The following is a 43,571-nucleotide window of genomic DNA, read 5'->3' as shown; positions in this document are numbered from 1 at the left end:
CATGGCATATGCCGATCCAATTGTTGAGGCCGGAAAGCGAATAAGCCCTTTTTTTATTGAGTCTGTTGCAGTTGGTTCAATTGTAACAATTGCTGTTATTACAGCAAAAATAGTTGGAATGTTAAAAAATTCACAAACTAACACTGTAAGAAAAACTGCAATCCCAGTTTTAATCACTCTTCCCCCAACGATATTCCATTTTCTATCTTGATTCATTTTTTATATCCTTCATTTCTGTTTCATTTTATATACATATATTATATATTACTAAAATAAAAAAACCTACTACGTGAATATTCAAGAGTAAGTTTTCTATCTCATTATTTCATTATAGGTAAATGCATTATTATTTGTTGGCCAATTGGTCCCATTCTTCTAAAACCTTTATCCTCGAAGCCCACTTTTGCATATAAATTTTGTGCAGGAATATTTCTTTCATTCACAGCAAGTACAACTTCATTTTTTATTGGAAAATAGCATTTTACAAACTCTTCTAATAATAACAATGACTTTTTAGCGAATCCTTTTCTTTGTCTATTGTGATTAATAGAAAATGACGTTAAAAGTAAAGCATCCTCATTATCTGTGAACTCCTTTACTCTATCTCCCGTTTCCAATGCGAAAAGACCCACCGGTACCCCATTGTAATCTAAAATAACAATCACATTTTTTGTACGATCACTTTTTGCTTTTTCCAGTAATGCGCTTGGATCTGCTGTAAACTGAACTTGTTCACTTGGTAAAGTAAATGTTTGTATAACTTCTTTATATTTCTCCTTATACGGAACTAATTGAATTTCCCCTGTGTGTATGTTCATGCTAAACTCTCCCATTTTTTAGCTTATTAACTTATACCTTGCTGTGCTTTTGAATGCACTCTTCCATCTAAAAAGGTAATTTCAACAAATGAATTTGGATTGTTTCCTTTCCAAGCAAAAATTTGTTTAATTTGTGTAGAATGTTCTACCCCTTCTTCTATAAGTAAATCCCCTTCAAAACCAATTAAATCTTTCACTTCTGTATAAGTCATTCCTTCATTTATGTTCGAGAAATGATTTATATTGATAGATTCTTTCTGTTGCCTTTCCATCACAGTAGAAGAAGTTGCTGTTTGATTTTTCACTTCTTTTCTCTTTTCACACGCTGTCATACTGAAACCTAAGCATAAACTAAACAATATACATGCGCTTTTTTTCATCATAACAGTTGTCCCTCCCATCATAATTAAACCATATATTCCCTTAAAAATAAACTGAATATTTAATATTATACTTAAAAACCTCGCACAATTAAGTACGAGGCTAATTTCATTTATTCAAATGATTATTTGATTGATCATCCTGTTCTTTTCTTAACTCTTGTTCTTCATCTTTTGGTAATTGTTTATCATTATCTTTAATTGGATTCGTTTCTCGATTTTCAATCATATCATTTGGAACTTGTGGCATTACTCGTCCCACAATAGCCGCTAATTCATCTAGTATACCTTCACCTGTTTTTCCTTTTTTAATTTGCTTTCCGATTTGTTTGAGGCGTTCATACGTATCAACATCTGCTACAACGACTGCATTAGCACCGTCAGGGTCATTTTTTAAACTTTCTGCAACAGAATATTTAATTGATTCAACACGAGTTCGATCAAGTTTTGCTTTTACGTCTATACCTACAATAGCATATTTTCCAACAACGACCGCTGTCGCATCATTCACACCTGGCACACTTGCTGCTAAAGATGCTAAATGATCTGCCGCTTTTTCATTTGGCTTATTTGATTTATTCGTATAATTAACATTTTTCATTGAAACATTTTTTTGTTCCGGCTTTTCGTTTGGGTTTTCTTTTGTTCCAATACTGCATCCAGTTATAACGAAGCAAAGCATTAATATATATATTAGAGTTTTCATTATTTTCACCACTTCACTTTTAAGGTTTAATCATAAATTTTTTCAACAGCTTGCATTTTCTTTACCTTTTCCTCGGCCCCGCTATTAGCATTAATGAATATTTGGTACGTATCTTTTCCTAAAGTACCTACAAATTCATAGCAAAGTACTTCATTATGCAAATCATTAACTACTACAGCTTTACGTTCTTCCATTACTTTTACATCCGGATTGATTTTCTTTCTTGCTTCTGCTGCAGTTAGCTTTGCCGATGGAACTGTTCGTTTTTGATGTGACGCTAAATATTCTTTTGCGGAGAACCCTACGATAGAACCGTCATCTAAAGCAATTTTCATTTGGATTGCTTCTGGATAAATTCGTACTCCATTTTCATTTACTACATACGTAAATACACCAACATTATCATATTGAGAGCTATCATAAAGCTCCATATTATTAAACTTATGGTCCTTTAAAAATTTCAAACCTTTACTACCTGCATCGTTTAAACTAACTTTCTGTTCTTTAATTTCGCGGTTATTCATAACCCAAATTGGATATCCGCCTTTTCCGGTAATATCCATATAGAACTCATTGTTCGTTGCTTCATCTTTAATTTTCACACTATAGAAGGATTCTTTCGCACCTTTTCCACTTTTCTCTACATCTACTTTTTCATTTCCTTTTAAATTCAAAAACGATTTGGCAATTTTCGCTGCTTCATCTTTAGAAATTGCCTTTCCTTCCGCTTCAAATCCGCCTTTTTTATTTTTTTGCGCACTTGTAAAGGTCGGTCCGAAGTTTGTAGAAGAATATGATGTTACGTTTTTCTCTACAGTTTTCAATCCATCAATAATTGTGTTATCTGCTGGATCACGATTTGATGCAAGTGCCATTTCTACATCCATCCAGCGTAAATTATTTTTCAAAACAAGATGTTGTACTTTTCTTAGTTCATCTTGTATATTTCCTGCATTTGAATATAAAGTTTGTAGCGTTTTATATTCTTGCTCATTTAACGGCTCTTTTTCTAAATCACGAATGGCTGCACGGTAACTGAAATCACCGATATTCGCTAAAAATTCTTCCGTTTTATTAAATGGCATTAATGTTAAAGGAAGTTGTCCTACATCTGAGCGAGCTTCAGATGTTAAACGCCATACATCCGCTAATGCAGGTGATAAAGATGATCGTGAATTCATCGCAAGTGTTGTACCAATTTTATCGTGTAATAAATCGACTTCGTATGCTAAATCATGGAATGCACGTTGATAGCTATTTTCCGCTCGAATTAAAACCGCATTTTTCTCTTGGTGCTCTTTATAGCCCCAATAGGCTGTTCCTACTACACCGACTGTTAATAATACAATGATAATACCTCGTAACATTGTCCCACCTCCGCTCTATTTACAGAAAATATGTTTACCGATTTTTTTAATTTGTGGACGAGTCCAAATCCATTTACTAGTCGCAGTATCTGGATTGAAATAATATAAAGCATTTCCTGTTGGATCCCATCCGTTAATCGCATCTAAAACTGCTTTTTTTGCTGTTTCATTTGGCGTTAAATATATTTGTCCATCGGCTACCGCGGTAAATGCTCTAGGCTCAAAGATTACACCTGAAACAGTATTTGGGAATGACGCACTTGTAACACGATTCAAAATAACGGCAGCTACTGCAACTTGTCCTAAATACGGTTCACCACGTGATTCTCCGTATACTGCGTTTGCCATAAGCTGAATATCATTTTGAGAATAACCGTTCGGAACATTTGTCCCTTTATTTTGAGGTGGTTTATTCTCTTGTGCAGTTCCGCCGCTATTTCCTTTATTCGTTGTCGTCCCTTTATTAGCAGTTGACTTGTCATACTTCGTTGCCTTCACGAGCATTTGCTTCGTTTTAGCTCCAGCTAAACCATCAACGGGTAATCCGAATTTCTCTTGAAAATTCCGAAGTGCCCAGTATGTACCCCATCCGAAAACACCATCCACTTTTCCCGTATAAAATCCGTTATATTTCAAACGAGATTGCAGTTCAATGACATCTTCGCCAGATGCTCCTCTTTGAATAACTTGATTAGAAAAAGCTTCTACATTCTTTAGTTGTATACTACTGACCATTAAAGACAGTCCTATGAACGCAAGTAAAACTGCTATTTTAAAAATAGCTTTTTGGCGCATAATTTTCCCTCCTTAATTACGGAAATGATTTCTTGGTTATGTTTTGTAAAAGCCTCGCTTTTATGTAAAGAAGACAAAAAAATCCAAACTAATATCGTTGAAAAAATATGTAAACAATATAAAAAAAGGATGAAAGGAGTTCATCATGAAGAAATCGTTAAAACGTGTCGCACTCGTCATTCTGTTCCTAACAACATGTTCAAATATATATACAGACTCATCAATTGTTCATGCGCAGCCGCCGTATGCCAAATGGGGTAAACTTGCCGTAGAAAAGACGAAAGAACAATACCCAAAAGCAGAAATTATTGACTATCTTCATATAGGTAGAAAACCAAAAACAGTTCAAATAACTGTTGAAAAATTTAAATTGTGGTTACGTGAAGATGGAAAAGAATATGGTGTTTTTGTTGATGTAGAATTTGAAACGAAGACGGAGAAATTTATAAAGTTGTCGTTTCAGAAGACGAGTAGATAAAGTGAAACTTTAATCAGTCCTCACCAATCGGGCTGCCCGTTAATGCGGGATAAAATGAAACCCCACTGTTAAAAATGGAAACAGTGGGGTTCCTTGCATTTCTAAAATTCTTTCCTAAAGTTTCGATTCCCTAAAAATCTTACCAATATACAAATAGCGCCAATTACTACAGCTATCCCTATACTATATAAAAGTACTTTACCATATCCACCTATTCTCGGATCTAAAAACGGATATGGATACCAATTCACGATTGGACCACGTATTAAGCTATATACAACGTAAAAACACGGGAATAAGAGCCAACTTGCAGCTTGTTTCCAAGTGATTTTCTTAATAGGTGGATTTAAAATCCAATCTAAAAGCATTGCAATCGGCATGATATAATGTAGCACAGTATTTACCCATGGTATTGCCGTTTGAAGTGACTCTTCTAACCCTCTTAGTAACAAAAAATAAACGAGTCCTGTCGTAAGTATGTATACCGTTGCCGCACCACGAAGTATACTAAACTGTTCTGAGCGACCAAATGTAGCTGTTCCGATACTGCTTAAAAGGAGAATACATGCAACTAAAATGTTACTTTCAATGGTGAAGAAACTAAAAAAGTTAACTGGATTAAACGGCTTCACTTGTGCCCTAATTATGAATTGCGTAATAATGGCGCTACACACTAGAAGACTTAAACATAATCTAAATAAAGATAAAATTTTTTCATCCTTCATACATTCCCTCCTTTTCTTATATATAATTAGAATTTCCCTGTACATGCTCAATAAATAGTTTTAATGGAACGAGCCCACGTTTTGGCATATGACTACTTATAATAGCTACTATTTCCAACTGAGGAATGATAACGATGTATTGTCCGCCGTATCCCATAGCAAAATATATACAATACGGTATGTGAAATCTTCCGTTATGTAATACCCACCAGTGATATCCATATGCACCGACATGTTCATATGTTTCAAATAGAGCCCTACTTGACTCTTCTAACCATTTCGCTGATACAATTTCTTTTTCATTCCAATATCCATTTTGCAAACATAACTTTCCTAATTTTAATAAATCGGTAGATTTCATTTTCATACCGAAGCCGCCGACATATATACCTTGCGGATCTTGTTGCCACTCGTATTCGTTAATTTCTAATGGATCAAATAAATATTTCTTTGCAAACCGCTCTGTCGACATTCCAGTAGCTTCTTGAATAATATAGCTCAGTAAATGAGAAGAACCTGAATTATAATTCATTTTTGTAGCGGGTTCTTCAATTATTGGCTTTTCTAATATGTACTGCACCCAGTTCTCTGATTCTACAAAGTCATTTGGGAATACTACTCCATTTCCAAACTCTTTCCAATCCTCACCAGTAGTCATTGTTAATAAGTGATAAAGCGTCAAATCATGTTTTTCCCCAGGTACATTTTCAATCCACTCTGTAATCGATGTATGTATATCATTTATATAGCTCTTATCAATTGCAATACCAATTAATAAAGATACAATACTTTTTGTAATCGAATTTATTTTATATAAGTTATTTGCACATTCAGGTGTTTTATAGTACTCAGTTGTTAATTCCCCTTTTTGATAAACAAGAAATGTATTCACTTTTTTCTTTTCGAATTTATTTTCTAGTTGCTTGAAATCCAAAAACTTTACCTCCATTTAAATAGTTACTCCATTTATTATATCTTGTTCCTTCATTTTAAACATAATTGTGCTCAAATAAAAATAAACCTGTCAGCCATAATGAACTGACAGGTTTATTTTTATAATTTCGTACGAACATTCCAAAGCTCTGGGAAGAATTGTTGATCAAGTACTCGTTTTAAATAAGAAACACCGGAGGATCCACCTGTTCCCATTTTATGTCCAATAATTCGTTCTACTGTTTTCATATGACGGAAACGCCATTGTTGTAGCCAGTCTTCAATATCAATCAATTTTTCAGCAAGCTGATATAAATTCCAATATTTTTTCACATCCGCATATACTTCTAACCACGCTGCTTCTACTGTTGCATCTTCTTCATAAGGTTGCGTAATATCACGGTTTAACACATCTTTATGAATAGGGAATCCTTCTTTTACTAATGCTTGAATCGCGACATCATATAGACTTGGTGCATGTAGCGCTTTATGAAGTCGTGCATGTAATTCTGGATCCTTTTCATAAATTTTTAATGCGTGTGGCGTTTTATAGCCAAGTGCATACTCAATCATACGATATTGATACGATTGAAAACCTGAAGCTTGACCGAGTGAATCACGAAACTCAATATATTCTGATGGTGTTAATGTCGCAAGAATATCCCAAGATTGAATAATTTGAGACTGAATTTTTGATACACGTGCTAACATTTTAAAAGCTGGTTGTAATTTATCTTGTTTAATAGATTCAATCGCCGCATTTAGCTCATGTAAAATGAGCTTCATCCAAAGCTCACTTGCTTGGTGAATAACGATAAATAACATTTCATCATGATGGTCCGATAATCTTTTTTGAGAAGATAGTAAACTATCTAATTGTAAATACTCCCCATACGTCATATTCTCTTTAAAATCCGTATGAATCCCTTTTTCCATAATTACTTTTTCATTTTCTTTCATATTAGCCAAACGCCCCTTTTATATGATTCTACTTATATTGGTCTAATAACGGCTCGAACTGGACTTCCATCTGCATCAGTTAATGCAAGTGGTAATGCAATAAGTTCATAATCACCGTCTGCTACATGATCTAGTACGACATTTTCTAAAATATGAATTCCATGTTTAAATAATTGATGATGTGCTGCTAATTCTTTATCATCTAGCGGATCAACTGATGGTACATCTACTCCGATTAAACGAATACCTTTCTCTGAAAGAAACGACGCTATGTCTGCACGTAAATGAGGGATCACCTCTGGAAATTCTTCAGCTTTTCCATGTGAAGATGTACGTAATAATAATCGTTCTACACCTTCTAAATGAAAGCTTTCTAATTCCTTTTTCCCGATGCTTTCAAAATTAGAAACGTCAATAATCCGTGCTGGACCAACATAAACTTGAACATCTAAATCTAATACTTTCTTTCCATCATTATCAAAATGAAATGGTGCATCAATATGAGTGCCTGTATGAATACTCATCGTTAACTTTCCGACATTTACCGAGCCACTTTCTTCTTTTGACCATGAAACTTCATACGAGAACGGTGTGTCTCCTGGCCACGTTGCAATATTATTATTTAGCGGTTGTGAAATATCAATCCACTCTGATGTTTTCATATTTATGCCACAACCTCTCGCTTATTTTCAAACTGCTTATACTCTTTATTTTTCATAATTTTCTTTAATATTTGTACAGATTTCCACACTTCTTCGTATGTGTTATATAAAGCGACCGGCGCAAGTCTCACCCCATTTGGCGCTCTAAAATCTGGAATTACTCCATTTGCTTTTAGTGCTTTACATATACGTGCTGCTTCTGCATGCTCTAAATAAATGTGCCCGCCTCGTTTTTCATCCTCTAATGGATTTCCAATTGTAAATTCGAAATCTTTTAATTCATGTCCAATTAAATTCAGCATGTATCTCGTAATATGTAAAGATTTCTCACGTAAACGTTCAATACCAGCATCTTTGAAAATTTCAAGTGAACCAATTAATGGTGCTGTACTTAAAACGTGCGGTGTACCAATTTGATAAGCACCTGCATGATCAGCAGCTGTTAATGTATGATCCATATCAAACTGCTTATCTTTTCTAGAACTAAACCATCCAGACAACCCTGGTAGTCTATTAAAATGTTTATTATTTACATAAATTCCTGCAACGCCACCCGGTCCTGCATTTAAATATTTATAATTGCACCAAACAGCAAAATCGACATCCCAATCTTTGAAATGATGCGGAATAGATCCTATTGAATGGCATAAATCAAATCCGATATGAATGCCGCGTTTATGAGCTTCCGTTGTTAAACGTTTCATATCAAGAATTTGACCACTTCTATATAAAACAGAAGGTAATAAAATTAAAGCGATATCATCTTCCATCGCATGGATAATATCTTCTTCAGAAAGTGTTCTACCATCTCGGCTTTTCACTCTTACTAAATGCTCCTCTGGATCTAATCCTTTTAAACGAATTTGACTTTGAAGTGCATAAATATCTGATGGGAAAGTTAATTCATCCGCAAGTATTTTTGTACGTATTCCTTTTGGTTCGTAAAACGTCGCAATAACTTGGTGTATATTTGTAGTTGTAGAACCGGTTACAATAGTTTCTTCGGGTAAAGCTCCAATAAGAGGGGCTGTAAGTTTACCTAATTTCTCTGAAAGGAAAAACCACGGGTGCTCACCTTCTGTCCAGCCGTCAATGCCATACTCTTTCCACGAATCTAGCAACGTAAGTAATGATTTCTCTGCTCTTTTTGAAAGTAGCCCTAATGAGTTTCCATCTAAATATATAGTACCTTCTTTTTTATAGAATTCAGTTTGAAAATCTTTCAGTTCATCATGTTTATCACATTCAAGCGCATACTCATAAGTTGGTTGAAATGGTTCTTTATACATGGTGTCACCTTCTCTTAATTTTCTTTTTATTCTAACTAATTGAAATATATCACCTTAATTGATACAACGTCAATGATATTATGTCAGTTGACTTTATATATGAACTTCTTTTACAATACAGTTATATTTTCAGATATTTCAGTATAAAGAGGTGATTCTTTGAAAAACTCTACTCTTTCATCAAGAAAACACCGCTCCTTAGAAACGAAGAAGAAACTATTACACTCTGGTTACACTATTTTTATAAATAATGGATTTCAAAAAACGACAATTACACAAATTATTAAACATGCAGAAACTGGTTACGGAACAGCATATGTATACTTCAAAAACAAAGATGATCTCCTAATTAGTTTAATGGAAGATGTTATGAATCGTTTTTATAATATCGCTGAACGCTCTTTTTCTCCACAAACAAAAGAGGAAGCACGTATAATGATCCAAAATCAAGTTAGAGCATTCCTGCAATTAGCAAATGAAGAACGCGCTATTTTGCAAGTTGTAGAGGAAGCGATAGGATTATCAAGAGAAATACGGCAAAAATGGGATGAGATTCGGGAACGTTTTATAACAAGCATTAAACAGGATATTACTTACTCTCAAGAAAGTGGATTAGCACAACCTAATTTAAATAAAGAGATTGTAGCACGCGGTTGGTTCGCGATGAATGAATCGTTTCTTTGGACTATTACGCAAAATGACAAAAAGATTAACTTAGAGGAAATTGTGTATACGTTAACGGAGATGTATACGACCGGGTTATATAAATAGCACACCTTCAATAAGTAAGGTGTGTTATTTTACATCTATAAAAATATATTATCTGGGTATGGTAGTGCTAAAGTAGGCTTTTCAGAAAATGAGAAATATTGTAGTTTTAAAGATTCACCATCTATCGATTTCAGTTTTCCACTAGTAACTTCACACTCAAACACAACAACAATATATTCTACCTTATCGCCATTTGCATATGTATAACGAAACTCTTCCCCTCCAAATACCCCTTTTTGTTTTTTTACTTGTACTTTCAATCCTGTTTCTTCCCACACTTCACGAACTACCGCTTCTTCTGGAGTTTCTCCAGGCTCAATTGCTCCAGCTGGCAAACTCCAGTATTCCCCGCCAGGATATTGAAACAAAATATCTCCCTGCCCATTCTTTATAACAGCAGCTACACTCGGTATTAGAATTAGTTCATGGCCTAATTGCTCACGGATTTTTTTATAATATAGCGACATCGACATATAATTCCCTCCCACTCCAATAAAAAACAACTGTATTTTCTGACACCTATTGTATAAGAATACCAATAACAATTTCTATATAGAAAGGATAAGAAAATTACTCCCCTTTATATCTGCTACACTAGATAATTTATACAGTTCTAAACCTCGCGTTTTCCATTCTTGTGAATCTTGTTTAATTATCTTTTTAAAATATTTTAGTAGTGGCCATAAAGCATACTCCTTATGATCTACATAACTAACAACATCCCATTTTAACTTTTCATTAATTTCACTCATAAGTTCGGGTATTACTACTTCACCATATTTTTTAAAACATTCATGAGTTTCTTCGTAATTTTAAAATAAAGTTTGATTAAAAATATCGTGTTAACCCGTATTCTATGGTAAATAAAAAGAATCCATTTTGAAAAAGATTGATCAAAATGGATTCTTATCCAGCAGGTTTATGTTTTGGTTTTATAAAAAAGTTTGATCATTTTCTATCAATGAAAACAATTAATTGACTATTTTTATTATGAAAAGGTCGGAGCAGGAAATTCATCAATTTTGATACGAAGTAAACTATAAGGTTTCTGTCGTAAGTCTTTTCCATAATGAAATCTAGGCTGTCGATGTAATTGGTTCACAATGACATACAAATATTGATCCGGACCAATTGAAAAAGTATCCGGCCACAAAATTCTCGGATCATGTACGATAGCTTCCATTATGCCATTTGGCAATATCTTACGGATACTGTTGTTTTCATAATCTCCAGCATAAACAGTTCCCTTTGCATCGGTGATCATTCCATCAGACGCACCTTTTTCTCCCCAATACTCCACATGATAAGGTAAATTCATGTCCGGTATCGTTCTGTCTCTCAAGGCTTCTGTTGAGATCGAGAACAAATGCCGACTGGTTAGTGGAGCAAAAAATAATATCTTTCCATCGGGAGAAATCGCAAGACTATCAGACGCCAACCTAAATGGAGAAGTTGAACCGTCTTTGTTTCGATTCATTAAAATTTGACCTTCTACTTTCGGTAAAAAATAGGGATCGGGTGAAGTTGAATTTGCTCCATTTAACCGTCTAAACGCGTTTCCATTTGATAAATCTACGACGATAATAGCTCCTGGTCCTCTTGAAGAAGAATCCGTTATATAGGCATAACCTGCTTTTCCAACACGAAAATCAAAACGGACATCATTCAGATAAGTTGTAGGCAGGACAACATCTTCTGTAAAGGTATATACTTTTCTTATTGTATTGGTTTCTAAATCAACAGCGACTAATTTTGCCCCCCCTTTAATAGGTTCAGAAAAATTGGGTGCCGCTGTATCTAATATCCAAAGCGTTCCCCTTCCATCAGCAACTACACTTTGGACACTGATGAAAGTCATTGGGATATTCTCGGGGTTAACCAAATTGGTTTGTAAATTAGGATAAGGCTGCAATTTATCCTCTAAAATTTCCGCCACCGTAAATTTAACATCGTCTCCCCATTTCGGAAAGCAAATGAAAATACGACCGGTTTCTGAAACAGTAACACCTGTAGGCATAGCCCCATAAAATGCATAAACTAGTTCTAAATTACCGAAATATTTTTCACTAGGTAACATAGGTTTCATAATATCCTCCTCAAGCATTCAAACGGGATATCTCCTATATATGATTTATATTTTTTCTAGTGCATGTTTCTTAATAAGTTTTTCTATACGAAAAGATGATTGAATTGATTGTTTTCGAAATTTAATAAGTCTGTCAGAAGAAAGGAAACATTTTAATTTAAAGGTCTCCAGATGAAGTAGAATTCAATTAGCAGGTAGCGAAGTTCAATATTCCCGAATCAACGTTAAGCTGGTATAAAAAATGGGGAAATTTCCCCCTTTAAATTTGTGAAAAAATGTACTTAAGCTAAACTGCCCGTTAGTTTAAGTGTAACACTTCACAAACAATCTTTTGAGTATTCTTATTATTCCTGTTTCCTCAACAATCTGGCCCTTTAATTGAACAATACAACTGAACTTTAAGGGGCAAAAGAAAAATCTTATATTAATATAGGGTTTTATCAATCTTTTTTATAAATTATCAAACTTTATTTTAAATCAATACCACACTTTATTCCATGTTCCATGAGTGACTAACGGGTGCTTTGAACAAGAAAATAAAGGTGAGTACATATTATACATGACTAATATGCGCTCACCTTTATTTTTTTAGGATTTATAGCTTTTAGGTCTTGATAATAATTTTTAGTGGTTTTATTAACAATTTATATTTAGTAAAATTACTTTTTATGAGTTTGATATAAGTCAATAGAATTTCCTGGCCAATATAACTATGTATGTTAGCACACTTTTTCTTTATTCAGTCTACTTACAATTCCAACTATAAATTTATATTCAATCCTCTTCTTGTTAATCTTTTTAAATCCTTCTTTCGTATCAAAAATTAAACACGTTTTCCGAAACCACATTCGTACATATAGTGACTCAAAATAAATAGGTTTTATAATTCCTCGTTCTTCAAATTCAGTTCCATCTTTATTTTCGGTTTTTGTTCGAACGAACCACCTATTTCCGAAGCCGATTTCAATATACTTCACATAAGTCCCCCTTCCGGGAATTATTTTCTAACAATTCTATTATTTCCCCGGTAAGCGCACATTCCGACAGAACATGAGCCCACAAAGAAAAAGTAGATTACAAAAATCTACTTTATAACTTATATTTTTGCATTCGTTTATAGAATGTACTACGGGGTACATCTAATAGTTTTGCAGCTAACGAAACATTTCCGTTTGTCTTTTGTAATGCTTCAATCATGCTATCACGCTGTATTTTTTTACGAAAATTCAATGTATGTTCTGTTTTATTTTCAACTTGTAACTCAAGTTGTTGTTGATTTCCCATCATTGTTTGTATCAAAAAAGCGACTTGTTTTTCGCATATTTCCCGTCCTTGCGACAAAATGTAAATGCGTTCTAATACATTTACTAGTTCTCGAATATTTCCGGGCCATGTATGTTGTAAAAATTGATTGCAAATACTTTTAGGAAATACAACATTCCAATTCTTCCGTTCGCAAAAGTGTTGTATAAAATATGGGATATCCTCTTTTCTTTCTAATAACGATGGAACATATAACGGATAAACGTGCAAACGATAATATAAATCTTGACGGAATTTCCCTTCTTCTACTAACCTTAGTAAATCTTTATGTGTGGCAGTAATAATACGAATATTTACTGGTACCTCTTTTGAACTTCCTATTGGAGTTATTGTGCGTTCTTGTAAAACACGCAATAAGGCTACTTGCATCTCTGGTGGTACTTCGCCAATTTCATCTAAAAACAGTGTTCCTCCATTCGCTTGTTCAAATTTCCCTTTATATCCTTGACGTCGCGCACCTGTAAATGCACCTTCAGCATAACCGAACAATTCACTTTCTATTAATTCTTTAGGCAAAGAACCGCAGTTAACAGCTATAAAGGGCCCGTCTTTTCTTGGACTATTTTCATGAATCGCTCTCGCGACATATTCCTTTCCCACTCCTGTCTCACCACATACATACACACTAGCATCAGTCGGTGAAACAAGCTTAATTTCTTCTAGTGTGTGTTGAAATGCTCTGCTTGTCCCAGTAACTCCTGGAAAAGTAATTCCTTTTATAAATGTGAGAGCAGAATATGTATTCATTTGTTCGTTTTCCTTTAAATACATATATTTCCCAATCATTCTTTCATTACTATATACTGGTATCTCTAATTTAGTTTCTAATCCATGGTGCATTAACTCTTCAAGTTTCATTCTTGACCAATTATTTATTCGTTCACGAACGCTCTTACTCGCAGAAACGATAACATCACGATGATTACAAATAACTACTTGTTCATCACTATCAATGACATCTAAAAAACGATGAATTAATTGTAATTCATTTTGATGAACTCTTATGCTACATTCACGTTCTATCGCATGTGCAATTGAAGTTACCATACCGAGCATATATGGATGCGAAAATTCAATTGGACAGGAGAAATCTAGAACACCAATTAATTTCCCGTCATCATTATGAATGGGAGCAGCCGCACAACTCCAGCTATGAGATACCACGGAGTAATGTTCAGTACCACTTATCATAATAGCTTCTTCAATTTCTAGCGCTGTTCCTATTGCGTTTGTCCCCACAGCTGCTTCCGTCCATTTTACACCTTCAATAAAATTAATATGTTTCGCTCGCTTTAACGTTTGTTTATTTCCACTTAACGATAGAACATAACCATCTGGATCGATTAATAATGCCATCATTTGTAGTTCATCAATGGTTTTTCTCATATTTTGTATTTGAGGGATTGCGATATCTAGGAAGATTTCACTCTTTTTCTTTTGATCTTGAAAAAAATTAGAAGACAAAATTTTCTGACCTTTATTCATGTGAGGATTCACATTTGCTTGTTTACATCGATGCCATGACTCTGAAATTCTTTCGTTTATACGGTTCGAATCAAGGACTCCTTCATTAATAAACTTTTTCCATGTATGTAAGTAAAACGGTGAAGCTAACATTGTATCATCTCCCTATTCATTGTTTTGGAGATCTGTAAAAACATACTTTTATTATAAAACTGAATAAAAGCGTTTTCAATAAAACTAGAAAGACGACACAAATATGTTAATAATTTGAATATCTTAATGCACTTCTTTATTCTTTTTTAGTAGCACTATATTTTGTATAATGGAAGCAAAGAAAATACATAACCAAAACCACTTTTGTGGATTACCGTTTATAAAGAAAACAATCACGGCTATTGCAAAGAAAATAGTGGATGCTAAACTAAAATATAATTTTGTTTTCATTCCTATTATCCCTCACCCTCTATTACTTTACAGTACATACTAACTCTTCATTTTTCATCTCTACTATGTACTCCTGTAAAACATATTCTTTCCCGCCATGGTTTTCATACCATTCATGTATTCTTCTAATATGCCTCTCGTCACTTCTAATTTTCGATTCTATTTCTTTATACTGTTCATAACTATCATATTCCCATATGGCAAATACTTCAGACGTACCATTCTTATTATCTTTCATCCAGCGTCCTATTAGCTTAGAACCATGCTTTAATTGATTAGGTAAGTTCGTGTTATTGAAATGATCATTAAATACTTCTATGAATTCATTTTTCACTACATAGTACTTCCTTCTGTAAAACATACTTCTTCACCTCTTTTATGAAAAGTATCAGTAAACCTTCCCATCACTACCGTATTATAATACTTTCCGTCCGATAGTCTTTTGTCATTTTTCAAAACGCCTTCTACTTCAAAACCTAATTTTTTATAAAGATGAATAGCTTTCTCGTTTATCTCTAATACTTGTAAAGATATTTTATTTACTGCATTTTCGTCAGCCCATTTAATAGATTGTTGTAATAGGCTCTTACCCATTTTATATCCCCAAAACTCTTTTAAAATGCAAACGCCAAACTCCACTTTATGAGATAATCTCTTAAAATTTGATCCTTCACACCTTGAAAATCCAACGATTCGATTGTGCACTTCTGCAACTAAAAAGAGATTCTTCGTCTCTTCACTATCTGTTTTTATTATTTTTTGAAATCCTAGATTATCTATAAATCCCTCTCCAGCATCTCTATCCATATTTTCAGTTTCTCCATCAATCTGAACTCTAATTTTCGATAACTGGTCAGCATCTTTCTCAGCTGCAGAACGAATTGTATAAGTTAATCCATTTATATGAAACTCTTGCTCTTTTACAATCATGTCAAACTCCTTTCAAATGAATATAATGGCGCTATTACAACTTGTTTACCTTGTTTCTCAAAGTCCTGAACAGTTTCTTTACTAGCCTCTTCGTCAGTTATAATAATGTCAATTTTTTTTAGAGACTCTCCTCTTATAAAACAATCTATTCCAAGTTTATTATGCGGAACTAAACAAATATTTCTTCTAGCAATTTCACTTACTCTTTTACTAAAATAAGCAACTTCAGGTGTTGCGGTACTAATACCTTGTAATGAAATGCCTCCACCTGTAGAGAAATACAGATCAATAGAAAATCTACTTATCAATTCAGAGGCAAGTGTATCAGTAATATTCCCTGAAGGTTTTACTTTTCCGCCAATTAAATACGTATCAATATTCTTATATTCTCGTAGATAACCAGCTATTTCTATAGAATTCGTAATAACCGTAAATGATACTTCCGGTAAATATTTCAGCATCGCATTATGAACGGAAGCCCCACCAATAAAAATTGAATCACCTTCTTGTATATAAGATACCGCAACTCTTGCAATTGTGTCCTCATATATTGAGCTATCACTATAACGTTTAGTTGGTTCCGCAGCTAAGTTTCTCACTCGCGTAAGTTCAATTGCACCTCCGTGCGTTCTTTTTAATAAACCATCCTTTTCCATAATAGACAAATCTCTTCTTATAGAATCAATAGACATATCAAATCTTTCCGCAAGATCCTTTGCTATTACTCTTCCATCTGTATTAAGTAGTTCTAAAATTTTCTCTCGACGTTCTTCAGTAAACATGTTATCACCACCGTTATTGAAGGTTCAGAAACTTAAACTTTATTTTAATTATATGCATGCCTCTTCCGTTTTACAATATTTTCAATTCTTATTTATTCCGTTTTATACAGTCTTCTCCCTCTTTCTATCCTGTTAACTTGACAACCAAATAAATGTACATCTGTATATTACGCAAAAATACTTCCATTTACCTTCCTATTGATGTAAAATTATTCCTATGTTTTACTTTTTAATACAGAAAGGAATTACTATGAACTCTTTAATTAAAGTAACTTGTATAGCATTATTATTTACAGGAATATTAACAGGATGTAATAGCAATACTACATCAAAACAAGAAAAGAGCGCTCTCGAAAAGAATGCAATGCACTATGGAGAAATAGTTAAAAATGAATACTATAGAGCGACAGTTGAGAATGCAAAGTTTGAAAAAATAGACAAAGAGCGGCGCCTTACTACTCGTGTTATGATTAATAATGTTCGAGACGATGGACAAACTATTGATCTTTCGGAAATAAAATATTTCATACAAGATGAAAAAACTGGTGAGAAATATGAAGGTGAAGCTCATCCGATAGATGACGAGCACTATAAAAATGTTCCACACGAATTCTCTTTAACTATTGACGTTGTATTTGAACTGAAAACTTCACCAAAAGATTTAAATAATATGTATTTATACATAGATAGCAAAGCTGCGCCGTTAACAAATACATATTGGAAGCTTGATAATTTAGTATCTAAATAGAAAGACCAGTCTTATACGACTGGTCTTTTTACATTCATACATTTAACACTTATATTAATTTTCTAATAACAACTTGAATAACATCAGCTAAACCAGTGTGCCCTTTCCCTTCAACTCGCTCTTGTTCTCCATTAAAGAAATGAATTACCTTATGTTCTTCACACCAAGTAAGGATATCAATTGGATCATACAGCATATCAACATCTTTTGGTCCACCAGTACAATTGTTTATTTGTTTTTTTGAGTAAACTTCAAACATAATTAATCCACCAGGTTTTATCGTTTGTATCATTTTATCTAATATCATTTTTTTATAATCATCATGAAAATGTCCAAATACCATAATTGCCGCATCATATTCATTTTCTGGCAAACTATCAGCTAATAAATCTACTTTTTTTGTATGCACGTTTACGTTATGCTTCTCTGCCAATTTTTTTGTCTTTTCTAATCCATCTTCCGAATAATCAATAGCTGTTACTTCGTTCCCTTGTCTTGCTAGAAATACAGCATTTCTACCTTCTCCCTCCGCAAATGCTATTACTTTATTGTGATTTGCTAAACGAAATGCTTGTTCTTTAATAAATGTATTAGGTTCTTCCCCGTAAAAATATTCATCTGATTTATATCGATCATTCCAAAAATTATTCATCATCTTCTCTCCTTCTTCATATCATTTTCTAACTACAATCAAAGATATTAAAGAGCCTTTTTATCCTTAATTAATTTAAAAATAAAAGCAGATTAAAAATCCACTTTTATTTTTTTCGCAAGATCTACGATTTTTTGATTTCTTAACTCTTCTTCCATTTTCTCTTCTGCTGCGAGCATTGCCTCATTAATTAAACATCCAGGTTTGTCATGTAAACAACAGTCAAACAATGATGTTTTGCCTTCAATTGCATGTATAATATCTAAAAATGAAATATCTTCCCAATTCTTACTAAGCGAGTAACCGCCCTTTGGACCAGATGATGAGTGTATCATCCCTTCCTTCGTCAACTTAGTTAGTATTTTAGACAAGTACGTTGGTGAAACATTTTGCATTTCTGCTAATTGGTGAACACTAACTAACTTATTTGGTGTGGCCTTTGCCAGAAAAAGCATTGTATGAAGAGCATAATTTGTAGCTTTAGAATATTTCATAGTACAGCTCCTATTGTAGACTTCATGTATCTACAATAACTTTATTTTTTTATTATGTCAAACGTTTGTAATACTCCATACAACATTATTTCTTCACAAGTAATACATCTGCTGCGCAAATCGTCACTTCTCTAAATGGAGAGTCAAATAAAACACCTAGTTCAAAACCATCTTCAGTAAGAGCTATTTCATGATATAACCACCAAGCACTGTCAAAGTTTTCCGGCATAGAACACTGTGTTACTCCTATAAAGGTTACTTCAAGTTTATCAAATTCACTAAAAGTACCACTGCAATCTAATACGATAGACAAAGTATCTTCTGATTCTCTCTTTATTACTTTAATTACACTATCGTGTAGTGATGTCTTGTGTAACTGAGCGACATTTGACGGAAGTTTTTTCTCAATGGAATTAAAATATTCTACGTATGATTGATCTAATTGTGCCATTCTTTTCTCATAATCTGTTGTCCACTCTTGCATACGTTTTTTCAGTTCACCTGATGGATATTCTGAATTAATTGTGATGTTTTGTATAATTGAGTATATCGATTCAGGAAGGAATTTTAATAAATCTATTTTCCTTTCCTCTATTTCTTCCTTTAAACTTTGTATATCCATTTCCGACCATTCTTTTACAGACTCTATAAAACTTACAAATTCTAAAACTTGCATTTTTTTATACCATTCTCTTGTAAAATATTTCAATGACACCTCTCCTAAAATATCTTTACATCCAGTAAAAGCAATACATCCACTTATTATATCATTCCAATAACCATTTTTTCTAAAGAAATAATGTAAAAATGTAAATATTCCGCCTATTATTTCTAAAACTTCAGAATATTTACAAAAGTATAAAATTAGAATACATTTTAGCTGTACAAGATTCACCTGTACAAAAATTCAAACAAAAAGGGATGGTTATATGTTGAAGAAATTAGTAGCAGGGACATTAGTAGCGGGTTTTGCACTAACTGGAGGACTAGGTGCGGTAAGTGCTGAAGAAAAAAGTAACACAATTAAGTCATTTGATTATTTAAAAGTGGATGAACAAAATGTTAATTCATTTGCAAAATTAAGTGATCAGGATAAGAAAGATATCCAAATTACTATGGTATTACCAGAGCAAAATGAAAATGGAGATTGGCTAGCTTATGGTTTTACTAGCCGCGAAACATTAGATGCGTATATTGAAAAGGATAAAAAAGCAATTAAAAATAATATTTATCCTTTAGGTAGCGGTGCTGGTAGTACTGATTTTTATGAACATAAAGATAAAGGTGGCCAATATATATACTGGAGCAGCGGCTTTAAAAACTTACCATCTAGCTGGAATGACAGAATTTCTTCTGTAAGTACAGCGTCACCTTCTGCAAGTTATTCAACGACACTTTGGGAGCACACTTCTACACAAGGATTAGGAAAAGGTGTTATATTTAAACACGCTGATTGGTATGGTAAAACTGCTAATTTAGCTCCTGATTGGAACGATATTACTTCAGCGATTGAAATTAAAAAATAATAGGATATTCTATTAATAAAAAATCAAACCACTATTCTCTTATTTGTTTAGAGAATAGTGGTTTATTATATTTCCATTTAAGCATGTACAGCATGTCCTACCGCTTGCATTAACGCTTCATGAATTGCTTCTGATAAAGTAGGGTGTGCTGCAATATAATCTCTCATTATATCAGCGGTAACTTCTGTATGAATCATTATGGTTCCTTGACCAATAAGTTCAGTTGCATGAGGACCGATAATAGAAATCCCTACAATTTCTTGGTATTTAGGTTCTACAATGACTTTTACTTTACCTACTTGTTCTCCTAAAATAAGAGCTTTTCCGTTCGCTGTAAAAGGAAATTCTCCGATGAGAATATCACCATATTGTTCTCTTGCACCTTTTTCACTTAACCCGACACTAGCTATTTCTGGAGCTGTGTATATACAACGGGGCACAGCGTGATAATTTACTTTCACGTCTTCTCCGCTTGCGTGTAATGCTGCTGTCGTTCCTTCATGGAAGGCAACATGAGCAAGCTGAATTCCACCGATCACATCACCAGCTGCGTAAATATGCGATACGTTCGTTTGCATATGTTCATTCACAGCAATCCCTTTATTTGAAAACTGAACCCCTGCCTTTTCTAATCCTAATTGTTGCACTCGTGGTTTTCTTCCTACAGAAACAAGAACAAATTCTGGAGTTACTTCGTGAGTAATTCCCTCGTATTCAAATGAAGCTTGCTTCTTATAGTTATTTAAACCTTTTAAAACTGCTCCCGTAAAAATTTTCACCCCATCTTTTTCTAATTTCTCTCTTAAAGTATTCGCGATATCTTCATCTTCACCAGGTATTAATTGCGGTGCCATTTCAACTATCGATACTTTTGTGCCAAGTCTACTATAAATGCTTGCAAACTCGCATCCTATTACACCACCGCCAACGATTAACAATGAAGATGGTACACTCTCAAGAGACATGGCATGGCTACTATTTAAAATCCATTTTCCATCAAACAGAGCGAATGGTAATTCTGTAGGTTCGGAACCAGATGCGATAATAAAGCTCTCTCCATCAACTACTTCTTCTTTATTTCCCTGTACAACTCGCATACGATGATCCGTTTCGAATTTCGCTTTTCCTTTTACAACTTTAATTTTATTTTTCTTCATTAAATATTGTATTCCTTGGACGAGTTGCATTACGATTTGTGATTTCCTCGCCTGTATTTGATCCCAATCAATTGATATACTTCCTGTATTAAGCGTAACCCCATAATCATTCGCTTTTCTCACAATGTCATGTACTTCAGCACTTTCTAACAGTGATTTCGTCGGCATACACCCAACATTTAAACATGTTCCGCCAAGGTCAGCTTCATCAATAAGAGTGACATCTTTGCCATTTTGAGCCGCGGTAATTGCTGCTACATAGCCAGCAGGTCCGCCCCCAATAACAACTAATTTACTCATTCTCTCACCTTCTCTTTATAAAAGAATTGTTATAGGTTCTTCTAAATAATGTTTAATTGTGCGTAAAAATGCAGCTGCTGGTGCACCGTCTAATACACGATGATCGAATGTTAAACTTAAAGGTAACATACTTCCTTTTCTTAATTTTTTCCCTTTAAATACAGGAACATGTTCAATTGCACCTACACCTAAAATACCAGTTTCAGGTGTATTTAATACCGGCGTAAAATATTCAATACCAAAGCTACCTAAATTACTAATTGTAAATGTCGTTCCGTGCATATCATCACTACTTAAGCTACCTGCTCGTGCCTTTTGTGCCACATTCTTAATCTCTTTAGACAACTCTACTAAAGATAAATTATTTGCAAAGCGAATAGCTGGAACGACTAACCCTTTTTCTAATGCGACTGCCATGCCTAAATGCACATGTTCAAATTGATGAATTGCATCATCTATATAAGCGCTGTTCATTTCTTTATGCTCTCCAAGTGCTAATACAACAGCATGCGAGACGAAATCCGTAATAGTTAATTTATTATCATATCTTTTTTGTACAACTTCCGCTATTTCTTTATGTAAAGCAACTAAATCTGTTACATCTACTTTCATCGTTAACGTTAATTGTGCGCTATTTTGTAAGCTTGCGTGCATACGATTTGCGATTGCTTTACGCATACCAGTAACAGGAATCGCTTTACTTTCTTCTCGTTCAGATATTTCCGGAACGTTTACTCTTACCTCAAGTGCTTTTAATACATCTGCCTTTGTAATCCTTCCGCCAGGACCTGTACCAACTAATGCCTTGATATCCAGATTTTCAGACTTTGCAATTTTCTTCGCTATAGGTGAAATTTTAATTCTTTGCTTCGATACTTCTTTCCCATTTGCTTCTTGATTTTGTACATTTTGTACTTCTATATTAGATGTTTTTTCTTCTACAACATGTGTGCTTTCCTGCATTTCTACCTTTTCATTCGGTTTACCGATGTAGCAAATTACAGTACCAGGCGGCACTCCTTCATCTTCACTTACAGCTATATCAAGTACCGTACCATCAGCTGGCGCTTCAATTTCCGTTTCAATTTTTTCTGAATTAATACTAGCAATTAGTTCTCCTTTTGCTACATTATCGCCTGCTTTAATATTCCAGCTCGTAATAATACCTTCTTTCATCGCCATACCTAACTTCGGCATTACAACTTCTACAGCCATGTCTCTCTCTCCCTTCTCATCGTTTTATTACACATGTAATAAAGATTGGTCTCCGATCATTTCTGATACAGTTTCAATTACTTTTTCTGGTGTTGGCAAATACAACTTTTCAAGTGGTGGTGAGAACGGAACAGGTGTATGTGGTGCTGTAATTCGTTTAATAGGTGCATCTAACAAATCAAAACCTTTATCCGCTACAATTGCCGCAATATCTGTTGCAATACTACATCTAGGATTCGCTTCGTCAATGACGATAAGACGATTTGTTTTTTCAACAGATAATAAAATAGTATCTTCATCAAGTGGTGATAAAGATCGTGGATCAATTACTTCTACTTCAAGCCCCTTTTTCGATAATTGCTTTGCAGCTGCAAGCGCTGTATGAACTTGCTTTCCGATTGCGACAATTGTTACATCAGAACCTTCCCGTTTAATATCTGCTTTTCCTAATGGAATTGTATAGTATCCTTCTGGCACTTCACCTTTCATATTGTAAAGTGTTTTATCCTCAAAGAAGATTACTGGATCATCATCTTCAATTGCCGCTAATAATAAGCCTTTTGCATCATACGGTGTGGAAGGAACAACAACTTTAATACCTGGTATGCTCGTAAATAATGCGTACAAACTTTGTGAATGTTGAGCTGCTGCACTAAAACCAGCGCCATGCATCGTACGTACTGTAACGGGTACTTTTGCTTTACCTCCAAACATATAACGGAATTTCGCACCTTGGTTTAATACTTGGTCAAGACAACTACCGATAAAATCATTAAACATTAACTCAGCTATCGGACGTAACCCAGTTGCAGCAGCTGCCATCGCAGCTCCCATATAACCCGCTTCAGAAATTGGTGTATCCAATATACGATTTCGGCCAAACTCTTGTACAAGTCCTTTCGTAACACCAAGAACACCACCCCAAGCTTCATCATCTTGCAGGTGATCAACTTGTGCACCGCCTGCAACATCTTCACCTATTAAAATTACATTTTCATCACGACGCATTGAGATTTTCATCGCTTCATTAATTGCAGTTGACATACTTACTGTTCTAGTCATAATTTTTCACCCTCCTCTTATTTGTAAGAAACGTATACATCTTTTAATAATTCTTCATCGTCTGGGTATGGACTATTTTCACTAAATTCAATGGATCTTTGTACTGCATCATCTACTGCTTTTTCCATATCAACAAGTTCAGATTCTGTTAATAAACCTTCATGAATTAAATGCTTACGGAAATTCACAATTGCATCTTTTTCATTTAAATGTTCTTCTTTTTCTTCTGATGTTTTATATGTTTGTGCTTCACCTTCGAAATGACCATAATTACGATATGTCATACATTCAATAATTGTTGGACCATCACCATTACGTGCACGTTCCACTGCTTCTGCAGCAGCTTTATATACAGCTAGAAGATCTTTTCCATCTACTTGAACACCTGGAATATTATAAGCTTTTGCGCGATCAGCGATAGAATCACAACTTGAAGCATATTCAAATGTAGTTGCTTCACCGTAACCGTTATTTTCTGCAATAAAAATAACTGGTAACTTCCAAATCGCCGCTAAATTAACCCCTTCATGGAATGTTCCTTCATTATTTGCTCCGTCACCGAAGAAGCAAACACTTACATCTTTTGTTCCTTTATATTTAGCTGTTAATGCTGAACCGCAAGCAAGTGGGAAACCCCCGCCTACAATACCATTCGCACCAAGCATTCCTTTATCTAAATCGGCAATATGCATGGAACCGCCTTTACCTTTACATAATCCTGTCGCTTTCCCGAAAAGTTCAGCCATCATACCATTTAAATCACAACCTTTTGCGATACAATGTCCATGACCTCTATGTGTACTTGTAATACTGTCACTATCCGTTAAGTGGGCACATACACCAACTGCTACCGCTTCTTCACCTGCGTATAAATGAACGAAACCTGGCAAAACGCCTTGCGCGAACAATTCATGCACCTTATCTTCAAACTTACGAATTTCTAACATTTTTTCGTACATCCAACGAGCTTGTTCTTTCGTAATTTCATTCCCTTTACTTTCAGTTGTTTTTAACATGTCCAGCCCTCCTATTTTCTTGTTCGTCTTTTATATTGCAAGTATTGTGCCAATTTCGAATTCTTGTTTTAATAGGTTTTCTCTATCTTTAAACAATAAAAAAGTGGACAAAATGAGACGTTTGTCTCGTTTTGTCCACTTTTGTTCCCTTAATAAGAGAATTGTTACTTTATTCATTATCAAAGCTCTTCTGTAATTTTCGGATGTAAATAATTTGACCAATATGATATGCATTATGAGTTGTTACATTCGCTAGCACTTCCCACCACTTTGCAGAAACAGGAAATCCCACTACATCACTTTCAACCTTTTCTTCATTTATGAGATTTTGCCATTGTAACAGTTTTTCTAGTAGTTTTTCCCGTAATTCATCGAAAGTTTGATTATCTGAAAGCATAAAACTTTTGTTATTATCTCCTATAGCGGGTACTGCATTCACATTTGATTCTTTATACCTAGTTTGCCACGTAGAGTTCCAATACAGTAAATGTTGTACGATTTCAGCTATACTATTACTCTCTTCATTCGGTTTCCAGAAAGCTTCCCTCTCAGATAAATCCTTAACTGCATCTGAAAATGGCATATACCAACTGGGATCATTTGCATTCGCTAATAGCTGATCTGCTAATACAGCTTTTACATGGACCATTTTTCTTCCCTCATTTCATTATCATATTAATATACACTACTCTATATACGCTGATTCCCTATAATCCCCTTTTTTTACATACAAATTGATTTCATACTAAATGTAAGAATAATAGATTTTCTTATCATAACTCGTTATGATAAAAGAAAAAGAAAGCTGGCGAAAAATGAATAAAAAAATCGCAATAATTACTGGAGCCTCAAGTGGATTTGGACTATTAACTACACTCGAACTCGCAAAAAAAGATTATTTAGTTATCGCTACAATGCGAAACCTTGAAAAACAAGGAACCTTACTATCCCAAGTTACTCAACTTAACTTACAGCACAATATAAAAGTTCAACAATTAGATGTAACAGATCAAAATTCTATACATAATTTCCAATTGTTTTTAAAAGAAATTAATAGAATAGATCTCCTTATAAATAATGCAGGATTTGCAAATGGGGGCTTTGTAGAAGAAATCCCAGTAGACGAATATCGAAAGCAATTTGAAACGAACCTTTTTGGAGCTATATCAATCACTCAGCTTGTTTTACCATATATGAGAGAACAAAGAAGCGGAAAAATCATTAATATAAGCAGCATTAGCGGCCAAGTTGGATTTCCTGGTTTATCTCCTTATGTATCTTCAAAATATGCATTAGAAGGCTGGAGTGAATCGCTTCGCTTAGAAGTAAAACCTTTCGGAATAGACGTCGCTTTAATTGAACCAGGTACTTATAACACAAACATATGGGAGGTTGGTAAACAACTAGCTGAAAACCAATCTGATACAACATCTCCTTACAAAGAATATATGGATAAAATACAAAAACATATTAATAGCGGTAGTGATACATTTGGTAATCCGATAGATGTTGCTAATAAAATCGTTGAAATTGCTGAAAAAAAGCGTACTACTTTACGATATCCTATTGGAAAAGGTGTAAAATTTATGATCTTTACGAAGAAGATTCTTCCTTGGAAATTGTGGGAATACCTTGTTTTGAGAAGCTTTAAGAAGATGTAATAACCTTTTTGAAAACTATTTTGAAAGAGGTGCTAATTAAATGTTAGGTTTACCGTATGGGAAAGTGTTTTTAGTGCCGTGGACTGAAGAATGGGAAATTGAGTTTATGAAAGAGAAACAAATCATTGAGGAACAAATTGGCGAACATATTTTAGCGATACACCATATTGGTAGTACTTCTATTCCATATTTAAGTGCAAAGCCAATTATTGATATAGCAATTGAATTAGAAAATTATACGGACGGTATACATTGTATTAAAAAGTTAGAACTACTAAACTATAAATATAGAAAAGAAGTATTACCCGAAAGATACTATTTTAATAAAGGTGAACCAAGAACTCATCAAATTCATATGTATGGACAAGGGAATACATATTTAATAGAACAATTACAATTTCGTGATTACTTAATAGACAATAAAACTGCACGCATGCAGTATGAACAGTTAAAGATTCAACTTTCACAAGCTAATCCTACTGATAAACATAAGTATGCAGAGGATAAAACTAATTTCATTACATCTATATTAACTAAAATAAATGCTTAAATAAACAAGAAACCATTTAGTAGTAAATGGTTTCTTGCTTATTAGTTATTTCATTATTTGTACTATCAAATTTTTATTATACAGCAGGTGGAAAGAAGTAAAATAGTATCGAAGTCATAAAAATAAACGTGCATACCCCAATTACCGAAAATATATATTCTTTCGACTCTCTATCATACTTCCATTCCATCAATGCTCTTAAGATTAACGTCCCACCTAAATAAGAAAAAATGACATAAGCGATATTAACACTTTCAAATTTAAAGATAAATATAAAGCTAGTTATTAAATAAATAAAAAGTAGTCCTATTTCCATTTTTTTATGTAAACTATTTACATGTTTCTTATATCCCCAAAAACCACCCTTGGGCATATTAAATTTTTTTCTTAAAAACTTATCGAGAAAGTAGACAGCTATACAAAAAACAATAGTTATAATCCAAAAAGTAGAAGCTCCCATTTTCACCCCTCCTATTATTTCATTTAATTACTTGAAATAAATTGGACTATATTACGGTTATCCCCTTCTAAATAACTTATGATGCCTTCAGGATATGTCGGCTTCTCCTGTAATTCCTCTAGACTTTTCCAAATTAATATAATATCCTCATGCTCTTTATGCCTTATTTCATTTGTAATGATTTTTTCAACAGTCCCCCAATGTATCAATGTACAATGATGACCATTTTCGTTGCCCCACTCAAAAATGTGTTCATTTACAATTGCTAACTCTTGAACATCAACTTTCAAATCGTATTCTTCTATTAACTCTCGAATCATTGCTTCTTTTGACGTTTCACCAAATTCAATAGAGCCACCTGGAAAACGGTAAAATGATTCATTCTCATCACATTGTACAAGTACTTTTGAATGTTCGTCGTTTACAATCATTATTTCAGCACGTAATTTAGGTATTTTCATTTTGTCACTCCGTTCATTCCACATATGATTAAATCCAATAACTATAAAAGAAGAGATTAAACATAATTCCTGTTATTATTAATAATGGAACTGTCCCTAAAGAAATGACATATTCCCTCGATTCTTTATCAAATTTCCACTCCATAAATGATTGAAAGCAGTATAAAGTTATTAAAAATAAAATGGGTAAATTACTAATATAAACGGGATTTAAAGTAGCACATATCATCGTAACAATTATATAAGAAATAATAAGAGCCCTAGTGCCCCATTTATGAAAGTTGTTTACATATTTACTATTCCAGGCAGTTTGTTTCGGTATATTTAATTTTTTTCTCACTACTTTTTCCAAAATAACTACAAATATGATTCATAATACTAATAAAATTACTTTAACTAAAAACAGTGATGTCTCCTCCTTTACCTTTTCTCCGGCTGATCACTCGGATACGTAGCACTCTCTTTATTTTCAACGTCCCAACTAATTATAGTCGCACTATCGCGTCCGAATTGATGATGAACTTGCTCTAATACATGATGAACACTTTCTTCAAGTTTTTTATTATTTCTATTCATATTATTATACAGATTTACTGGCGTTTCATATCGGCGTTCCCCGCATTCTAATACTCCATCTGTCACCATTACAATTCGGTTCTTTCCAGTACGTAATTCACGAATACCTGATGAATAACAAGGAACAGGTAAATCAAATGTGTTTACATTTCCAATCCATTCGTAAAAATGACGTTGATTTAATGCATATTGTCCTAACTTATGTAACTCTTCATGAAATACATACACTAAACAATCACCAATAGAAAGCCACCATATATAATTTTCTTTTCTTACACATAGTAAGCAAGCTGTTTCACCTTGTATTCTTTTGCACTTTTCCTTAAATGAAGGTGACTGAAAAATTGTAAGTATATGATTTTCAACAGACTGAAATACTGTATCAATTCGTTCATTCAAAATTACGCTTATATTTTCATATTCTTTGTCGATTGTATTTACTACTAAATCAACACTTTCCGTACTATTATGCCCATCTAAAATAGCTGCAAATTCCCATTCACCATTTGACCAAACTAATGCACCATCTTCATTCTTTTTCGCTCCAGCACTTATATTCCCGCCATATTTACCAAGTACAATATCACCATATTGCTTAACTGAAATTTCTCCTAAACACATTTCTATATTTCCAACCCATGAATATTGTGTATTATTTGTTGTATGCATACTCATTTACCATATACTTACGTATTCTTTCGCATAGTTTTTTTATTTTCTCTTCATCACCATATGGTGCACCAGTCCATTTCGCTACTTCGGTTGGTGACCAAAATTCTTTTGGTGTATTTGGATAACGTGGAATAATGTGCATATGCATATGTGGTACACCATTTCCTGAAACAAAAGTGTAAATATGCTCTGCACCTTCGCTTTCTTTTAGCGCTTTACTTACTCTACTTGTTATAAGTCCGAACGCTTTCGCTTCTTCATCTGTTAGTTCAGCAAGGCCAGGTACATGTCTTTTTATATCTATCATTACATAACCTAGGTATGTTTCTTCACTATCCCAGTAGACATGTCCAACGTAAACGAGTTCATCTTCGTAAATAGCTCCACCTGGAACTATAATATTTCCTTTATGTTTTTCGCAAATGAAACAGTTTTGTTCTATTTGATTGTTTGTTGACATATCCATCACCTTCCTTTTCATATATAATAGCACAAAAAAAGGAAAAATAGGTTTAACATTCCGAATTTTCATTCTTTTGATGCAACAATTTTTGAAATGAATTTACATCTCATTATTTCTTCAAAAACGCAATCCCAATTATAATCCCAATCACAATTCCGATTACTAAATTATTTGTAAAGTGCCCTTGAAATACACCGATTACAACCCCTATACCGACACCTATTGCCAAAGCATCATTTCTTTTTTTATTTTTAGCCAAAATTGCATCTCCTCCCATCATTTCTGCTTAAACAACATGCATTCACTTAAATGTATTAATATACGCACTATCTCGCTTGAATCTTTTCAAAAAATGCACTTTAACTTCATATATAATATTTTCCATTTTCTGTACATACTCCTTTTATAATGAAAAAATTTCAAATAACCATTAAATATATATAGGCATTTACTATAAGAAAGATCCGTATTTTATTGAAGGAGGAACGATTCAAATGCATCCTCATTGGAATCCAAATATAAATCAACAGTATGTTTATTCCCCCATCCTGTAAGGAATACATTGCATCATGATTCACAATATATGATGCAGCGCATCGCAAGTCTTGAAAGTCAGTTAGCTAAATTAATCTCATTAATTGAAGAAAATAATCAATTAATTAAATCCATGGAACAACAGCAAAACCAAGTTTCTGCACCAGCTGGAGGTTCTGTTATCGTTCGTATGTAAACTGGATGCAATAAAAAACACACTTTGTAGTATAAAAGTGTGTTTTTTGGTCATTATTTTCTTTTCGTATGGAACCCTTGTGTAATTCGGTCTAATATAATTGCGATTACTACGATAGCTAATCCAGCTTCAAATCCCATTCCGATATTAACTTGTGTTACCGAGCGATATACATCAACTCCAAGTCCTGGAGCTCCTACAAGTGATGCTGTTACAACCATCGATAATGAAAGCATAATACTTTGGTTCACACCAGCCATAATCGTTCCGGTTGCAAGTGGTAATTGTACTTTAAATAGTTTTTGTGATGCAGTGGATCCAAATGCATTCGCTGCTTCAATTAAATCTTCTGGAACTTGTCTAATTCCTAAGTCAGTAAAACGAATTGTCGGTGGCATTGCAAAGATTACTGATGCAATAATGCCAGGTACTACACCTACTCCGAAAAATGTGATCGCTGGAATAAGGTATACGAATGCAGGCATTGTTTGCATAAAATCTAATGTTGGTTTTAAAAATTTTGAGAAACGTTCATTTTGAGATGCTAATATACCAATTGGAATTCCGACAATAATTGAAATAATAACTGACGTAAGTACGAGTGCCAATGTTTGCATCGTTTGTGCCCAGTAGTTAATATTCAAAATAAATAATAATCCAATAAGCGTAAAAATGACTAAAGATGGTTTTCTCGTTGTGTACCAAATGAGGAAACATAAGATAATAATCATCAATATGGCAGGTATTATTGTTAAAAAATTAGTGAGTAAATCAACGAATCCACCAATAATATAAGAGAATCCTCGGAATAAGCCTTCAAAGTGCTCATATAAACTTGCAACAAATGAGTCGACCCATTCCCCTAATGGAATACGCGGTATACTATTCATCGTCTTTCACCTCTTCCTCAATGTTTCCTGCAAGAGCTTGAATGACACTTTCACGTTTAATAATTCCTCTTAGCCTTTTCTTCTCATCGATTACTGGTAACGGATATTTCATCTCCGCCATTTTTGCATACGTCTCTTCCAGTAAAGTATCTAAATACACATGCGGAATATCATTAAGTAATAAATCAGCAATCGGCCACTGTTTTTGTACTGCCTTACTCGCATCATCCGCAGTTAATATACCTAAAAACTCATACTTTTTGTTTACAACATATACAGTTGAAACACCAGCATTCCTCATAATTTGAAGAGCTACACGAGGTCCACGATCAATTAATAAAGTTTCTGGTCGTTTTAAAATAGACTCCGCCGTAATTACTTTTCCTAAATTCACGTCCGCAACAAACTTTTCTACAAATTCATTAGCGGGGCTCATCATAATTTCTTCTGGCGTTCCAATTTGAACGATTTCTCCATCTTTCATTAATGCGATACGATCTCCAATTCGAAGCGCTTCATCTAAATCATGCGTAATAAATATAATCGTTTTTTCCATTTTATCTTGCAACTCTAACAATTCATCTTGCATTTCTTTTCGAATAAGTGGATCTAATGCACTGAATGACTCGTCCATTAGTAATACATCTGGATTATTCGTTAGTGCCCTTGCGATTCCAACGCGCTGCTGCATACCACCACTAAGTTGACTTGGATAATTATCTTTATGATGATCGAGTCCTACTAACTGTAGCGATTCTAACGCTTTTTTCTCTCGCTCTTCAACCGGAACTCCTTGTATTTCTAAGCCATATGCAACATTTTGTATAACTGTACGATGCGGAAATAGAGCGAATTTCTGAAAAACCATACTCATTTTCGTTCTTCTTACTCTCCGTAACTCTTCTTTTCCCATCGTTGCGATGTCTTCACCATCTATGTATATATGACCTGCAGTTGGTTTAATCAATTGATTTAACATACGAACTAGCGTAGATTTCCCGCTACCAGACAAACCCATAATAACGAAAATTTCTCCAGAGTATACTTCAAACGTTGCTTTTTTCACCCCAACGTTCATTCCTGTCTCTTTTAAAATTTCCGATTTACTTTTTCCCTCTTTTAATAAGGAAAGGGCTCTTTGCGGATGTTTCCCGAATACTTTTGTTACGTTTTCAACACGCACCTTTGTATTATCCATGTCACTACTCCTTTTCTACCCATCTATTCACATAGTGTTGCGATTTTACAAAGAAATATTACATAAAAATGACATTCATAAGATTTCTTTAAAATTCTCGTTTCCGTTCATAATAAGAATGCTTACTTATACATTTATTTTATAAGGCAAACGTTACTTAGGAGGTTTTCGATGCGAAAGAAAATTTGGTTTATATGCCTTGCATTATTTATTACTATGATTTTCACTTCATGTAATGCAACAAATGCAAATTCGAAAGGAAAAATTAAACTTGGTGTAACAAGTTGGAAAGAAAATATTGCAACTGCAAACATGTGGAAAGTTTTATTAGAAGAAAAAGGCTACAAAGTTGAGCTCATGTATTTAGAAAAAGCCGCAATTTGGACTGGTGTTGCTCGTGGCGATGTTGATGCGAATTTAGAAGTATGGCTACCAGTTACAGATAAACCGCTAAACGATCGTTATAAAGATGATATTGTCTTAAAATCAAAATGGTACGAAGGTACTGGACTAGGTTTAGTCGTCCCTTCTTATATGAAAAACATAAACAGTATCGAAGATTTAAATGCTCATAAAGATGAACTAGATAATAAAATTGTCGGTATCGAACCCGGTAGTAGTCTTATGAATTTAACGAATAAAGCAATGAAAGAATATGATATAAAACTAAAACTTGTCCAATCCTCTGAAGCTGCGATGATGAGTGAACTAAAGAAAGCATATACAAAAAAGAAACCAATCGCTGTTACGCTTTGGAATCCGCATTGGGGGTTTTCAGAATTTGACTTGAAATATTTAAAAGACCCTAAGAAAGTATATGGTGAAAAAGATGACATTTATTACTCCGTTCGTAAAGGTTTCGAAAAAGATCACCCAGATGTTATAAAATACTTTGATAAATGGAAAATGAACGATGAACAGCTCGGTACGTTAATGGTCATGTTAAATAAAACAAAAGATCCTGAAGAAGCTGCGCGAAAATGGATTAAAAAAAATCAAGCATTAGTTGATGAATGGGTAAAGGATTAATAAAAAGGCTAGAGAATTAATATATCCTCTAGCCTTTTTCATCTTATTTTTTCGTAACAACATCATCTACAATCCCATATTCCTTCGCTTCTTCTGCAGTCATAAAATAATCTCTTTCTGTATCATGTGCTACTCTTTCAATCGGTTGGCCTGTTTTTTCTGCAATCATTTTATTAATATCATGCTTTAACTTTAATATTCTTTTCGCAGTTATTTCAATTTCTGTTGCTTGCCCTTGTGCACCACCAAGCGGCTGATGAATCATAATTTCACTGTTAGGGAGCGCAAACCGTTTTCCTTTTGCTCCAGATAATAATAGCAATGCACCAAATGATGCCGCAAAGCCCATGCACAGCGTTTGCACATCTGGTTTAATTAAATTCATCGTATCTAATATTGCAAAACCTGCTGTCGTTGAACCGCCGGGGCTATTGATGTATAAGAATATATCTTTCTCTGCATCTTCTGCTTCTAAAAATAATAATTGAGCTACGACACTACTCGCTACTTGATCATTAATTTCTGAACCGATAATAATAATGCGGTCTTTTAATAACCTTGAGTATATATCATAGGAACGTTCTCCTAATTTTGTTTGTTCTACTACATATGGAATTGCATTCATTTTAAATCCCTCCAATACTTGTTATGCTGCGCAAAGCATACAACTGTAGGAAGAAGGTTGTTTCACATTAAATAATAAGACTGGCTGTTTAGATGGTAACTTAGTAAAATCTATTGACGGAAGCAGTTTCGTTAATAATTCCGGTCTCTCTTCTCGAATAGACGTTACTACAACTTCCATATCATCTGTGAATTCGACTATCTCGACCCCTTCTTCACTTACAGTTTTCAGCCTATTTCTACTCCGGAATAAAGAAGCTTTCACTGCACCTTCTGATACAGAACACACTTTAGCAATATCAGCGATACTATATTGAAAAACATCTTTTAATAATAAAATTGCGGATTGCTGTACATTTAATGAAGACAATACTTTCCCTACCATTTCATGCAAATCTGCAATGTTCTCATGTGGTTCTTCAGAAGTGATTTGTTCTCTTATTTTTTCATGAACAGACTTAGACTTCATCTGATCTAACCAACGATTTCTTGCTATTTTATAGACGAGTGTCATACAAATATCTTTATTTCTATATTTTTGAAGTACTTTACACACTGTTTCTTGGGCGAGATCTTCCCCATCCCATTTGTTTTTCGTTAAAAAAGTACAGTATCTTTTTAACTCTCCATATTGTTCAATTAAAAAGTTTATATTTGAATGATTCATATCGATACGGTTCTTTAAAACATGAGTTACTTTTGTGCACAAAATAACCACTCCTTTTCAGCGCTTACTTAATAAACGATTCAACATTAAAAAAAGTTACGGGGATATAAAAAATAATGTTTATGTTCAATAATTCGCGGTCATAAATATGTTATGTACAATTTTACGTGAGGAGGAACAAATTTGCCAAAATTAACAATTGAAGGTGCGGGAACATTTGATGTAAAAGAAGGAACGAAGTTAGTATTAGCAATTGAAGATAGCGGTGTCAACATTCTTCATCGTTGCGGCGGGAATGCACGTTGCACAACTTGTAGAGTAGAAATACTAGCAGGTGATTTCTGTGAAGCGAGTGCGAATGAGAAACATGCAATGACGGAAAAAGGGATTGAAGATCATTTACGATTATCTTGTCAAATGCGTGTACATAAAGATATAGTCGTTCGTCCGGTACTTACAGTTGAAAATTCAGGTCTTGATGCTGGACCGCGTCCGGCGGAGTAAAGCGATGAATTTAAAACAGCTCGCTGGCGAATATGCCGCTAACTTTGTAAATGATGGCATGAAGATTGGGCTTGGTACAGGTTCTACTGTATATTGGACAATACAAAAATTAGGTGAGCGTGTAAAAGAAGGATTATCATTTCAAGCTGTACCGACATCAAAGGAAACTGAAGCATTAGCACAGCAACTAAATATCCCCCTAATTTCGTTAAACGACGTACAAAGTCTTGATCTTACAATTGATGGAGCGGATGAAATTGATTCAAATTTACAGCTTATAAAAGGCGGTGGCGGTGCATTACTTCGTGAAAAAATCGTTGCCTCTTCCTCTAAAGAACTAATTATCATTGCTGATGAATCGAAACTTGTAACACATTTAGGTACTTTTCCATTACCTATTGAAATCATCCCTTTTTCATGGAAACAAACCGAAAATAAAATTCAGTCTTTAGGGTGTCAAACAACATTACGTTTGAAAAATAATGAAACCTATATAACCGATAACAATAACATGATTATCGATTGTATATTCCCTAATCATATTTCTAATCCTGCCCATTTACACACTCAATTAAAAATGATTACTGGTGTAGTTGAAACAGGGTTGTTTATAAGTATGACGAGTAAAGTAATTATCGGCGCTAAAAATGGGATAAAAGAATTGTAATAAAAGCTAACTTTTTAAAGTTGGCTTTTTAGTATGTTCTTCTCTTTATAGCGCATTATTATGATATACTATGAAAACACAAGCTGATTACATTAGAAAGGACTGAACATTTTGCAATCCAAACTTATAACAGAACTTACTGATTTAGAAACTGCCTTTCATATTCGAAAAGAAGTATTTGTAAAAGAACAAGGTGTCCCTCTTGCAGATGAATTCGATACATTCGATGAAATCGGAGAGCAATGTAAACATATTTTAGTTTATTATAATGAGCTTCCTGTAGGTACAGGGCGTATACGATTTGTTGATGGCGTCGGAAAATTAGAACGTATTTGCATTTTAAAAGATTATCGTACATACGGATTAGGTAAAGTTATTATTCAAACGTTAGAAGAAATTGCTCGTAACGAACAAGCTACAAAAGTGAAACTACACGGGCAAACACAAGCTGAAGGATTTTATAAAAAATTAGGTTATGAAACTTCTTCTGATATATTTATGGAAGATGGCATTCCGCATATACTTATGACGAAAATGTTATCATAATAAAAAGGGTAGTGTATGAATCTTATGTATTCATACACTACCCTTTTTTATTAATAGAAAAGTGAATTCTCAAGATTCCCTTTTTCATCAAAGCCCATCATCTCTTAGTTCATATCTAGGTAAAGCTTACACTGTTTTCCATAATGATAATGCATAAATCCAGTTCGGATCACCATTTCCTTGATAACTCTGGACTGCTTCATATACTTTTCCTTCGTGTAGAACTCTATCTCCCTTTTTATATGCTTTTTTTGCATCCCACGCTTCATATAAAGCGCTTTCGGTTTTTGTAGTAATTGTGAATATATCACTCTGTACGGATTCATTTCCAGCTACATCAACAGCTTTTACTACATATTTATAAGTAGTATTAGCGAGCAGATTTTTATCCATATAAGAAGTTGTATTGGATGTTGCAATCTTTTTCATTGATCCTTCTGTTTCTCTATAAATATCGTAATGGTCTACACCAATATTATCGTCAGATGGACTCCACATTAAATCCACACTTGACGCTGTCGTTCCCATACTATGTAATCCTTTTGGTTGTGTTGGTGCTTCTGTATCAGGAATCTCATCTGTTGTTTTTACTGTAAGCGCTGTACTTTCTTTCGATACATTTCCAGCTGAGTCAATTGCTTTTACAGTATAAGAGTATTCTGTGCTTGGTTGTAATTTCTTATCAATAAAATGAGTGCCTAGTACTGTATCGATCATCTCTCCGTTACGGAAGATTTGATATCCTTTTACCCCTACATTATCCGTAGAAGCGTTCCATGTTAGTTCTACACTATTCGCTGTTACTTTTTGCGTCTGAAGTCCATTTGGAATACTTGGCGCTTCTATGTCTGGTTTCACATCATTAATAAGATTAACATCAATTACATTATAGAATGCATTTGCTGTATCAGCTACATCCCATACTGCTAAAATCACATGATATCCACTACGATCAGTAGGTACATTGATTTTATGAGTTAAATTATTTGAAGCTGCAGAACCATCATGTTGTACAGTTCCAATTGGTTCGAAATCTGCTCTTGTTAGCGCTTTATTTGGATTCCATCCTTTTTTAGTAATATAGTAATGCCACTTACTCGTTAAGTGAGGCGCAGTATACTTCCAAGTAAATGTATTTTCCCCACCAGTGATTGTATTTTTAAACCAACGATTTGCTGTTTGTTGATCTAAAATACCGCCAAATTTTCCGCCTGCTGAAGCAATTTGTCCATCTACTGGACCACCTTGTGGGAACCCTTTTGGAGCTTCTAAACTTTGTGGTTCATACATAACACTTCCACAGTTTACATTTAGCGCACCATAAGTTGGACTACATAAAGCGGATCGGCTACTAGGCTTTTCAACAAAACCGTGCGCATAAGCATTTTGAGGAATAAGTGTCGTACTAATAATTCCAGCTGTTAATGCTACAGCTCCTAAACTTTTTTTGTTCATTTTCATATTTTGTAGTTGTTTTAAAAATCGATTATTCATGTTCATGTCTCCTTCTTGTTATACTTTGTAGTGGAATGTGGGCTTTGATGTAAAAGAATAACAAGAGACAAACTTGTACCGATGTATGTGTTAATTATGCATACACCGCAGTGAAATTATATTTTTCTTGTGAAATATTTCACTTTATGAATATATCATGACATAGAAATTACCTGAGTATGTGCAGAAGTTGTGCAGAAACAGTGAAATTATTACTAACATGTAAAACTAAGTCCTAACATTTTAAAATACAATTTGAATATATTTATCTATCATCTTTACTTCATAATTAACAATACATTTAACTGGTTAACTTTTATTCTTATACTTATATTTCTCAGTGCCTTAGTTTTAACCATACTAGATATTAAAAATAAGAATTATAAAGTTAAATAAAAAGCATCCTATTTAGATGCTTTTCTAATGTATAATTTCATTTTTTTCACTGACCTACAAATATAAAAATTTCATCAACAGCTTCCTTATATCCACCTGATTTTTGGAAAGATTCCTTCAAATTCAAAGCAACTTCTTTAAATGAACGATTATTTAATACTATTTCTACACTTTCACTTAGTTGATCCACAGTTAATCCTTGCATTTGTAATTTTACTCCTGCTCCAAGACTCTCCACTTGCTTTGCGACTACTGGCTGATCTGCACTTTGCGGTATTACAACGAGCGGAACCCCGTTATACAGTCCTTCATGCGCACTGTTCATCCCGCCGTGTGTAATAAATAGTTTCGTATATGTAAGCAGCTCAGTTTGGGGTACATAGTTTTTCACAATGAAGTTTTTAGGGATTTCGCCTAGATCACTTATTTTTGTTTTACTACCAATAGACATAACAATTGTATGCTCACTATTCTCAAAGGCCTTCATACACAGTTTATAAAAGTCAATCGCTTCATTAAAAACAGTACCTAATGAAATATAAATCGGACTTTTTACTTCAATTGAAGTAAAATCAACGTCTCTGTTTTTCATTTGTGCAGAGATAGATGGTCCTACAAATTTATATGTTTCATCAAACGTATCACCAAAAGGCTGGAACTCCTTAATTGTATACACAATAGTAAGGGGTGCAGGATTACAGAAAACTTCATACGATGATTTTATTTCAACACCATATTTTTCAGCAATTCCCTTCGTTAAGTTTTGAAAATCATTCTGTATTTTATCATGAATTTCTACTGGGATATTTTTTGACAGATGACCTAACATTTGCTCAAAAGATTTTTCATCCTGCGCAAAAGATGTACATGAATTTATGGCTGGAAGTTTAAGGATTTGAGCAATTAAATGGCCACAGCCAAACATAGAATCATGAATTATGTAATCAAAATGTTCACCTTCAATTTGTTCTAAAACGCTAGGTATTACAATATCCGCTGTATGTAGAAGGCCATTTATTCTTTCCTGTAAATAATTTCTGCCTCCAGATAGAAACGCTTTTATAAATTTTTGATCATCAATCGTTCGTACAGTAGCACCTGTCTTCTCAATCCGCTCCCTGAAAGCTTCTATTGAAAAATAAACGACCTCTTCACCACGAGAAATCAATTCATCTACAACTTGTAAAGTTGGATTTATATGTCCTTCTGATCCAGCATTAATAAATAAAACACGCGCCATAATAAACACTCCTTACGTTAAATCATTTCTATGTTGGCAAGAGTATAGATCCCCTTCGTATCATATTCCTGCTAAATTGACCTAGCAAGTCTAAAACCGAGATCTTCTATATGAAATGTAGGATGGCTTCGGCGACGACAAGTAGCGCCGCAACCTCTCGCTGCTTCAGCCCAACTACCTCCACGAAAAATGCGGTATGTTCCGTATACTTTTTCATCATACAAATCATAGCACCATTCCCAAACGTTCCCTAACATATCATAGAGTCCCCATGCATTCGGTTCCTTTTGGCCAACGTCATGAATATGTCCATTTGAATTTTCATTATACCATGCTATATCATGAAGTTTCCCGTATGTATATCCGGTTGTACCTGCTTTACATGCATATTGCCACTCTGCCTCAGATGGCAATCGGTAGCCATTTGAATCTAACTTACATCTAACAATTTGACCACCATCACTAATAGAATAATATTCTTTTAATCCTGCTTTTTTTGAAAGTACATTACAAAACGCAATGGCATCGTTCCATGAAATATTTACAACTGGTTTATGATTATTTTCAAAATTATTTAATGTACTATTTGTAATAGCATCATATAGTTCCGTTGTTACAGCATACTTTGCAAGAAGAAATGGTTGAATTTGTACTAGCCATTCTTTTTTTATTCGATCATCTCTTAATACTACCTCTCCAGCTGGAATATTGACCATTAATGAATCAATTAGTTGAATTAAATCGTTAGTCATTTTCTATTCCTCCAAACGTTCATTTTATATGAACTTATAGTCATATACTCATTACAAAATACAATTTTCAAAATGCGTTAAATTTTTCATAATAAAAAACGATTAGTTTTATTAAACTAATCGGTAAGATCTACAAAGAATTGTTTTGTTACATTCTATTATTATATGTGCTCTAAAAATTTCCGAACCTCATTTGGAGATTTTAAAACAATAACCTTTTTCTCTTCGGGAAATTGCTCTAACCCTTTTAAAATTGTAGGTCGTTTAGCATTAGGATATTCCCATATCCATTTAAAAAATTGCAAATCAAATCTTTCTTCACATCCCGCGCCCATATCTGGTCTTGTTTTATTTCGGTATTTTACAATTCTTTTAAAAGCCCTATAAACACAAATTGTTCTATGAATATCAAGGAAGATAATTGTATCAGCTGCATTCAGTCTTATACCCATCGTCCCGCCATAATTCCCATCAATAATCCATTTCTCATCTTTAATTAAGTTATTTTGAACTGTTATTTGTTCTTCTCTCGGAACACCTTCCCAATTCGGTTTCCAAAATAATGCATCAAGATGATGCACCTTAATATTTAATTTATTCCCTAACTGCCTTGCTAATGTAGATTTTCCTGAACCACCAGAACCAATTAATATTATTTTTTTCATAAAGGGCTCCTTTTTAAAATCGATTATTTCCTCCGTAACATAAACTCACAAAGTATTCCCACTCCAACACCAATTGTATAAGCCACTAAATCACTCCACAAAAAACCGTATCCCAACACGAGTCCGCCTAAAGTCGTTGCACGAATGCTATCTATCCACTTCGCATGATACAATTGGCTCACTTCAATCCCGTAGCAAAACATTAAACTAATAAAAGCCAACTTCTTCGTCTCTGTTTTAGGAAACAAAAATCCAAAGCCAGTGAAAATCATTAATGCCCATAAAGCATCGCCTAAGTAATTATTTAATAGATGTGGTAGTGCAAAAGAAAACTTTCTTGAGCTAAGACCTAAAATAATAACAACTATAGTAAATAGTGCATATAATACTCTATTTCGTTTCGTATTCATTTTAAAGTCTCCTAATATGTAATGTAAAACTGTAAATAGCTAGTAAAACAAAGTTATTTTACTAGCTATTTATTAATTGCTTTTATGATAAGAAAATGTGGATTCATATTTAAATAATAATATGATTTTTTGTCTACTTCTTTCATCTTTTCAACTGCCTTCGGTTCCACTATCTCTTCTAATACAAAATAATTTGTAGTTTCATTTATTATGTCTTGTAGTGACCTTCTGAAAAATTCGACTTCAATTGTAATGTTCGGTTTAACCCAAGTATCTATTAATAGCTGTTTTTCAAAATAACTTTCACATGGAAACTTTGTGAAATCCATAAAAGGATGATGGATAGAATATATAAGTTCTCCACCCGGCTTCAATACGCGACGAAATTCTTGAAATACTTGATTCCAATTTTCTAAGTAATGAAGAGTTAACGAACTTACAATCACATCATACGTATTATTTTCAAATGGCAATGTTTCTTGCAGATCATGACAAAGGAACGTTGCTTCTTCTCCTATATTTTCTTTTGCTGCTTTTACCATTTCAGGACTTACGTCAATTGCTGTAACATTTGCTCCTCTTCCTATGAATTGAGAAGTATACCATCCAGCTGCACATCCAGCATCTAGTATCTTTTTTCCTTCTAGTTCCTTTGAAATAAGCTCCATCATCGCCGGTCTTTCATAATAACTGTTATATGGATTTGCGAAATCTAGATTTTCTTTATATGTACTCGCTAATTTATCATACGTATCTTTAATCGAATCTTTCATTACACACACTCCTAATACATATTAATTCATTAACTCCTGCTGCTTTTTCTTTGAAAATGATTGTAGTACTAGATCATACGACCAATCAATCATTTTATTAATTTGCTCCTGCTCTATACCCTTATGAATATAAACGGTATTCCAATGTTTTTTATTCATATGATACCCTGGAATAATTGTTTCTGGATAATCTTCTCTTATTCTTAATGCGACTTCTGGATCACACTTCAATGTAATCGCAGCTTTTTCGCCTTCTTCATGATTTACTATCGCAAATATTTTATTATTAAGCCTCATACATGTTGCACTCCAACCATCTGGAGAATCTTCTGTCGCTTTTCTTTTCGATAAACAGTACGCTCTTGTTGCATTCATTTTAATTGGCACCTCTTATTCTTTCCCTGTTTGATTACGATGCATCACAATTTGCTTCGTTGTTTGAAATTGTTGCTCACCATAAAACTTTATTAGCTTCTCTCCGCAAAATAGACTAACAATATCAATATGAGATATTTCTCGAAGTAATATTGTTAGCATCTTCTCTCCAATACCTTTATTTCTTACACTCTCATGTACGACAACATCTTCAATGTATGCTCGAAAAACACCATCAGAAACGACTCTAGCAAATCCAACTAATTCATTTTCTTCCCATACTCCAATGGCTATGCTATTCTTTAATATTTTTTCAATATCGACTTCTTTTCTTTCTGGCCACCAACCGACAGAATCATAAAGTTTTTTTATTTTTTCTGCACAGATTAGTTGTTCTTGTTGCAATTTATACGTGTACATATTCTTTCTCCTATCAAACAGTATACATAATATTATTATAATCTCTTTTCAAAAAAGTGCTGACTATGACCTTTCGGGTGATCTTCAACAATACCATACTCCCTGTAACCGTGCTTTTTATAAAATTCTGGTGCTTGAAAACTAAATGAATCTAGCAATATTAATCTACACCCTTTTTCCTTCGCAATCCCTTCAATTTCATGTAAAAGTTGGCTGCCATAACCGTCATGACGAACTGATTCATCAACCCATAAAAATTCGATAT

55 protein-coding genes and 1 pseudogene are annotated in these 43,571 nt (G+C 33.8%); 11 read left to right on the top strand and 45 right to left on the bottom strand.

Features of this window, described 5'->3' with window-relative positions; all coding sequences use genetic code 11:
* From H6481_RS24675 to sleB, 6 genes are all read right to left on the bottom strand, one after another.
* Positions 1-216, bottom strand: a 216-nt coding sequence (locus tag H6481_RS24675) for an aromatic acid exporter family protein (protein WP_259347392.1), incomplete at its 3' end; no start/stop codon positions are given.
* 104 nt (positions 217-320) lie between these two features.
* Entirely contained in the window at positions 321-833 is a 513-nt protein-coding gene (locus tag H6481_RS24670; protein ID WP_120460134.1) for a GNAT family N-acetyltransferase, read from the bottom strand.
* An 11-nt stretch (positions 834-844) separates the two neighbouring features.
* Positions 845-1,201 (bottom strand): hypothetical protein, encoded by a 357-nt coding sequence (locus H6481_RS24665; protein WP_016512697.1) that lies wholly within the window; start codon positions 1,199-1,201, stop codon positions 845-847.
* A gap of 106 nt (positions 1,202-1,307) precedes the next feature.
* Positions 1,308-1,904, bottom strand: coding sequence for a YhcN/YlaJ family sporulation lipoprotein (locus H6481_RS24660; RefSeq protein ID WP_000854060.1), 597 nt, complete (start codon positions 1,902-1,904; stop codon positions 1,308-1,310).
* Positions 1,905-1,930: 26 nt separating this feature from the next.
* On the bottom strand, positions 1,931-3,271 hold the full coding sequence (gene ypeB, locus H6481_RS24655) for a germination protein YpeB (RefSeq protein ID WP_182813435.1): 1,341 nt from the start codon (positions 3,269-3,271) through the stop codon (positions 1,931-1,933).
* Between the two features lie 15 nt (positions 3,272-3,286).
* A complete protein-coding gene (gene sleB / locus H6481_RS24650) occupies positions 3,287-4,066 on the bottom strand; it encodes a spore cortex-lytic enzyme (protein ID WP_001249053.1) in 780 nt (259 codons plus the stop codon).
* A gap of 145 nt (positions 4,067-4,211) precedes the next feature.
* Here sleB and H6481_RS24645 point away from each other — a divergent pair, with 145 nt between their 5' ends.
* Complete coding sequence (locus H6481_RS24645; protein WP_016512695.1) at positions 4,212-4,544, top strand: DUF3889 domain-containing protein; 333 nt, start codon at positions 4,212-4,214, stop codon at positions 4,542-4,544.
* Between the two features lie 101 nt (positions 4,545-4,645).
* On the opposite strand, the gene H6481_RS24640 is transcribed toward H6481_RS24645, so the two are convergent.
* From H6481_RS24640 to kynU, 5 genes are all read right to left on the bottom strand, one after another.
* Entirely contained in the window at positions 4,646-5,269 is a 624-nt protein-coding gene (locus H6481_RS24640; protein ID WP_000650960.1) for a Pr6Pr family membrane protein, read from the bottom strand.
* 16 nt (positions 5,270-5,285) lie between these two features.
* Positions 5,286-6,203 (bottom strand): serine hydrolase, encoded by a 918-nt coding sequence (locus tag H6481_RS24635; RefSeq protein ID WP_065483929.1) that lies wholly within the window; start codon positions 6,201-6,203, stop codon positions 5,286-5,288.
* A 119-nt stretch (positions 6,204-6,322) separates the two neighbouring features.
* Positions 6,323-7,162 (bottom strand): tryptophan 2,3-dioxygenase, encoded by an 840-nt coding sequence (gene kynA, locus H6481_RS24630; RefSeq protein WP_000661957.1) that lies wholly within the window; start codon positions 7,160-7,162, stop codon positions 6,323-6,325.
* A gap of 32 nt (positions 7,163-7,194) precedes the next feature.
* Positions 7,195-7,824 carry an arylformamidase gene (gene kynB / locus H6481_RS24625; RefSeq protein WP_097923865.1) on the bottom strand — a complete coding sequence of 210 codons (630 nt, stop codon included), beginning with the start codon at positions 7,822-7,824 and terminating at the stop codon, positions 7,195-7,197.
* A 2-nt stretch (positions 7,825-7,826) separates the two neighbouring features.
* Positions 7,827-9,113, bottom strand: coding sequence for a kynureninase (kynU, locus tag H6481_RS24620; RefSeq protein ID WP_097960863.1), 1,287 nt, complete (start codon positions 9,111-9,113; stop codon positions 7,827-7,829).
* Between the two features lie 159 nt (positions 9,114-9,272).
* Between kynU and H6481_RS24615 the strand changes: the two genes are divergently transcribed.
* Positions 9,273-9,884: a TetR/AcrR family transcriptional regulator gene (locus H6481_RS24615; RefSeq protein WP_078993734.1), complete on the top strand. Its 612-nt coding sequence runs from the start codon at positions 9,273-9,275 to the stop codon at positions 9,882-9,884.
* A gap of 35 nt (positions 9,885-9,919) precedes the next feature.
* Here the strand turns inward: H6481_RS24615 and H6481_RS24610 are convergent, their stop codons facing one another.
* The 7 genes from H6481_RS24610 to H6481_RS24580 form a co-directional block, all read right to left on the bottom strand.
* The gene (locus H6481_RS24610) at positions 9,920-10,357 is read right to left on the bottom strand and encodes an NUDIX domain-containing protein (protein ID WP_097987255.1); all 438 of its coding nucleotides are present in this window, start codon (positions 10,355-10,357) and stop codon (positions 9,920-9,922) included.
* 515 nt (positions 10,358-10,872) lie between these two features.
* Positions 10,873-11,970 carry an L-dopachrome tautomerase-related protein gene (locus tag H6481_RS24605; protein WP_182813433.1) on the bottom strand — a complete coding sequence of 366 codons (1,098 nt, stop codon included), beginning with the start codon at positions 11,968-11,970 and terminating at the stop codon, positions 10,873-10,875.
* Positions 11,971-12,689: 719 nt separating this feature from the next.
* Positions 12,690-12,947, bottom strand: a complete 258-nt coding sequence (locus tag H6481_RS24600) for a DUF3977 family protein (protein ID WP_182813431.1) — start codon at positions 12,945-12,947, stop codon at positions 12,690-12,692.
* A 112-nt stretch (positions 12,948-13,059) separates the two neighbouring features.
* Positions 13,060-14,910 carry a sigma-54-dependent Fis family transcriptional regulator gene (locus tag H6481_RS24595; RefSeq protein WP_182813429.1) on the bottom strand — a complete coding sequence of 617 codons (1,851 nt, stop codon included), beginning with the start codon at positions 14,908-14,910 and terminating at the stop codon, positions 13,060-13,062.
* 313 nt (positions 14,911-15,223) lie between these two features.
* Positions 15,224-15,562 carry an NIPSNAP family protein gene (locus tag H6481_RS24590; protein ID WP_000499988.1) on the bottom strand — a complete coding sequence of 113 codons (339 nt, stop codon included), beginning with the start codon at positions 15,560-15,562 and terminating at the stop codon, positions 15,224-15,226.
* On the bottom strand, positions 15,535-16,131 hold the full coding sequence (locus tag H6481_RS24585) for a GNAT family N-acetyltransferase (protein WP_182813427.1): 597 nt from the start codon (positions 16,129-16,131) through the stop codon (positions 15,535-15,537). The genes H6481_RS24590 and H6481_RS24585 overlap by 28 nt, the downstream gene beginning before the upstream one ends.
* Complete coding sequence (locus H6481_RS24580; protein ID WP_000493642.1) at positions 16,128-16,913, bottom strand: DeoR/GlpR family DNA-binding transcription regulator; 786 nt, start codon at positions 16,911-16,913, stop codon at positions 16,128-16,130. The genes H6481_RS24585 and H6481_RS24580 overlap by 4 nt, the downstream gene beginning before the upstream one ends.
* Positions 16,914-17,163: 250 nt before the next feature.
* Here H6481_RS24580 and H6481_RS24575 point away from each other — a divergent pair, with 250 nt between their 5' ends.
* Positions 17,164-17,661, top strand: coding sequence for a hypothetical protein (locus tag H6481_RS24575; RefSeq protein ID WP_182813425.1), 498 nt, complete (start codon positions 17,164-17,166; stop codon positions 17,659-17,661).
* 49 nt (positions 17,662-17,710) lie between these two features.
* On the opposite strand, the gene H6481_RS24570 is transcribed toward H6481_RS24575, so the two are convergent.
* From H6481_RS24570 to H6481_RS24560, 3 genes are all read right to left on the bottom strand, one after another.
* A complete protein-coding gene (locus tag H6481_RS24570; protein WP_141241045.1) occupies positions 17,711-18,316 on the bottom strand; it encodes a class I SAM-dependent methyltransferase in 606 nt (201 codons plus the stop codon).
* An 89-nt stretch (positions 18,317-18,405) separates the two neighbouring features.
* Positions 18,406-18,807: an Rrf2 family transcriptional regulator gene (locus tag H6481_RS24565; protein WP_000877649.1), complete on the bottom strand. Its 402-nt coding sequence runs from the start codon at positions 18,805-18,807 to the stop codon at positions 18,406-18,408.
* Positions 18,808-18,892: 85 nt separating this feature from the next.
* On the bottom strand, positions 18,893-19,516 hold the full coding sequence (locus tag H6481_RS24560) for a DUF4085 domain-containing protein (RefSeq protein WP_069355729.1): 624 nt from the start codon (positions 19,514-19,516) through the stop codon (positions 18,893-18,895).
* 220 nt (positions 19,517-19,736) lie between these two features.
* Between H6481_RS24560 and H6481_RS24555 the strand changes: the two genes are divergently transcribed.
* Positions 19,737-20,333, top strand: coding sequence for a hypothetical protein (locus tag H6481_RS24555; protein ID WP_000914435.1), 597 nt, complete (start codon positions 19,737-19,739; stop codon positions 20,331-20,333).
* Positions 20,334-20,410: 77 nt separating this feature from the next.
* Here the strand turns inward: H6481_RS24555 and lpdA are convergent, their stop codons facing one another.
* The 5 genes from lpdA to H6481_RS24530 all read right to left on the bottom strand — a co-directional run bounded on the left by lpdA (position 20,411) and on the right by H6481_RS24530 (position 25,732).
* Positions 20,411-21,790 carry a dihydrolipoyl dehydrogenase gene (lpdA, locus tag H6481_RS24550; protein WP_182813423.1) on the bottom strand — a complete coding sequence of 460 codons (1,380 nt, stop codon included), beginning with the start codon at positions 21,788-21,790 and terminating at the stop codon, positions 20,411-20,413.
* Positions 21,791-21,805: 15 nt separating this feature from the next.
* Positions 21,806-23,005: a dihydrolipoamide acetyltransferase family protein gene (locus H6481_RS24545; protein ID WP_098818808.1), complete on the bottom strand. Its 1,200-nt coding sequence runs from the start codon at positions 23,003-23,005 to the stop codon at positions 21,806-21,808.
* Positions 23,006-23,032: 27 nt separating this feature from the next.
* On the bottom strand, positions 23,033-24,067 hold the full coding sequence (gene acoB, locus H6481_RS24540) for an acetoin:2,6-dichlorophenolindophenol oxidoreductase subunit beta (protein WP_182813421.1): 1,035 nt from the start codon (positions 24,065-24,067) through the stop codon (positions 23,033-23,035).
* Between the two features lie 17 nt (positions 24,068-24,084).
* Positions 24,085-25,083, bottom strand: a complete 999-nt coding sequence (acoA, locus tag H6481_RS24535) for an acetoin:2,6-dichlorophenolindophenol oxidoreductase subunit alpha (protein WP_000921275.1) — start codon at positions 25,081-25,083, stop codon at positions 24,085-24,087.
* A 169-nt stretch (positions 25,084-25,252) separates the two neighbouring features.
* Positions 25,253-25,732, bottom strand: a complete 480-nt coding sequence (locus H6481_RS24530) for a DinB family protein (RefSeq protein ID WP_000233778.1) — start codon at positions 25,730-25,732, stop codon at positions 25,253-25,255.
* Positions 25,733-25,898: 166 nt separating this feature from the next.
* Here H6481_RS24530 and H6481_RS24525 point away from each other — a divergent pair, with 166 nt between their 5' ends.
* Positions 25,899-26,744, top strand: coding sequence for an oxidoreductase (locus tag H6481_RS24525; RefSeq protein WP_220464104.1), 846 nt, complete (start codon positions 25,899-25,901; stop codon positions 26,742-26,744).
* A 40-nt stretch (positions 26,745-26,784) separates the two neighbouring features.
* Entirely contained in the window at positions 26,785-27,294 is a 510-nt protein-coding gene (locus tag H6481_RS24520; protein WP_065483969.1) for a GrpB family protein, read from the top strand.
* A gap of 76 nt (positions 27,295-27,370) precedes the next feature.
* On the opposite strand, the gene H6481_RS24515 is transcribed toward H6481_RS24520, so the two are convergent.
* From H6481_RS24515 to H6481_RS24490, 6 genes are all read right to left on the bottom strand, one after another.
* Positions 27,371-27,754 carry a DUF4181 domain-containing protein gene (locus H6481_RS24515; RefSeq protein WP_098818810.1) on the bottom strand — a complete coding sequence of 128 codons (384 nt, stop codon included), beginning with the start codon at positions 27,752-27,754 and terminating at the stop codon, positions 27,371-27,373.
* 23 nt (positions 27,755-27,777) lie between these two features.
* On the bottom strand, positions 27,778-28,215 hold the full coding sequence (locus H6481_RS24510) for an NUDIX domain-containing protein (protein WP_141435874.1): 438 nt from the start codon (positions 28,213-28,215) through the stop codon (positions 27,778-27,780).
* 28 nt (positions 28,216-28,243) lie between these two features.
* Positions 28,244-28,567 (bottom strand): DUF4181 domain-containing protein, encoded by a 324-nt coding sequence (locus H6481_RS24505; RefSeq protein ID WP_098033233.1) that lies wholly within the window; start codon positions 28,565-28,567, stop codon positions 28,244-28,246.
* A gap of 68 nt (positions 28,568-28,635) precedes the next feature.
* Positions 28,636-29,460, bottom strand: a complete 825-nt coding sequence (locus H6481_RS24500) for a PP2C family serine/threonine-protein phosphatase (RefSeq protein ID WP_182813417.1) — start codon at positions 29,458-29,460, stop codon at positions 28,636-28,638.
* The gene (locus H6481_RS24495; RefSeq protein WP_003291689.1) at positions 29,444-29,944 is read right to left on the bottom strand and encodes an HIT family protein; all 501 of its coding nucleotides are present in this window, start codon (positions 29,942-29,944) and stop codon (positions 29,444-29,446) included. The genes H6481_RS24500 and H6481_RS24495 overlap by 17 nt, the downstream gene beginning before the upstream one ends.
* A 91-nt stretch (positions 29,945-30,035) precedes the next feature.
* Positions 30,036-30,203: a hypothetical protein gene (locus tag H6481_RS24490; RefSeq protein WP_000508401.1), complete on the bottom strand. Its 168-nt coding sequence runs from the start codon at positions 30,201-30,203 to the stop codon at positions 30,036-30,038.
* A 217-nt stretch (positions 30,204-30,420) separates the two neighbouring features.
* Between H6481_RS24490 and H6481_RS24485 the strand changes: the two are divergent.
* Positions 30,421-30,656, top strand: a pseudogene (locus tag H6481_RS24485) (hypothetical protein).
* Positions 30,657-30,709: 53 nt separating this feature from the next.
* Here H6481_RS24485 and H6481_RS24480 read toward each other — a convergent pair.
* Together H6481_RS24480 and H6481_RS24475 are read right to left on the bottom strand one after the other, a co-directional pair.
* Positions 30,710-31,546 (bottom strand): proline/glycine betaine ABC transporter permease, encoded by an 837-nt coding sequence (locus H6481_RS24480; RefSeq protein ID WP_016081306.1) that lies wholly within the window; start codon positions 31,544-31,546, stop codon positions 30,710-30,712.
* Positions 31,539-32,744 (bottom strand): glycine betaine/L-proline ABC transporter ATP-binding protein, encoded by a 1,206-nt coding sequence (locus H6481_RS24475; protein WP_000370606.1) that lies wholly within the window; start codon positions 32,742-32,744, stop codon positions 31,539-31,541. Before H6481_RS24475 ends, H6481_RS24480 begins: the two co-directional genes overlap by 8 nt.
* A 171-nt stretch (positions 32,745-32,915) precedes the next feature.
* Between H6481_RS24475 and H6481_RS24470 the strand changes: the two genes are divergently transcribed.
* A complete protein-coding gene (locus H6481_RS24470; protein ID WP_001227615.1) occupies positions 32,916-33,773 on the top strand; it encodes a glycine betaine ABC transporter substrate-binding protein in 858 nt (285 codons plus the stop codon).
* Between the two features lie 43 nt (positions 33,774-33,816).
* Here H6481_RS24470 and clpP read toward each other — a convergent pair whose 3' ends face one another.
* Positions 33,817-34,398: an ATP-dependent Clp endopeptidase proteolytic subunit ClpP gene (gene clpP, locus H6481_RS24465; RefSeq protein ID WP_000991612.1), complete on the bottom strand. Its 582-nt coding sequence runs from the start codon at positions 34,396-34,398 to the stop codon at positions 33,817-33,819.
* A gap of 21 nt (positions 34,399-34,419) precedes the next feature.
* The gene (locus tag H6481_RS24460) at positions 34,420-35,106 is read right to left on the bottom strand and encodes an RNA polymerase subunit sigma-70 (RefSeq protein ID WP_016512688.1); all 687 of its coding nucleotides are present in this window, start codon (positions 35,104-35,106) and stop codon (positions 34,420-34,422) included.
* 141 nt (positions 35,107-35,247) lie between these two features.
* Here H6481_RS24460 and H6481_RS24455 point away from each other — a divergent pair, with 141 nt between their 5' ends.
* From H6481_RS24455 to H6481_RS24445, 3 genes are all read left to right on the top strand, one after another.
* Entirely contained in the window at positions 35,248-35,568 is a 321-nt protein-coding gene (locus H6481_RS24455; RefSeq protein ID WP_001125388.1) for a 2Fe-2S iron-sulfur cluster-binding protein, read from the top strand.
* A 4-nt stretch (positions 35,569-35,572) separates the two neighbouring features.
* A complete protein-coding gene (gene rpiA / locus H6481_RS24450; RefSeq protein ID WP_016081304.1) occupies positions 35,573-36,235 on the top strand; it encodes a ribose 5-phosphate isomerase A in 663 nt (220 codons plus the stop codon).
* 111 nt (positions 36,236-36,346) lie between these two features.
* Complete coding sequence (locus H6481_RS24445) at positions 36,347-36,781, top strand: GNAT family N-acetyltransferase (RefSeq protein ID WP_043935622.1); 435 nt, start codon at positions 36,347-36,349, stop codon at positions 36,779-36,781.
* Positions 36,782-36,907: 126 nt separating this feature from the next.
* Here H6481_RS24445 and H6481_RS24440 read toward each other — a convergent pair whose 3' ends face one another.
* The 9 genes from H6481_RS24440 to H6481_RS24400 form a co-directional block, all read right to left on the bottom strand.
* Complete coding sequence (locus tag H6481_RS24440; RefSeq protein WP_182813415.1) at positions 36,908-38,275, bottom strand: lytic polysaccharide monooxygenase; 1,368 nt, start codon at positions 38,273-38,275, stop codon at positions 36,908-36,910.
* Positions 38,276-38,717: 442 nt separating this feature from the next.
* Positions 38,718-39,911 (bottom strand): macrolide family glycosyltransferase, encoded by a 1,194-nt coding sequence (locus H6481_RS24435; RefSeq protein ID WP_182813413.1) that lies wholly within the window; start codon positions 39,909-39,911, stop codon positions 38,718-38,720.
* Between the two features lie 71 nt (positions 39,912-39,982).
* Positions 39,983-40,663, bottom strand: a complete 681-nt coding sequence (locus H6481_RS24430) for an SUMF1/EgtB/PvdO family nonheme iron enzyme (protein WP_063547515.1) — start codon at positions 40,661-40,663, stop codon at positions 39,983-39,985.
* Positions 40,664-40,824: 161 nt separating this feature from the next.
* Positions 40,825-41,328, bottom strand: coding sequence for a DNA topology modulation protein (locus H6481_RS24425; RefSeq protein ID WP_063547517.1), 504 nt, complete (start codon positions 41,326-41,328; stop codon positions 40,825-40,827).
* A 23-nt stretch (positions 41,329-41,351) separates the two neighbouring features.
* The gene (locus H6481_RS24420) at positions 41,352-41,738 is read right to left on the bottom strand and encodes a DUF2809 domain-containing protein (RefSeq protein WP_065483986.1); all 387 of its coding nucleotides are present in this window, start codon (positions 41,736-41,738) and stop codon (positions 41,352-41,354) included.
* Positions 41,739-41,803: 65 nt separating this feature from the next.
* On the bottom strand, positions 41,804-42,511 hold the full coding sequence (locus H6481_RS24415; RefSeq protein WP_078993753.1) for a class I SAM-dependent methyltransferase: 708 nt from the start codon (positions 42,509-42,511) through the stop codon (positions 41,804-41,806).
* Between the two features lie 21 nt (positions 42,512-42,532).
* The gene (locus tag H6481_RS24410) at positions 42,533-42,886 is read right to left on the bottom strand and encodes an MmcQ/YjbR family DNA-binding protein (protein WP_000994624.1); all 354 of its coding nucleotides are present in this window, start codon (positions 42,884-42,886) and stop codon (positions 42,533-42,535) included.
* A 15-nt stretch (positions 42,887-42,901) separates the two neighbouring features.
* Positions 42,902-43,306: a GNAT family N-acetyltransferase gene (locus H6481_RS24405; RefSeq protein WP_063547521.1), complete on the bottom strand. Its 405-nt coding sequence runs from the start codon at positions 43,304-43,306 to the stop codon at positions 42,902-42,904.
* Between the two features lie 35 nt (positions 43,307-43,341).
* Positions 43,342-43,571 (bottom strand): GNAT family N-acetyltransferase (locus tag H6481_RS24400; RefSeq protein WP_182813411.1); only part of this gene is annotated, 230 nt, incomplete at its 5' end.

Origin of the sequence: Bacillus sp. ME78, from assembly GCF_903970865.1 — a bacterium.
In the GTDB taxonomy this organism is placed as follows: Bacteria; Bacillota; Bacilli; order Bacillales; family Bacillaceae_G; genus Bacillus_A; species Bacillus_A cereus.
This window is presented reverse-complemented; position numbering and strand designations above follow the sequence as displayed.

Bases quoted from the DNA above. Each gene is read 5' to 3' on its own strand.
- H6481_RS24670 (WP_120460134.1), bottom strand. From the start codon at position 833: ATGGGAGAGTTTAGCATGAACATACACACAGGGGAAATTCAATTAGTT.
- H6481_RS24665 (WP_016512697.1), bottom strand. From the start codon at position 1,201: ATGATGAAAAAAAGCGCATGTATATTGTTTAGTTTATGCTTAGGTTTC.
- H6481_RS24660 (WP_000854060.1), bottom strand. From the start codon at position 1,904: ATGAAAACTCTAATATATATATTAATGCTTTGCTTCGTTATAACTGGA.
- ypeB (WP_182813435.1), bottom strand. From the start codon at position 3,271: ATGTTACGAGGTATTATCATTGTATTATTAACAGTCGGTGTAGTAGGA.
- sleB (WP_001249053.1), bottom strand. From the start codon at position 4,066: ATGCGCCAAAAAGCTATTTTTAAAATAGCAGTTTTACTTGCGTTCATA.
- H6481_RS24645 (WP_016512695.1), top strand. From the start codon at position 4,212: ATGAAGAAATCGTTAAAACGTGTCGCACTCGTCATTCTGTTCCTAACA.
- H6481_RS24640 (WP_000650960.1), bottom strand. From the start codon at position 5,269: ATGAAGGATGAAAAAATTTTATCTTTATTTAGATTATGTTTAAGTCTT.
- kynA (WP_000661957.1), bottom strand. From the start codon at position 7,162: ATGAAAGAAAATGAAAAAGTAATTATGGAAAAAGGGATTCATACGGAT.
- kynB (WP_097923865.1), bottom strand. From the start codon at position 7,824: ATGAAAACATCAGAGTGGATTGATATTTCACAACCGCTAAATAATAAT.
- kynU (WP_097960863.1), bottom strand. From the start codon at position 9,113: ATGTATAAAGAACCATTTCAACCAACTTATGAGTATGCGCTTGAATGT.
- H6481_RS24610 (WP_097987255.1), bottom strand. From the start codon at position 10,357: ATGTCGATGTCGCTATATTATAAAAAAATCCGTGAGCAATTAGGCCAT.
- H6481_RS24605 (WP_182813433.1), bottom strand. From the start codon at position 11,970: ATGAAACCTATGTTACCTAGTGAAAAATATTTCGGTAATTTAGAACTA.
- H6481_RS24595 (WP_182813429.1), bottom strand. From the start codon at position 14,910: ATGTTAGCTTCACCGTTTTACTTACATACATGGAAAAAGTTTATTAAT.
- H6481_RS24590 (WP_000499988.1), bottom strand. From the start codon at position 15,562: ATGTTTTACAGAAGGAAGTACTATGTAGTGAAAAATGAATTCATAGAA.
- H6481_RS24585 (WP_182813427.1), bottom strand. From the start codon at position 16,131: ATGATTGTAAAAGAGCAAGAGTTTCATATAAATGGATTAACTTATACA.
- H6481_RS24580 (WP_000493642.1), bottom strand. From the start codon at position 16,913: ATGTTTACTGAAGAACGTCGAGAGAAAATTTTAGAACTACTTAATACA.
- H6481_RS24575 (WP_182813425.1), top strand. From the start codon at position 17,164: ATGAACTCTTTAATTAAAGTAACTTGTATAGCATTATTATTTACAGGA.
- H6481_RS24570 (WP_141241045.1), bottom strand. From the start codon at position 18,316: ATGATGAATAATTTTTGGAATGATCGATATAAATCAGATGAATATTTT.
- H6481_RS24565 (WP_000877649.1), bottom strand. From the start codon at position 18,807: ATGAAATATTCTAAAGCTACAAATTATGCTCTTCATACAATGCTTTTT.
- H6481_RS24555 (WP_000914435.1), top strand. From the start codon at position 19,737: ATGTTGAAGAAATTAGTAGCAGGGACATTAGTAGCGGGTTTTGCACTA.
- lpdA (WP_182813423.1), bottom strand. From the start codon at position 21,790: ATGAGTAAATTAGTTGTTATTGGGGGCGGACCTGCTGGCTATGTAGCA.
- H6481_RS24545 (WP_098818808.1), bottom strand. From the start codon at position 23,005: ATGGCTGTAGAAGTTGTAATGCCGAAGTTAGGTATGGCGATGAAAGAA.
- acoB (WP_182813421.1), bottom strand. From the start codon at position 24,067: ATGACTAGAACAGTAAGTATGTCAACTGCAATTAATGAAGCGATGAAA.
- acoA (WP_000921275.1), bottom strand. From the start codon at position 25,083: ATGTTAAAAACAACTGAAAGTAAAGGGAATGAAATTACGAAAGAACAA.
- H6481_RS24530 (WP_000233778.1), bottom strand. From the start codon at position 25,732: ATGGTCCATGTAAAAGCTGTATTAGCAGATCAGCTATTAGCGAATGCA.
- H6481_RS24525 (WP_220464104.1), top strand. From the start codon at position 25,899: ATGAATAAAAAAATCGCAATAATTACTGGAGCCTCAAGTGGATTTGGA.
- H6481_RS24520 (WP_065483969.1), top strand. From the start codon at position 26,785: ATGTTAGGTTTACCGTATGGGAAAGTGTTTTTAGTGCCGTGGACTGAA.
- H6481_RS24515 (WP_098818810.1), bottom strand. From the start codon at position 27,754: ATGGGAGCTTCTACTTTTTGGATTATAACTATTGTTTTTTGTATAGCT.
- H6481_RS24510 (WP_141435874.1), bottom strand. From the start codon at position 28,215: ATGAAAATACCTAAATTACGTGCTGAAATAATGATTGTAAACGACGAA.
- H6481_RS24500 (WP_182813417.1), bottom strand. From the start codon at position 29,460: ATGCATACAACAAATAATACACAATATTCATGGGTTGGAAATATAGAA.
- H6481_RS24495 (WP_003291689.1), bottom strand. From the start codon at position 29,944: ATGAAAAGGAAGGTGATGGATATGTCAACAAACAATCAAATAGAACAA.
- H6481_RS24490 (WP_000508401.1), bottom strand. From the start codon at position 30,203: ATGGGAGGAGATGCAATTTTGGCTAAAAATAAAAAAAGAAATGATGCT.
- H6481_RS24480 (WP_016081306.1), bottom strand. From the start codon at position 31,546: ATGAATAGTATACCGCGTATTCCATTAGGGGAATGGGTCGACTCATTT.
- H6481_RS24475 (WP_000370606.1), bottom strand. From the start codon at position 32,744: ATGGATAATACAAAGGTGCGTGTTGAAAACGTAACAAAAGTATTCGGG.
- H6481_RS24470 (WP_001227615.1), top strand. From the start codon at position 32,916: ATGCGAAAGAAAATTTGGTTTATATGCCTTGCATTATTTATTACTATG.
- clpP (WP_000991612.1), bottom strand. From the start codon at position 34,398: ATGAATGCAATTCCATATGTAGTAGAACAAACAAAATTAGGAGAACGT.
- rpiA (WP_016081304.1), top strand. From the start codon at position 35,573: ATGAATTTAAAACAGCTCGCTGGCGAATATGCCGCTAACTTTGTAAAT.
- H6481_RS24440 (WP_182813415.1), bottom strand. From the start codon at position 38,275: ATGAATAATCGATTTTTAAAACAACTACAAAATATGAAAATGAACAAA.
- H6481_RS24435 (WP_182813413.1), bottom strand. From the start codon at position 39,911: ATGGCGCGTGTTTTATTTATTAATGCTGGATCAGAAGGACATATAAAT.
- H6481_RS24430 (WP_063547515.1), bottom strand. From the start codon at position 40,663: ATGACTAACGATTTAATTCAACTAATTGATTCATTAATGGTCAATATT.
- H6481_RS24425 (WP_063547517.1), bottom strand. From the start codon at position 41,328: ATGAAAAAAATAATATTAATTGGTTCTGGTGGTTCAGGAAAATCTACA.
- H6481_RS24420 (WP_065483986.1), bottom strand. From the start codon at position 41,738: ATGAATACGAAACGAAATAGAGTATTATATGCACTATTTACTATAGTT.
- H6481_RS24415 (WP_078993753.1), bottom strand. From the start codon at position 42,511: ATGAAAGATTCGATTAAAGATACGTATGATAAATTAGCGAGTACATAT.
- H6481_RS24410 (WP_000994624.1), bottom strand. From the start codon at position 42,886: ATGAATGCAACAAGAGCGTACTGTTTATCGAAAAGAAAAGCGACAGAA.
- H6481_RS24405 (WP_063547521.1), bottom strand. From the start codon at position 43,306: ATGTACACGTATAAATTGCAACAAGAACAACTAATCTGTGCAGAAAAA.